Origin of the sequence: uncultured Virgibacillus sp., from assembly GCF_947495635.1 — a bacterium.
Lineage (GTDB): Bacteria > Bacillota > Bacilli > Bacillales > Amphibacillaceae > Virgibacillus > Virgibacillus salarius.
The window spans coordinates 1-46,289 of record NZ_CANMAB010000022.1 but is presented as its reverse complement, the minus strand read 5'-3'; the positions used below and the strand labels follow the sequence as shown (position 1 = coordinate 46,289).

Here is a 46,289-nt window from a genome sequence, read left to right as displayed (position 1 = left end):
TGCCCGCCGAAAGCGAAGTAATTAGTCGGAGCATTGCCAATATACATCAAACATTTCAAAATAACTACTTGGCTTAAAGCAGTCATTGCGCTGATTTTATACTTTCTTAACTTATAAAAAAAGCCATCTACCAAAGAATATACTTTGGCTAGATGGCTTGCTTTTTCAATCAAGAAATACGTTTCCCTACTAGATATAGGATCCAGCTATTTTAACAAGCTATTACAAAATATAGAATACGCTCCAAATCCTTTATGAAGTATTATTCCATTTGCTTAGCTAAGAAGCTTGCAGCTGTTTCTACAGCTTTTTGCTCAACCTTACTAAATGCATCCCCTTCTTTGGAAAACACCATTACACAGCCAATTGCGTCACCGTTGGCAATAATTGGACTAACACAATAAGAATTCAACTCTTGCTCATTACCATCTGTTACTTCTAGCTGCTTCGCTTCTTTTTCAAATACTTGCGTACGATTTTCAATGATCTTCGCTAACTGAGCACCAATGTTTTTGTTTAAATAATCTTTCTTTGACTCCCCCGCAACTGCAATGACTTCATCACGATCTGAAATAATTACGGGTGACTGAAGCGAATCAAACAAAGCTTCTGCATATTCTTTCGCAAAATGCCCTAACTCATTAATTGGAGAATATTTTTTAAGAATTACTTCTCCTTCTCTATCCACAAAAATTTCTAGTGGATCTCCTTCTCTAATTCGTAGCGTCCTTCTGATTTCTTTTGGAATTACTACTCTTCCTAAATCATCAATACGACGGACAATTCCTGTTGCTTTCATACTAAGTAGCCTCACTTTCTAATGATGATTACTGCTCGTTTTTACACTAGTAAATCTTATCTCTTCGTGTAAAAATCACCAGGTGTGTTTTTAGTATGATGCAAAGCAGGATATCTATACATGAAGTACCAAAATTTTACGCATCTCGATTCGCTTTAGTTAATTTACCTATAAAATCTTCAACAATCTCATATCGTTGGTGCTTGTTATCCCTTGTATATTTAAACACGATCTTCAATTTATTGTTTTCTGTTCCCAATTGAACACCACGGCCAAATGTATTAGCAATTTCAAATAATTTAGCACCATCAATTTGTTGACTTCGATTTTCATCAACGAGCATTTCAATTTTATTCCCTTTCTCACTAAGTGAAGCCACACGTTCTTTCTTTGCAACTATCTTCAGTACAGTTACTGTGAATAAATGCTCTACTTCTTCTGGATAATCGCCAAATCGATCTATCAATTCATCTCGTAAATCTTCTACGTCATTTGTAGAAGCAATAGACTGAAATTGTTTATATATTTCGATTTTTTGCTTCTCGTCCTTAATATACGTATCAGGAATATATGCATCAATGCTCAATACCAACTCCGTGTCAAATGGTGTGATTTCTTCAATTTCTTTTCCTTCTTTACGCGCATCAATGGCGTCTTTTAACATTTGCGAATACATATCAAAGCCTACAGAATCAATAAATCCATGCTGTTGTGCACCAAGGAGATTACCCGCTCCACGGATAGATAAGTCCCGCATAGCAATTTTAAAACCTGACCCAAGTTCAGTAAACTCCTTAATCGCCTGTAATCGTTTCTCAGCAACCTCTGTTAATACCTTATCCTTCTTATACGTAAAGTACGCATAAGCAACTCGATTTGATCGTCCTACACGACCTCTTAGTTGATACAGTTGACTTAATCCCATACGATCGGCATCATTTACGATTAATGTATTTACATTCGGAATATCTACTCCCGTTTCGATAATGGTTGTACTTACAAGCACATCGTATTCACCTTCTAAGAAAGCGAAAATAATATTTTCCAGTTCCGATTCGTTCATCTGACCATGAGCTACAGCAATTCTTGCGTCAACAAGCATACCAAGGTCTCTTGCTACTTTGTCTATGTTCTCTACCCGGTTATACAAGAAGAAGACCTGACCACCACGGGCCATCTCTCGTTCAATTGCCTCACGCATAAAAATTGGATTATACTCCATTACATATGTCTGAATTGGGAAACGATTTTCTGGCGGGGTTTCGATTACCGATAAATCCCGTACCCCTAGCATCGACATATGCAATGTCCTAGGAATAGGTGTAGCCGTTAGTGTAAGCACATCCACATTTGTTTTTAATTGTTTAATTTTTTCCTTATGTTTAACACCAAATCGTTGTTCTTCATCAACAATCAACAGGCCTAAATCACTATATTGTACATCCTTAGATAAAACACGGTGTGTACCAATAACGATGTCCACGGTTCCTTTCCTTAATCCATCAATCGTTTCTTTTTGTTGCTTTCGTGTTCGAAACCTACTTAATAATCCTATCGTTATAGCATGATCCTGAAAACGCTCGCGAATTGTTTCAAAGTGCTGCTGGGCCAAAATCGTTGTTGGAACTAGAATAGCAACTTGTTTACCATCCGCGATCGCTTTAAAAGCTGCACGAATTGCTACTTCTGTTTTTCCATACCCTACATCACCACAAAGCAGTCGGTCCATTGGACGTTCTCTTTCCATATCTTGTTTAATCTCTTCAATACAACGAAGTTGATCTTCTGTTTCTTGATACGGAAAAGACGCTTCAAATTCACGCTGCATTTCAGTATCCTCAGAAAATGCGTAACCCTTCTTCGCTTCTCTTTCTGCATAAAGCTTAATAAGGTCATCTGCAATGTCTTCAACAGAGGACTGTACTTTTCGCTTTACCTTTGTCCATTCACTGCCGCCTAGTTTATACAGCTTCGGCTCTTTTCCTTCTGAACCAACAAACTTTTGAACTTGATCAATTTGATCTATTGGCACAAAAAGCTTATCATCACCAGAATACTTGATAAGCATATAATCCTTATGAAGATCATTTACTTGCAACGTTTCAATGCCTAAATATTTCCCAATTCCATGGTTCGCATGAACAACATAATCGCCAACCTTTAACTCCTGATAATTCTTGATTCGTTCGGCATTCGAAATTTTTTGCTGTTTTCGAGCTCGCTTGGTACGCTTTTTAAATAATTCCTGTTCTGTAATAAGCACCAATTTATGCATCGGTAACTCAATACCACTCGTAATATTCCCTGTAGCTATTGTAGGTTTGTCTACAGGAAGCTGTAAATCACTGGCTAACCCCACATCGATATCATAATCCATGAAAATGGAATGAATTTTTTCTGCACGCTTAGAATCGGGAGCTAATACGACAACCGAATACTCACCTTTTTCCCAGCGCTTTAACTCATTTTTAAATAAATGCATTTGCCCATGAAATTCTTGCATAGGTCTTGAAGACAAATTAATAATATTTTGCGGTTGTGTGTTTGGAATATGGCGTAAAAATACGGACATATATAAACGTGGCTGCTTCATATTTGACCAAATCGTATGCCAATCGAATGAAAATATACTGTCCTTCACCATCTGATTGGACTCCAACAAACTACTGTACCAATCAGCCTCCTCCGAATCCAGGTGCACCGCTGTCTCCTGTATACGGCTCATCTCATCAAGTATGATTTGTCCATCACTCGGCATATAATCTAGTAAACTAGCAGGGTTTTTGTAAAGATAGCCGATGTATTTATACATTTCCGGAAAGTGCTCTAAGTTTTTTAAGCGCTCAATATCCCTCTCCATGACCTCTAATAGTTTTTCTTTTGACTCTTTAGATTTCAACGATTTCAACGTTTTGGAAAGCGCTTCCTCAAGACGCTCCCCTCCAGCATGGATATCAGATTGTGATAAAAGTAGCTCTGTTGCCGGTCCAATTATTATTTCCTGTAATTTATCCAGTGAACGTTGGGTATCTGCATCAAAATATCGAATAGAATCGATTTCTTCATCAAACAACTCAATTCGAATTGGATGTTGTTCGGTTATTGGGTAAATATCAATAATTCCACCACGCCTGCTAAATTCTCCAGGAGTTGTTACCATCGATACTCGTTCATAACCCATATCTACCATCGAATTAAGATATTGTTCTACATCAATATCCTCCCCAACTGTAAATGGCAGCTGATAATTACTCCAATATTCTGGCGGAGGTAGTATACGCTTCAAAGCAGCAACAGGAGCAATTAATATACCAGATTTCTTCTTCGTCCAAGCGGTTAAGGATTCAATTCTCTGACTACGTAATTCAGGACTTGCTATTGCAATCTCTGAAGCAATTAATTCATTCACCGGATAGAGATGCACATCATCATCTCCCATAAAAGCTGTGAGGTCATCATATAACTGTTGCGCTTGAACTAATTGATGTGTAACTAATAATACCGGTTTATGAATTGAAGTATGAATGATAGAAACCAATAGACTTCTCGCCGAGCCAGACAGACCGGCAACAAGTTGCTCTTCCATTCCACTAGAAATTCCATGTATAATCGATTTTATATCATCTTTTGATTGTAAATAATTTTGAATACCTTTCATTACTAAACCTCCACGTACATAGGGTGTGCTAAAAGCGCATTGGCTTACTTACCTTTAACCTATCCTAATATTCATTCTTACATGACATTCTACATCTTTCATAGCTGATAAAGTCAAAGTGAGTTATCCATGATAATATGGACAAATACACCCTATGGACCAAATCCTTTTCTATCATTCTCTTTCAAACTAAAAGAAACGATCAAAGCCTCAATAACTATATCTGTGAAAGAAGCGCAAAAATGCCTTGGTTATTACACCAAAGCCTTTGCTGGTTATATTACTGAATAAAAAAATCTAGCTCATGGTAATGTGGATGATGTCCTAAGGCATCTTCACAATTTTCACAAATAGCTTCAATCTGCACATCACCATTTGACTTATATGTGATCATCTCTTCTTTTTCCTTTGCTGTCAATTGATCCAAACCCAGCATAGATGTATCAACTACCTGCTGTTTCAGTCTTCCTATTTCCTGACCGCAGTGTTTGCAAGTATACACAATAGACAAACTGGGAACCTCCTCGAATAACTTTCAACTCATATTAAAAGTTTATCCGAAAAACGCTTATCTTATACAATAAATAAAAGCTCCCGTTGCTATATGAATGTATGTATCCTATCCTATGAAAGCATCATTGATTATATTCATTCATTACCTGCGAAAACGAGGCGCTTAGCCATGCTTCACATGCATCCGCGGCTCTTCCAATACTGTCAGATACAGCTTCTGATTCTCCCTTTGAAAAATTACTAAGAACATAATCTACAACTGAAACAGAAGACGTTGGCCTTCCTACACCTATTCTGATCCGTTTAAAATCTTTTGTACCTAAATGATCGATAATGGAACGAATACCATTATGTCCGCCATGTCCGCCTTTTTGACGTAACCGGATTTTCCCAACAGGTAAATCTAAATCATCATAGATAATTAATATATCTTCTAGTTTTATATCATAATAATCCATTAATGGTCTAACAGCATCGCCGGATAGGTTCATAAAGGTCTGTGGTTCTAGGAACAATACCTTTTCTCCGTCCAAGTGAACAATCGTATAATCACCCTTATACTTGGACTTATTCAACTTCCATGAATGACGATGAAGTAATTCATCAATGACCATGAACCCAACATTATGCCTTGTACCATTATATTTCTTACCAGGGTTACCTAATCCAATTATACATTTCATTTGCTTCTTCCTTTATCAGAAAATCTTTCCTAGAAAGTATCATACAATACAACAAACCCTCCTGTACAGGAGGGAGTCACTCATTGTTATATAATTTACATGTTTATCCCATATGAACGGGAAGTAAAACCATCAATGATGGAATGGTTGCTTTATTCCTTTTTTGCATCTGCATCATCTTCAGCACCTACTAATTTAGGCTCAGCATTCTCATCTGGAGCCTCTTCCACATCTTCCAATGTGTCAGGAGCCAATACCGTTGCAATCGTAGTGTCACTATCTTCAAGTACTTCGTAATTTCCTTTAATCGTTATATCCGAGACAGATATGCTATCTCCAATCTTAAGGTCTGTAATATCCACGATAATTTCCTCTGGAATATTTCCAGGTTTTGCTCGAACTTGTAACTCATACATTGGCTGTTGAAGTACGCCACCATCTTTTGTCCCTTGAGCTTCACCTTCTAAACGAAGCGCAACCTCAACATCCATCTCTTCAGCCATATTAACGATATAAAAGTCTGCATGAATTAGCTCGTCCTTCAATGGATCAATTTGGTAATCGTGTAACATAACATCTACCGATTTATTGTTTTCCACATTTAGCGTAATAATAGCATTTTTCCCTTCATCTCGAACCGTCTTTATTAATTCAATGCTATCTACAGATATGGATTCCGAATCCTTTTCTTTTCCGTAGATAACAGCTGGTACTCTACCACTATTTCGTATTTCCTTTGTTGCCGATTTAGTAAGATCCTCTCGTAATGTTGCTTCTAATTTAACTGCCACGTACATCACCCTCCAAGTTATTAGAAAAATCCTAGGCTTTTAGTTATAAGCCCTTTCTTCTTTTCTACTTTGTCTGTGTAATTCATGCAGTTGTCTATAAAAAAACATTCATATAGAGAATACCCATTAAATGCAATATCTAAACATTTAATCGAATAAGATACTTACTGATTGCAATTCGTGGACACGAATAATTGCCTCGCCAATTAACGGCGCAACCGATAACTGAGTAATTTTATTAAGCTGCTTGTCCTCTGGTAAAGGAATCGAATTCGTAATAACAAGTTCCTTGATTTTAGAGTCATTAATACGTTCAATCGCTGGACCAGATAATACTGGATGTGTACAACACGCATATACCGCTTTAGCACCATTTTCTACCAATGCATTTGCAGCAAGTGTAATAGTTCCTGCTGTATCAATAATATCGTCTATTAGAATAGCTGTCTTGCCTTCAATATTACCAACGATATTCATAACCTCGGCAACGTTAGGGCGAGGTCTACGTTTATCAATAATACCTATTGGCGCTTTTAGTCGATCAGCCATTTTACGAGCACGTGTAACTCCACCGTGATCTGGAGACATAATAATAATATCTTCTAAGCTCTTCGCTTCAAAATAATCAGACAGAATAGGAACACCTTGTAGGTGATCTATAGGGATATCAAAAAATCCTTGGATTTGTGGAGCATGTAAATCCAATGTAATGACACGATCGGCACCAGACGTTTCTAATAGATTTGCAACAAGCTTAGCAGCAATCGGTTCACGAGAACGAGCCTTACGATCTTGTCTAGCATATCCATAATATGGCATTACTATATTTATGGATTTAGCAGACGCTCGCTTCAAAGCGTCAATCATAATTAATAACTCCATAATATGCTGATTTACCGGGGAACATGTAGATTGTACAACGTATACATCACAACCACGTACACTTTCTTCGATGTTGATCTGAATTTCACCATCACTAAAGCGAGATACAGTACATTTACCAAGCATTGTACCAATATGCTCCGCAATATCTTCAGCAAGTTTAGGATTAGAATTTAATGTGAACACTTTCAAAGATGTATCTTTGTAAGTAGATGCCATGAGTTAGAACCCTCCGTTAGTCTTTTTGTCTGTTTTTAATTTTTGACGCATATCCTTCTTTATTCGTTTGTCTAGCTCTAGCTACAGACAAAGAATCTTCCGGTACATCTTTAGTAATTGTTGAACCAGCCGCCACATAGGATCCTTTTCCGACAGTAACTGGAGCAATTAGATTAGAATTACATCCAATAAATGCATCATCTTCTATCGTCGTCAAATATTTATGCTTTCCATCATAGTTTACTGTTATTGTACCACAACCAATATTGACATTGCTGCCAACTTTTGCGTCACCAATATAGCTTAAATGTGATACTTTACTCTTCTCAGCTAAATCGGTCTTCTTAATCTCTACAAAATTTCCAACTTTTGCTTGATCACCTATGGAGCTTTCTGGACGAACATGTGCAAATGGCCCAATTTTGACATGATTACCAATCTTACTATCACTAGCAACACTTTGTTTAATAACAGTCCCATTCCCCACGTAACAATTCGTAACTTCTGAATGTGGTCCAATTTCTGCATTGCCTTTTATAACCGTATCACCTCTTAATATCGTTCCAGGATGGATGATGGTATCCGGCTCTATCTCTACATCTGGTTCAATATACGTATTATCCGGATCGATTATCGCTACGCCATTTCGTAAGTGCTTTTCATTAATGCGTTGTTTCATGGTTTTTTCTGCTTCTGCTAAGGCTATACGGTCATTTACTCCTAGTGTTTCCTCAAAACTAGCTGTCATAAATGCACTGACCTTATCACCCTGTTTTTGAAGGATTTCGATAACATCCGGTAAATAGTATTCACCTTGTGCGTTATCATTGGACACATTTTGCAGCGCCTGAAATAGTGCTTGATTATCAAAACAATATGTACCTGTATTAATTTCATCAACGAGTAGTTCTTTTTCGGTGGCATCTTTTTGTTCTACGATTCTTTCTACTTCATCAACCGCATTGCGAATAACTCTACCATAGCCATATGGATTTGGAGCTTTTGCAGTTAATACAGTTGCTTTAGCACCTGTCTGCTCATGATGGTCAAATAGTGCTTGATACGTTTCGCTCGTTATTAAAGGGGTATCTCCGCAAACTACTAGTGTTGTTCCTTCATTTTCTTTTAATAAATCCTCTGCTTGGAGCACTGCATGCCCCGTTCCTAATTGCTCTTCTTGAATAACAAATTTACTTTCGTCGCCAATTTGCTCTTTAACCATATCTGCACCAAAGCCTACTACTGTAACAATTTCATCTAGCTTCACTGTGTTTATCTGATCAATGACATGCTTTACCATTGGACGACCTGCTACGGGATGGAGTACTTTGTATAGCTTAGATTTCATTCTCGTACCCTGACCCGCTGCTAAAACAACAGCATATCGCTTCGTCATAAGGAAACCTCCATCAATTCGATTTATCCATAATGAATATTATCTTAAAACCCTTTTCATTTCAATAGATAAAGCGTATAAAACAAGGTCCTCGGTAATGTAAAACTTTCCATACTTACCGCCTTTATGCACGTCTCAAGAAAAATACAGAGCGATTCGATTCATTCTAATAAGCTTAAGTAGACAAAAGCAGAAAAACGATTCGAGCGAAAAAGGAGGCTTTGCGCTAGTTAGCAAATAAAATTATATTTTTTTAGACACAAAAACATTACTAAATCGCTTGCAAAAGAACAAAAGTCGCAAGCCTCCGATTAGAAACGCAGCGACTGGAGCGAGTCAACGGAGATAAAGGAATCACGGTGAGTTATCTTATCGTAGGGCGATTCGTGAAGTTGCCTAGTTTCTGGGCGCTGGAGCTGGACGCGGCTCAACACGTCCATATTTATCCACATGGGCTACTTTTAAAATTTTCTAGACTACAAAAAAAGAAGGCTAACCTGATGTAGATTAGACCTCTAGTTGCATCCCAAATATTGTGTGCATATTAGGAAGCTCCAGCTTCTTCATACTCCACTTCAGCTTCTCCTGCACGATGGTATTCTTCTAATACAGCATCTTGAATCTTAGCACGTGTCCCAGAATTTATAGGATGTGCAATGTCTCTAAACTCCCCATCCGGTGTTCGTTTGGATGGCATAGCAACGAATAGTCCATTATTCCCATCAATAACACGGATATCATGAACTACAAATTCTTGATCCAAAGTAATCGATGCAATCGCTCGCATTCTTCCTTCCGTATTAACGCGGCGCAATCTAACGTCAGTTACTTCCATGATGTATCACCACCTTTTCCCATTTGAATCTATATTATCTAGTTCAACAAAACTATTTAAAATCCTGCTAAATTATTAAAAAAAATAAAATATTTTCAAATGGATGGAAAAAACAGGTGTTTTTGCCTTACTTACGATCGCCTATTTCTACAAAATTACCAGGATGAACCTCAATGCTTTTAGCTTTAAGATCGACATTTGATATTTTAATTAAGGAAGTATAATTTTCTACAACCCTTTCTTCTTCTTCATCGTCCGCCTCAGCCAATACACCAATTGCCTTCACTTGAGCATTGAATTCTTCTAATAAGTTAATCATTCCAGTAATTGTTCCACCAGCCTTCATGAAATCATCAATAATGCAGACATTTGCACCTTCTTCCAAGCTCCGTTTTGGAAGAACCATTGTTTGAATCTTTCTTGAGGAGCCAGATACATAATTTATACTAACGGATGACCCTTCGGTTACTTTGGGGTCTCTTCGCACAATTACTACAGGGACGTCAAGAAAAGAAGCCACCGAGTAGGCTAAAGGAATACCTTTTGTAGCAACCGTGACAACAACATCAATTTCCATCTGCGAAAATGCAGAAGCAAAAACCCGACCTATTTCTCTTACTGTTTTCGGATTACCTAAGAGGTCACTCATGTAAAGGTAACCACCAGGCAGAATTCGTACCGGATCCGCTAACTGGTGACACATTTCATGAATGAATGCTTCACTCTTTTCATGTAAATACTCTGGGATATACTTCACACCACCACCAGCTCCGGTGGTCCGTTGCAAATAACCCAATCCTTCATTACGAAATACAGCATCAATAATATCCATATCTTCGCTTACGGAAGCCTTCGTTGTTTCTAACCTATTTACGAAATAAGGTAACTGTTTATGCAATCTTGGATTCTCAAGAAAATAATTAGTCAACGCGACTAAACGATTACTTCTTTTCATAACTACACCTCAAAACCGAATATTTCCCTTTAATATACCATTATCATATGTGTTTTATCAATATTTAACCTAAAAGACGTACAAAATATACTTCATCACAAAATCCGCGCATACCGTTATAAATTCTTTTTGCCTTGCTTTCTTGCTCAACTAGACCATATACAGTAGGCCCACTTCCGCTCATTAATACACCTGAGGCTCCTGCTTGTCTCATTGCATCTTTGATCCGTTGCACTTCAGGGTATAATTGTACAGTAATTGCTTCTAAATTATTTCCTGTACTTCTGCAAAGCAGCTCAAAATCATTTGCTCTTAACGCTTGGATCACTCCTTGTGTTTGCTGATGAGCAAGTTCATCCACGATAATTCGCTGAAAAATGGTTCTAGATGACACACCTATGTCTGGCTTGGCTAAAATGACCCAGCATGGCGGAGGCGCTGGTAGGGCATTAATCACTTCTCCTCGCCCACTAGCTAGCGCGGTCTTACCATAGACACAGAATGGTACATCTGTTCCAAGTGTCGCGCCTAAATTTGCTAGTTCATCCATCGGTATATGTAGTGACCAAAGCCTGTTTAAACCTCTTAGAACAGCTGCAGCATCTGTGCTCCCTCCTCCTAATCCTGCTGAAACGGGTATGCTTTTCTCAATTTTGATATGAACCCCTCTACGAATTCCGTATTTCCGCTTAATTGCATCTGCAGCTTTATACGCTAAGTTCCGTTCATCGCTTGGCACAAATCTACTTTCCAACGAGATCTCTATTCTGTCCTGATTCAATTCAAATAATTCGATACGGTCAGACAAGTCTATTGACGTCATAATCATTTCAACGTTGTGATAACCATCATCTCTCTTACTTAACACATCAAGCGATAAGTTAATCTTCGCAGGGGCTTTCTCATAAAGCACCATCACCCGTCACCCTTCTTGTAGATAGATATTAAAATTGTAACATATTACATAATTGGAGGCGACTACAAGCAGGTACAAGTCCCGCCAAAACAAAAAAAGGCAAACCCTTTAGGATCTGCCTTTTTGTTGCATGTTTGCTTCAGCAATTTCAATGGCTCGCTTAACCATATTACCAGCATCTCTAGCCTTGATACCGCCCCAACCTTCCTGCTGCACCGTGTCGTAAAATCCCAACTCTTTGGCGATTTCTTCTTTCAAATGGTCTGACATTATTCCACGTCGATTAGCCATGAAAGAACAACTCCCTTCGTATGATGAGTCTTACCTTACGACATTTATAGTTTGTAGCAGATTCGTTGTTTAATTCGCGTTATATGTATACAAAAAAGGAAAAATTTAAATGGAAAGTCAAACTACCTTCGTATAAGTAGTTCATCAAAATTACAGATAATTCAGTTATAAATCTATAAAATAAAAGCAGTAAACCTAAGGGCTACTGCTCAAGCACGGAAGCAATGGTACGTTCGTCTGTAAAACTAAGTTCCACTGTTTCTGTTAAAACGTCTGCATAGCTGTATGAAACACGTTCGAATGCATTTTCTTCTTGGTCAAGCTCAACAATAAACACAGAAGGATACGTTTCTGCTAATATTCCCGACCGCTCAATTGTTTTCCTTCTGCCGCCGTTCGCTCTAAGCTTTAACCGTTTACCAACATGACCTTCAAGACCTTGCTTTATTTCGATTAATGTTTTCGCCACTATACTCCACCTCACTGGATTTAGCATACCATAAACTTGTACAATAGTCAAATAAAACTATTTATTATAACAAGATATCAATTTTAATGTCAACAATTTATTTTGTCTATTTCGCTTATTATTTGGCATATGTTAAGTTTTTATGTATATTTTTTTAAATTAATTGGAACTTTGCTATTTACATGTGTATATTCCATGAAAAAATTACTCGTTCATTTACCAACTTGTACCATTTTTATCCAGCAACCTTACCTGAAGGCAAGTTGCTCATTCGTTTGATTCATCTTCTAAATAGGGTAACCCTGTTCTTAATAATCCTCTCGTTTCTATCCCACCCATTCCTTTATCACCTGTAAGTGTATTTCTTAGTGCTTCCCATACACTAACCTTTTCCATGAATGGTGTATAAGCAATCTTTGCTGCAATATAAACAGGATCTAACGCATGTATATTAATTCGTAGCGGAGAACTTGCGAAATTAGCACCTGCTCGAATTAGTGATTCAAAATGTGATTGGCATGCACCTGCAAAAATAACTAGCTGATCCACATTAGGATTAATCTTTCGTGCTTCTCGTACTGTTTCCACAAAAAACTTAGAATGTCTATATGCACGTATGTCATTTTTTCTGCCCTTGTTCTTGGAAAACGCATCATGTCCTGTAATGACGATAATGTCAGGCTGTATCTTCTCCACCAATTCACCTATTTGTATCGGCATTTCCCTTTCATGTAAATGCACTCCATGTACTTGTAATCCGATTCGTTGATATAATTCAATGCATTTCTTTAAATACATTTGATCGCCGTCTAGATGCAGAACTTTGGCTGGTAATTGAAAAAAAATCGGTTCATGCTGATAGCCTTCGGTTGCGTGATATTCACGTTTCTCTTTCATCAATTGATAGTCCTGCCGAAATAAACGGAAGGAAAATTCCTCTTTTTCCTTTCCTTTTTGTCTACGCTTCTCTAATTCTCTTTCTTGTATCTTCTTTAAATCAGATATAGGCGCATCTGCTTTCAGGCGGATATCTTCACCATATAAATCAGCACTATTTTTTTTCACACTAGCAACCCGAAACAACAAATCATGATTGTAAGATTTTCTTGTAACCAGATCACCCTTCGAATAGTTCATAACTGACACCTCACAGCCTTCCAAAACATTCTGATATAGCGTATGAGTCCATCATAAAATCTGTGCGTTTATTACAGATCACCTATATAATTACTTTTAACTACCTTGGACAGCAAAATGAGAATAAAACATAAAGTAAGTTATTTATAGAAAAAAGCTGAACGATTATTCGAAGCGTTTCAGCTCGCATTCGAATCCGTTCAGCTTTTGTGGGTCAAAACGTTTGTTGCGTTTCAATTTAACCTCATATAGGCAGAATGACATGAATGCTGCTGCCTAGAGATAATGCTTCGTAATAACCGTCGCAGAAAATGAAGTAGTCTCTCGCAGAGACACCTCTCATCCCAGCATTTTTTATATAGAACCATTCATTTACCATTTTTTCCGTCTCTTAACGGTTAGCGTTTATGTTCTATACCTAATTCACTCTTCATAAGCACATCATGTATTATTATTAACAGCTGAATAAAATGCATTTGCTAATACAGCAAATTCCTCAATAGACAATGATTCTCCACGTCTATTGCCATCAATTCCAGCTTCTTCTAATAGTTGTACAATCGTTTCTTTATCCCAATCAGGTTTAAAATGATTGACTAAATTATTGCGAAGTGTTTTTCTTCGTTGTGCAAAAGAAGCTTTAACAAGCATAAAAAAGAACGTTTCATTGTGCACTTGGACAGGCGGCTTTTCCCGTCTCACTAACTTTAATATGCTGGAATCCACATTAGGCTGTGGCATAAATGCTCGTTTAGGAACATGCATGACCACTTCTGCCTCCGTATAATACTGAACGGCAATGGTCAAGGACCCATAGCTTTTGCTATTGGGCTTAGCTGCCATTCTTTCAGCCACTTCTTTTTGAATCATTACAGTGAAGCTCTCTACAGAAAGATTGTCATGCAAAAGCTTCAGCAAAATAGGTGTAGTGATATAGTAAGGTAAATTTGCAACTAAATGTACCGGTTGTTCCTGCGAAAAGCAGGAGGAAATGACTTCTGATACATTTGCCTTCAAAATATCCTGATGGATAATTTGAATATTTGAGTAGGGTTGTAGGGTATCCTGCAAGACGGGTAATAAACGCTGATCTATTTCAAAAGCAACTACTTTATCTGCATGAATAGCTAATTGCTCTGTCAACGCACCGATACCAGGTCCTATTTCAATTGCACCTGCGTTTTTATCAATTCCTGCATGGGATATGATATTTTCCAATATGTTAGTATCAATTAAAAAATTTTGTCCCAGGCTCTTTTTAAACGAGAAGTTATACTTTGTTAGTATTTCCTTTGTACGTGATGGTGTTGCAATATATTTATTCACTGTCATGCTTTTCCTCCCGCTGTATTTGTGCTAACGCATTATCAAATTCCTCTTTGGTTATTTCGAACATCGACAACCTTTTTAAAAGCTGCTTTCCGTTTGTATGACCAATTTGTAGCAGCTCACCCAATCGTTCCCGTCGTTTCTTTGCTTGCGCCCCTCCGATTAGTCCGCTGTTGATTACATTTTCCTTTGCAATTTCACTCGCGTGCGCTTCCTTTAGCTCATATACATCAGCGAGAGCCTTGCGAATCGTTTCAGGTGAAGCGTGTTCTATCCCTAAACTTTTGTTATTAGGATGCTTAGCTCGTGCCTCATGTTGAGTTAAAAACGCATGCTTGCAGCCTGGTACAGCCTGGTCAATAATATGACGAATGCGATCACCAGGATAATCTGGGTCTGTAAAAATAATAATCCCCCGTTTATCCTTCGCATGCTTTATTTGCTTTATAATCGTATCATTAATCGCTGATCCATTTGTTTCAATTGTATCAGCATTAACCGCCTGAAGAATCTTTGTTGTATCATCTCTACCTTCAACAACAATCACTTCTTTTATTTTCACATTTGTTCCTCTTTCTATACCCATAATAAATAATGCTCTTACCACTATATCATGGTAAGAGCATAAATATTAATTAATAACCTTTACTGTTACTGTTTTCCTTCCCCAATTATACGCTGCCTGCTTCGAAGGAACATGAACATCGATGCGATTTCCAACAATATGACCGCCAGTATCAGCAGCTATTGCTTCTCCATAACCTTCTACCCAAACTTTTGAACCTAATGGGATAACACTTGGATCGACAGCTATTACTTTTTTATTCGGATTTGCATTTAAATTGATACCCGTAGATGTATAACCAGAACAGCCGTTACAACTAGCTGTATACGCACTTGCACTCATTGTAAACACTTTTCCGCCAGAAGGCTTAGAACTTGATTTTTTCTTTGAGCTCGAATGTGACTTCTTGCTCGATAAGGTCACAAGCTTATTTTCCTGTTTCGTACCTACAGCTATAACTCGATTCTCACTTTTTTCAACAACATCCTTGCTTAGAAGCTCGCGGCTAACTTCTTTTCCGTTTTCTTTGACAATCTCATAGACTTTTTTCAGCTTACCGTCTTTCCCTTCCGAAAGAACCCTTTCTTCTCCCTTTGGAAGACTGCTATCTTTTCTTTTCTCTGTCTCGAAGGCAACCGCTTCTGTAACTTCATCCTTAACCTTTTTAACGCGAACAATCGTAATATTCGTATCTTTTTTCACCTTTTCATCCAATGCTGGCTTAATTCTATCCAAGCCTTCCGGATCAAATGAAATGTCTGATTGAGCTAAGATATCTTTTACTTTTCCACCTGTGGTCGGTTTTGATTTTGTTTGGTTGTTTCCGTCGTTAATGGTAATCTGGTATGCCTGTTTTACTTGAATATGTAGTCCATCTTCAATGGTATCCCCTTGATTATGTGAGATATCATCATGCTGTTGAAATGAGAGATTCTTTTCTTGTAAAAATTCATCTATTGTGTCTGCAGTTGTATAGAATTCCTGCTTTTCTCCATCGATAGTTACAAAAACCTGCTTGGCTTTGTTGTACTCAATTTCCATACCGTTTTCAATAGAAGCATCTTTACTGTGTGACAAATGATCATGCTCCCCGACGGTAATTCCTACTTCTGCAAGCAGTTCTTCAACGGTATTTTTATGCGTTTTCACTGTTTGTTCTTTACCGTCTTCAGTTATGACTACTTCTGCCTTCGTAGCATCAAATAGTACTAATCCGGAAAATACAACAAGTGCCAAAACACCAATACCTGAAATAACCAGCTTCATTGTCGACGCCGGCATTAGCTTTGAAATCATTCGCATGCTTCTGCCTCCTCTTAATGCATTTTGATTATATTAACAGTTATATGCAAAGTCAAAGTATATCCGATTACGATTAAGTTACAATTAGATTACACATTAATTTGAGGAGCGGATTACTCTTTAATAAGTACAATGAAAGCATTGGTACAACTGGTTTTTCGCCATCTTTTAATTATCAATAAAAAAAGGTTAGCTTAAATGCTAACCTTTTTTTATACCGTTTTTTTCCTATTTTTTAACAAAATATTTTTCTTATTTTACAACCGTCATAATTTTATCCCGAAGAGAGAAATAGCGTTTTTTGTCGTGTTTTCACTAATTTCTCCCAAGGTTAAACCTCGCAGCTCAGCTATTTTTTCTGCTACTAATTTAACATAGGAAGGCTCATTTCTTTTACCTCTATTTGGATGTGGAGCTAAAAAAGGTGCATCCGTTTCAACCAACAGTCGGTCTAATGGCACCTGTACCGCTACTTCCTTTGGCTCTATTGCATTTTTGAATGTTACTGGACCTCCAAGAGAGATGTAAAAGTTCATATCCAGACAGGCTTGTACATATTTTGCTGAATCATTATAGCAATGCATAATACCGCCAATAGATGCTGCACCTTCTTCTTGAAGAATTTCAATAACATCTTCGGTCGCCTCACGATTATGAATAATGATTGGCATATTTAATTTCTTCGCCAACCGTATTTGTTTACGAAAAACGTCTTTTTGTACATCCTTCGGTGACTTGTCCCAATGATAGTCTAATCCCATCTCTCCGATAGCTACAACCTTTGGATGAGCAGAAAATTCCTCAATCCAGTTTAATTCTTCATCCGTCATATCTATAGCATCCACCGGGTGCCAGCCTACAGCCGCATAAATGGTTTCATATTGTTCTGCAATTTCGATAGCTAACGGGATCGTTTCCCGATCAAAACCGACTACCACCATATAGTTTACGCCGGTATCAAAAGCACGCTGAATTGTTTCATCGCGATCTTCAAAGAAATCCCTCGCATTTAAATGAACATGTGTATCAAATAACAAACCACTTCACTCCTTAAACACAAAGCTCAAACGCTATGTCATATATTTCACCTGTTTATCTTCAAATAAGCTTGGACAGACCGAAGCAAATAAAATTACTTTACTATATGACAAAATAAAACTTCCTTATGCTTAGAAAGGAGCTGTCCCAAAAGCCAGCTCCCTACTTATTCAAACCGAATATACTTCACTTTCCCTACAAGGTTCAACATGTCATGAACAAATTTACTCATAGCTAATGCCTTTCATACGAACCCCATTTCAACTAGAGTCATGTACTTTAAAAATTTAAAAATTGACGAACCTTACAAGCAGCCCGTTTTCCTATTTTTATTTCACGACAGATCCATTCGGCAGTGATTCTTCTACAGATGCTAAAACGAGCTTACCATGTTCATCTTCCCCACAAAGAATCATACCTTCTGATTTTTCGCCTCTTAGTTTTACAGGTTTTAAATTCGTTACACAGATTACTTTTTTACCTGGTAATTCATGTGGTTGATAGTACTGTGCAATACCTGAAACAACTTGCCGTTTCTCCGCTCCAAGATCTAATTGAAGCTTCAATAACTTATCAGCCTTCTTGACAGGCTCTGCTTTTATTACCTCTGCCACTCGCATGTCTATCTTCATAAAGTCATCAAAGGTAATTTCTTGTGTACTTTTGGTTTCTTCGTTCGTAGCTTTTTCCTTAACCTGTGCAGGATTTTGCATCATTGCTTTAATAGTTTGTACTTCGTTATCTACATCCAAGCGAGGAAAGATTGGCTTTCCTTTTTGAACTTTAGTACCTACACTAATTTGCCCTTCACGATAAATGCTATCCCATTCCTTTAATGCCGCTTCTGTGACATGGAGCTGTCGGAAGATTTCTGTAGGTGCTTCTGTTAAGAATGGCTGTAGCATAACTGCAATTTTTCTAAGATATTCAGCTAGATGGGCCATTACATTACCCAATCGTTCCTTCTGATCCTCATGTTTAGCTAATACCCACGGTTCTGTTTCATCAATATATTTATTTGTTCTACTAATTAACTGCCAAAGGGAGGATAGTGCTACAGAGAACTGCATATTCTCCATCGCTTCTTCTACTTTCTGAATCGTTTCTTTTCCAAATGCTTCAAGTGAAGCCTCAATCTCTGTTTCACTTGCTTGATATAACGGAATCTGACCATCAAAGTATTTATTAATCATAGCAACAGTACGGTTTAATAGATTGCCTAGATCATTAGCCAAATCGTAGTTAGTACGTTCTACAAATCCTTCAGGTGTAAATACACCATCTGATCCAAATGGAACTTCGCGAAGCAAATAATAGCGAAGTGCATCAAGGCCGTACTTATCTGTTAGTTGTACAGGATCAACAACGTTCCCTTTAGATTTTGACATTTTTCCATCTTTCATCAGTATCCAACCATGCGCAAAAACCTTCTTCGGCAAGGGAAGATCTAATGCCATTAACATAATTGGCCAATATATCGTGTGAAAACGAACAATTTCCTTACTCATTAAATGAACATCTGCTGGCCAGAACTTTTGATATTTACTATCATCGTCTGTACCATAACCTAAAGCTGTAATATAGTTAGTTAAAGCATCAATCCATACATATATCACATGCTTTGGATCACCGGGAACTTTAATACCCCAGTCAAAAGTGGTACGAGATACTGCTAAATCTTCAAGCCCTGGTTTTATAAAGTTATTCAGCATTTCATTTTTACGACTTTCTGGCTGAATAAACGTTGGATTATCCTCATAGAACTGCACAAGTCGATCGACATATTTGCTCATCTTGAAGAAATAGGATTCTTCTTTTACTTTTTCAACTGGACCGCCACAATCTGGACAATGCCCATTTTCCAACTGTCTCTCTGTAAAGAAGGACTCACAAGATGTACAATACCAGCCTTCGTATTGATCTAAATAAATATCCCCCTGTTTAACAAGCTGATCAAATATTTTGGACACTACTTTTTTATGACGCTCTTCCGTCGTCCGAATAAAATCATCATTTGATATTTTAAGTTTCTTCCATAAATCTTTAATACCACTTACAATGTCATCAACGTACGCTTGTGGAGTTACACCCTTTTCTGTAGCCTTTTTTTGGATTTTTTGACCGTGCTCATCCGTACCTGTTAAATACATTACATCATAGCCACGCATCCGCTTATACCTAGCAATTGCATCGCCAGCAACCGTAGAATACGCATGACCAATATGCAAATTCCCACTAGGGTAATAAATCGGTGTTGTTATATAAAACGTTTTTTTGTTATTTGGCATTCCCATTACCTCCTAAATCCACCAGCATCCTTTATTAAAACTATATACTATTGTAGCTTTTATCCGTTATTTTGCCAAATAGAGTGCAATGTCATCATGTCTTGTAAGAGAAACATAGAAAAACATCGAATTTTGTCGAAAAATATTAGATTGTTTATTTGCTTTTTTCAGATTTATACCTTATTTTAACCAATTAAGTAAAAGACAAAACCTGATATAATAGTATTTATACAGGTATTTCAAATTATTAAATTTTCAGGTAAATATTTATTGACAGAAAAAAGAAACACTGGTATTCTATTGCATAGAGTGATGTCGAAATATGACGATTTTTTTGCTTTACAAATTTTAAGGAAGAACGAAAGCCCTTGCTGACAATTGGCTCGTTTTTCTAACCTTAGGGGGAAAGAAATTGAAATCTACCGGAATTGTACGTAAAGTGGATGAGCTTGGCCGTGTTGTCATCCCAATGGAACTTCGTCGTACGCTTGAAATTCAGGAAAAAGATGCGATGGAAATCTACGTGGAAAATGACAAAATTATCCTTAAGAAGTACAAACCAAACATGACTTGTCATCTTACTGGAGAGGTTTCCGATGATAATCTCTCTTTAGCAAACGGCAAACTTGTCCTCAGCCCAGAAGGTGCACAAGAGCTGGTTAAAGAGATAGAAGCAAGATTTAATAAATAGTAAGATTATTGTCTCAAAAAGGTCTGACGCCTGTTCTACACGTTAGACCTTTTTTTATAGCAACAAATTAATCCTCGATATGATAGGCTTGATACACTTCACGTTTCGGAAGCTTTCGCTCTTTTGCAACTAGCTTTATTGCTTCTTTGCTAGGCATGTCTTTCTCATCTATATAGTAATCTACATGTTCAACAATAGTATAGCCATCCCACCATAATGAAGTTTCTTGAATTAACTGGTCTGTTCCATCAATAACCATACAAAATTCGCCTTTAAGCTCTATGTCTTTTGTATAGGTGATAACCTCATTCAGTGTACCTCGAATATATTCTTCAAACCGTTTAGATAGCTCCCGTGCTAGGACCACACGGCGATTACCAAGTACAGACTTGGCAGCCTTTAATGTCTCCTTTATACGATAAGGTGACTCATAAAATAATAAAGAGGCCTGTATCCGTTGTAATCTCTCTAGTTCTGCCTCCTTGTCTTTCTTTTTACGGGGTAAGAAACCATAAAAATAAAATTCATTTGCTGGTAAACCAGAACCGATCAGCGCACATAATGCTGCATTTGCTCCAGGCAGTACTACTACAGAAAATTCTTGCTCAATCGCCGCTTGAATTAACTCATGACCAGGATCGGATATCGCAGGCATTCCTGCATCACTTACAATAGCAATTGATTCATGGTTTTCCAATCGCCGTAACAGTTGTTCCTCTCTTGCCAGCTTATTGTGCTCATGATAACTAATTAACGGTGTTGAGATGTCAAAATGGTTCAATAGTTTTTTAGAATTTCGTGTATCCTCTGCTGCGATAATTGACACTGAGCGCAGTATATTTAATGCACGGAACGTAATATCCTCTAAGTTACCAATAGGGGTCGGAACAATGTATAATTTCCCTTTTTTTTCGTTATCAAAGCTTTGTTGAATGTTCATATTTTATCACTTCTTTCAAGGCTGCTCGAATAAGTTGTAATTTTTCCTTGCGAGTTAATTGTTTAATGGTATACTCTTTCTTCATTGCTTTTTCTTTACTGGAAAAGCGCTCGATATAAACAACTTGAAACGGACCTCTTCCACGGGTATATTTTGCACCCTTTCCTTCATTATGCATTTTCAGCCGGTTTTCCAAATTGTTTGTGTAACCTGTATATAATGAGTTATCTTTACATTTCAGAATATAGACCGTATGTTCATGTTCAGGCATATATAATCTCCTCTGCCTCTTCTGTATACGTACCATCCTCATTGTATACATATAAAGGTGGCAAGATTTTTAAATCTGGCTTCCCATCTCTAATTGCTTCAATTAATAGCATATTTGCTTCTTTCCCTTTTTTGGGGTAAACAAATTGAATACGCTTTGGCTCGAGCTTGTACTTACGAAATAGGCTAATAATATCAATAAGTCTGCCTGGTCGATGTACCATAGATACCTTCCCTCCTGGACGAACATGCAGCTTACATGCCTTCACAACGTCCTCTAGACTACAGAAAACTTCGTGTCTGGCAATTGTTAAATATTCATTTAGGTTATGTTCAGTAGCTGACGGGGTCGGAAAATAAGGTGGGTTACAGGTGACTACATCAAAACTACTTTGACCTATTATCGGTTGCATGCATTTTAAATCTCCATGCAGTATCTTTATTTGCTCACGTAAGTTATTCAAGTCGATATTCCTTTTCGCCATCTGGTAAATACGTTCTTGAATCTCCACACCTGTTATGTTACTTTTACTCCTTCTCGACAGTAATAATGGAATAACACCATTGCCTGTGCAGAGATCAAGTATGGCTCCTCTTTTTTTCGGAATATAAGCAAAGTTTGCAAGTAGTACTGCATCCAAAGAGAAAGAGAATGCAGAAGGACTTTGAATAATTTTCATGCTGTTATCAGCCAGTAAATAATCTAAACGCTCATCATCGTATAATTCAACCATATGTATGTCCTTTCTCGTAAGCAAAAAGTAGTCAACTGTAATAAAGGCTGTCCCGAAATCGAGACAGCCATACATTGCATTATTTCGTTTTATTCAGAAAGTCCAGACAAAAAATACAGTCTTCATTTCGTCTCGGACTACCGAATTCCAAGTTACAAATATGAAAGCCTTCTTCATACAATCTAGCTAGGTTATCATAACCTTCACCAGGAAAGCTCTTATTCACTTCTGCTTTGTTGTCAGATGTTTCCTCTTCATCTTCTTTTGAATGATCTAAGTGATTACGCAAATTGTGGTTCTCCATGGCAAGTCGATGATTTTCTTCCAATAAATCACTTAATTTGCCTTTAAGATCACCTAACTGCTCATATAATTCACCAATTTGCTTTTCCATATCTGATACCTGATCAAAAATTTGCCTGTTTTTCACGCTACTCACCCCGTTATTCTGTGGCTTGCGCTAAAATTCCTTCATCTATTAGTTCATCTAAAGTATATTCGATTACTCGTTCTTTTTCAGGGATTTCGATTTGGATGAGTCGTTCCAAGATGTTTAACCCTACAACCTTGCCTTTACCATAAGGTGTTTCTATCGTTTTCCCAATATCCGGCAATTCCCGTTTCGCTGTCTCATAATCATCATTTTCGTATTTTAAACAGCACATCAGTCTGCCACATAGACCTGAAATTTTTGCCGGATTTAGGGATAAATTCTGATCCTTTGCCATTTTAATTGAAACGGGTTCAAAATCTCCTAAAAAAGTAGAACAGCAAAGCATTCTACCACACGGTCCGATACCGCCAAGCATCTTCGCTTCATCCCGTACCCCAATTTGACGTAGTTCTATACGTGTTTTAAACATAGCAGCCAGATCTTTTACTAAATTTCTAAAATCAACTCTTCCGTCTGCTGTAAAATAAAATATTATTTTATTTCTGTCAAATGTATATTCCACTTCTACTAGATTCATATCCAAGTCATGCTCTTTAATCTTATCCATGCAGGCTTGAAAGGCCTTTTCTGCGCGTTCTTGATTTTCTAAAACGGTTAACTTATCCTTATCCGTTGCAATACGAATCACTTTCTTAAGTGGTAGAACAACATCTTCCTCGTCAACCTTTTTATTGGTAAGAACAACCTTGCCAAATTCGATTCCACGAATTGTCTCTACAATAACATAACTATCTAGTGAAATGGTAGCTTCCCCTGGATCAAAATAATATATTTTACCCGCCTTTTTAAAACGGACACCAATTACCTCTATCATTCCTTATCACCTCTGTATTTGAAGTGTTAGCTGTTCCATCACTAAGGTCGGATGGACATTTTGCTTCAATTTTCGCTTTGCTTGTAAAATAGCTTGTAAGACTGCTACTAATTGATTCTGAGAAAAGCGCCTTGCTGCCAATTCAAGCAATTCATCAGAAGGGGCGAAAAACACTATCCCAGCTTCATTTTCTATATGGTAATAAAGAATATCTTTCATTGCGATAAGCAAGAGATCCAATCCTTCTTCTTGCTCATTTCTATCTTTGAAATGAGTCACCCAATGCTGATGAATAAATAAGAATATATCTTCTGGATTGGTCGAAAGTACTTCTATTAATTGTACCACTATCTTTCTTGCAGAGGCAAACCACTCATCGTTAATTCTAGTAAAAGCATCATCTATACGATTCGTTAGAGTACTCATCAAAACAGCATTTCTCTCATGCATTCCTTCTTCAATGAGTTGTTTTTGCAACATCGTTGGATGAAGAGGCCTTAAGTCAATAACCTGACATCTTGAACGAATAGTCGGCAAGATAGCTTGACTGTTATCTGTTAGCATAATAGCAGTTGTTCGCTTACTAGGCTCTTCCAAAAATTTAAGAATGCGATTAGCAGCATTTACTGTTAGCGTATCTGCACCTTTAATGATATATACCTTTTTATTAGATTCTAGACCCGAATAGGTAAATTCCTTTTGTAAATTCCTTATTTGATCGATCTTAATTGATTGTCCATCTGGTTCAATCCAATGAACATCTGGGTGATTCCCTGAGGTAATACGTTTACAAGCATTACACGTTTGACAAGGTTCATTTACAGCATTAGTTTCACAAAATATGCCTTTGGCAATTAATAAAGCGATTGCTTCTTTGCCGGTCCCTCTTTCTCCTTGAAGTAAATACGCATGAGAAATGCGGTCTTTTTTCATACTGTTTGTTATTATTTTACTTGCCAACGGTTGTACTTCTGCAACCTCAGACCATGTTTCCATATGTATCCCCTTCAATAATCTATCTTAAGATTCTACGTATATATGTTAACTAATAAACCTTTTATCTCTCCAATTAAACCAAGTATGTCTACCGTCTTTTTCTCTTGATTCATAATTTCCTCTGTTAATTCTACTAGTTTTTCATCTATTTGCTTTACTAGCATTAACTTACGATTTTGACGATCCATGCCAAAACTATGTGATTTTTGCAAATCTAATCCACTATACACAGCTTCCTGCAAAAATCCTTTCACCAAGCGTTTGAATTTAGCAAGGTCACGAAATGTTCGAAAACGTGCCAGCTTGTCTCCCTGCATGGTAATGCTTTTCATGAGTACTTGTAATTCCTGCTGCTTCAAATTCAAAGCCTGGGACTGTAGCGTTTTCTGAAAAGACCTGTTGTCCTCATTCGTCGTTCTGGTATATTTAGTTTCCGGTTGTGTTCTTAAATCCTGGCTAATTTTCATCTGCTCAGTCCCTTTTTCAAGTAAATGAACTTCATAAGTAAACGTGTTATTTCCATGAAATCACCGAATAATGCTATAAGGCGGTTTCGATGATTGCTTAATTGGAACAAACAGCGGCTACTCTACACGAAGCGTGTTCAAGCTAGACATAGCAAGGAGGTCACATAGCCCCCTTGGAAATCAGTATACCAATATTCACAGACAGATTGTTCGGATTTCAACTAGTTGGAGTAATTTTTCTTTACACCATATTAAAATTGAAAAAACGATTCGATTGGCAATATAAATACAGTGGCTCCGCCTACTTCAACTTTGACTGGCTTTGGTATATAGGAATCTGCATTCCCACCCATTGGCGAAATAGGGGCAACCATTTGTTCTCGATGAGAGCAATTATCTTTAATAATATCTAACGCCTCATCAACATACTCATCCTCACAACCAATCATTAAAGTTGTGTTTCCTTCTTTTAAAAATCCACCAGTAGTAGCGAGTTTGGTTGTTTTAAAATTCTCTTCACCTAAAGCATCAACTAAGCGATTAGAATCTTTATCCTGTACCACTGCGATCAATAACTTCATTCTTGCCAGCTCCTTTATTTTTCATTAGTTAAGTCAATAAAGAAATAATACGATCGTAAGCATCTTTTTCAACCATTTCTATCGTTTGGTCTGCATTAATTGTTTGAATTCGTGCAGGGAATCTTTCTGCAAGTATATGATACGCTTTATAGACTTGTTCATGGAACTCTAGATTTTCTAAATCTAATCGATTCTGTTCTCTATCTTTATTCGCCGCTATTCGTTGTAGTCCTTTTTTCGGTTTAATGTCAAAGAACAATGTCATGTCCGGCATACAATCTCCAATAGCAAACTGATTGATTGCAAATACCTCATCCATCCCTAATCCTCTTGCATACCCTTGATAAACCAGGCTACTATCAATAAAGCGATCGCATAGCACTATTTTACCCTGCTTTAATGCAGGTAACACCTTTTCAACTAGATGCTGACTTCTTGCGGCTGCATATAACAAAGCTTCTGTATGCTCTTCCATTTCTGTATGCATCGGATCAAGAATAATGGTTCGAATCTTCTCAGCAATTTCAATACCTCCAGGTTCACGTGTTGCTAGCACTTCGAACCCATGATCACTTAGCTTCTTTCTTAAAGAATGGAGAATCGAGGTTTTACCAGCACCCTCGCCACCTTCAAATGTAATAAATTGTCCACTCACGTATCTTCTTCTCCTTCTTTTATACCTGTAAAAACATGGATGCCATCTGTATGACGTTGCTGCATACGAATACCCTGTTTGCGTAATTGGTTAATGGCTTCTATATGTAATGTTGTAATTTTTTCTCCTTTAAGAATTAATGCAATACCTGGCGGATATGGAATTACCGCTTCTGCTGCGACATGTCCTACTGCCTCATTAAAGGGCATGTAAACGGTATGCAGATTTTGCATCAATGGATAGGACAAAGCTAATTCCTGTATTCGCTTCGGAAAAAAGCTTTGTACTTTTATTGTATCATGCTTGGCACTATTTTTTAATTGATCCTTCACGCTTTTTACAGCTTTTTTCAAGCGCTTTTCCCAAGGAAATGGTGCCAACCCGTGAATAAATAGTAGTTGATTATGTGTCACTAACTCTGGGTATATTTGTTCGAATTCAAAGTGTTTTGCTACTTCATTTGCTGCAATACCTTCATTCATCTGAAGTGTTATTTTCAAAGGGTCATCACTTGGCACAATTCTCCAATAGCTCGAATCATCAAAAATAGTTTTGACCTTATCAACACTAGCTAGAACCTTTTTAATAGCTACTTGTTTAAAGTCTGCCAAAAAGGCGCGAGCAATATCCAACGATGCCATAATTGGATATGATGGGCTACTGGATTGAATAATTTGTAAAAAATGTGCGACACGATGCTTCGAAACAATAGCTGAATTCAAGTGAAGATATGCACCCATTGTTAAAGCCGGAGCCATCTTGTGGGCAGACTGTACAACGATATCCGCACCAAGAGCTATTGCAGACTCTGGAAATGGAGTACCCAATGAAAAGTGAACACCGTGGGCTTCATCAATAAGGACGGGAATATGATATGAATGAATAAGATCGATCATTTTTTTTAGATTGAATGTTTTGCCAAAATAATCCGGATAAGTAAGCACTACTGCTTTCGCCTGTGGATAAAGTGCTAACGCTTCCTGTAACGTCGATATACTCGGGCTCGTATATCGATCTACTATCTCATTATATTCTGGAGCAATAAACACTGGTTTTGCACCACTTAATTCCAAAGCATTCATAATCGATTTATGACAATTGCGTTGCACAATAATTGTATCATTTGCTGTACAAGTTGCTAGGACCATCGCTAGATTACCAGTCGTACTTCCACCAACAAGGAAAAATGTATGATCAGCTTGAAAATAATCGCCTGCCAGTTGTTCAGCATTTGCAATTGCACCCTCGGGGGCGTGCAAATCATCTAGGCCAGGTAGCTCCGTTACGTCAAGCCTTAATAAGGATGAATAATAATCCTTTGCGAAGGAAGGAAATATCTCACCATTTTTATGACCAGGTACATGAAAAGAAACGGGTTGATTCAGTTGAAATTGTTGTAATGTAGAAAATAATGGGGTTAGCTTTTGATTCATTCTTTTATCTCTCCAAGCATGTTACTTCTTTACATATCTCTTATCTTATCATAGCAATACCGTCTTTTCATTTAGTCATTGCCAACCCTTCATGGCTTCTTATAAAAATAGGATGAGAAAAAAGTAATGAAGAAACAACAAAAAACAAACGATAATTATTTTAAATTAATTATCATTCGTTTTTTGATTAAAATCATTCATTTAGCACCTGAAATATGCGAGACTCCGGCGGGAACAGCACGAGTTCGAAAATCCACTTGGTAACGTGTCTTTCTTTACCAAGTTAGCTGAGTCCGTGCCCACGGCGTGCCCACGGAAAGAGCGTATATTTTCATGGTGCGGCGATGATAGTCCTATTAATAAACCTGATCATTCGTATTTTAAGTAATGAAGTTGTGTTTTGTCCGAGCCTCTTGATCTAGGAATATAGTTTTGGTTTATTAATATTTTTTAATTTTTGCAGATAATAGTTGTACTTCGCTTCTCTGGGCTCTGTGTGTATCATATTATGCTCACATTCAGAACAAATAAATAACGTGTACAAATGAATACCTGTCTCCTTTTCTTCCTCACAAATGCCACAGCGCTCATATGTCATATTCTGTTTCATTTCCCCACCTCCGTTACAAATTAGTATCTCCTAATCTAACGGATTCTATACAGGCAATCTTTGAAACTTTTTGTAAGAAATAGATAACAAAAACGTACCTCCATATCCTTTTACGTAATAATAAACAAATGAATAGCTGATAAAGAAGCTAGTCCAAATATACCGAGAAAGCCTGCGATAATTGCAGTAAATACATTAATCGGAATATGCAACCCAATAGCTCCACCGAATACATTAATAAAAAAGAGAAATAAGATGCCTATCCCTAATTTCACCGTAGTATGTCCAATAAAGCGCATTGGTTTGATTGGCGCGCCAACAAGTAATAAAATAATAATTAATGCTACCATTATTGAAATAACTAGTGTAGAACTCATACCGATCAACCCCTCTCCCTTGTCCTTTTATATTACATATGCAGGACAAAGGAGAATAAGAACAACCTAACATCGAAAAAGCCCAACACCATCTGTTTTCTCTGGTAGAAATATCGAAGGTTTACTAAAGAAAGCGGAAGCATGATGCGGTTAGTATGGGTGGCAAAACTATTACACGTGTGAAGCATTAATGGAGGCGATTATAGCTTACATCCAATTTTATAATATCTACGAAGCGGAGAATAAAATATTTCATTCCAAAAAACGAACAACTAGAAATGATGTCCGTGAACGAAGCTTCTCCGGAAATATACTTTGCTTTCCTCCCGCAGGATAAGGAACGCTTCGATAGCGATACATCACATATAGAAAAAGCGCTCCTTTTTCAAGGAGTTTACGTATATTTCCGGAGAGGTTAGAGTAGTGTATTTTCCTTCATTAGAATAAACCGTTTTAGTTATGTCCCAATCCTAAAGCAGCCGCCTAACGTGACCATGCATCGTTCACCCTTAAATTATGTTTCAAGGCTCCCTTATCTAAAATACTTGTCTCTCCCTAAAAGTCTTTTTTACTGTTCATGCAAATCAGATGCTTGTTTATCTGGTGTTTGCACTTGGTTCTTCACCTGTTTCTCTATCTCTATATCTACAGATCTATTTACAGCAGTTTTTTTCAATAGAGATGGTTGGAGTGGAACAACAATAAATTCACCAATAAACCGATTAAATCCTATTAATTGAAAACGCAATTCGTTTGCTTCACAAGATACCTTTCGTTCAAACACTTCAGAGAATACTTCTCCAGGAGCTAGATAAATAGACCTTTCATCTATCTCTATTGGAATTGCCACATCAGAGATATTCTTTATCTTCATTTCTATCCATATTACACAGTCTGTGTCATAGGATAATACAGTAGCGTCAACATCCAAAAGATCCTCTGTAGTAGCATGGACGACCTTCCCCTGTGATTGGGATTCAGTTATAAACCATGCCTTTGTCGTAGATGTAGCTATACTAGATCCTACCAAATATACAAACAAGCAGCATAAAAGCAATTGAAAAGCTTTCTTCTTGTATATCACAAGTTGTCACCCCTACGAATTATTGCTCGTATGCTGCACCGTCATCTGTTTGTTTACCAATCACACGAAAGGTAGCATCGTATTGCGCTCCCTGATATTCATTACCTGCACTCTCATCAAGTTTGATAGCTATCATAATATCAATATATTGGCCTTCATCTAGCTGCCAAAACGAATCCTCTTCACCCTCTCCAAATACAATCTCTCCAGAATTTCCCCCGTTTAATAGTTCCCCAGAAAACTCCACACCTTCAGCTGTGTTCGCAGCAGTAAAAGTCCGCTCATTTGTTTCCCCATTAAAAAGGTTTTCTAATTGAATTTTTGATTCTTCATAGGTATCTTGGTCCGGCGTAACCGTGTATTTCATAGCCATATATCCTACCTCATATGCATCTAAGGATGCCTTGTCAATGGAATGGGAATAAGTCGCCCTCAGAAACGTGTCTAAATCACCCGTATTCTCGATCGTCACCCAATTCCCATATTCAAGCTGGGAAGGGGCAAATTTAACCCCAGAAAAAATTGGCGTTTCTATATTGCTATTATCATTTATTTGCAACACTCCGTTTTCCATGTCCCCGTGAGCCTCTGTTTCTGAAGTGAACCACGCGTATGTTCCTAAACCAGTTGATGCTACCAATACTCCGGCAAAGGTTGTACCTAATAGTGCTTTCTTCCATTTTTTCATAAATATCCTCCTTAGCTACAATTCATTTTTTTGATTCGTTGCATCTTCGTTTGTCGTTCGCGATATTCGCTCATATACCTCTAAACAAATGTATCCAGTAAATGGGAGAACAATAAGTAGAATAAACCCAACTGGGCCACTTATAAATTTAGCAATATATCCTGCATATGGAATGGAGGCTACCTGTTTACCCATGACCTTATTTGCAGTTACCATTGACTCATCAATCACATTATTATTGTCTCCCTTAGTAACAAACTGGATATTGCCTTGATGGGAAACTACTTCATTTACTCTGTGTGTAACATACTGATTTGTACCTTTCTTAAACGTAATCACGTCATTTTCCTGAATCTCTGCTGGAGCTAATCTTTTTACAATGACCATATCGCCAGTCTCGAAAGTCGGATTCATACTATTAGATAATACAGAGAAAGGCTGATATCCAAACAATGAAGGAGGCTGTTTAGGATATAGCAACAATTGAACCACCATATATAAAACGATAATAATTAGTAAGGTAAGTAAAGTACGTATCATTATTTTCCATGCTTTCCTGAATCCGTTGTTAATTTCCATCCCCCTCACTCCCATAATGTTTTTAAGAGAAGCTGTCTCTCGAGACAGCTCTCTTACTAAACAACTGGTATACGCTTTGCCCCGAGGTAACGGTCTCACCAAAGGTCTTATCAAGGTTGCTCTTTAATGAATATTCCAATTGCTGTACGATACGCATCGTTTAAGACTGCTTATTTTACTTGTTTGGCTCTAGACCTAAGGATTTTAGAAAATCATTTAATCCTTTATTGCCTAGTTTTTCTAGTGGTCTTTTATTACCTGGTGCATCAAATCCAATTTCTAAAAAGTTCTTCTCTATAAATCGGATGTCTGCTTCATCCACTACCCCGTCCTTATTAACATCTGCTTTATCATTTTCTTTTCCATAATGGGCAACAACTCGCATCACGTCGTGGATGTCAACCACTTTATCTCCATTGCTATCTCCAGCAAGATTCATCTCAGGATAAACACGCTTCGATTGCCCAATTAGTTCACCATTTTTTTCTATTCCTACCTCTGCCTCCAACACGTTATTTAAATGACCTGGAACATCTACATAAACCTTATATTTTTCTTCCGTCACAGGTAAGCCCTTGATGGTAAAGCTTCCTTGTTCCGTAATAGTACCCGTATATTTCTTGCCGTTTTGCGCTTTTGCGTATACCTTTACTCCGATTTCGTTATAATCTTTTCGTAATAAAAATCCATCTTCATGAAGAAAAGCTTCTGGTTTAATAAATCCAGTGATCGTCGAATGTTTTGGAATAATGGTATACTTATCATGAGAAAAAACAGGAATGATTGTCTGTTCTGTTTCCCCAGCTTGTTTATAGCTAAAATCAGCAACAGACAAGCTTGCCAAACCACTATAATAATGGTCATCTGTCAATTTAAACGTGACATCAAGAAACTTCATATCCCCATCAATACCGGAAAAACCATTTCCTTCTACCGAAGCTCCTACCTTTACAAAGTCTGTCCAATAGTCTTCCCTAAAGGTTGGTTCATCTAATTCAACGCTCCATCCATTTTCATTTGCATGTTCCGCAAATGCCTCATTTACTTGGACATTTTCAAACGAATAAAGATCATTTGCATATTCAACCTCAAATTCGCCAGACATTAGTGCTTGAACGTTTTTTAAGCTTAATGTCACTGTAAATGTGTCACCTTTTCTTATTTCTTCTTCATCGTAGTTCGTAATTCCATATGCCGTACCATCCTCCACGAATGTATACCTCGTTTTATTCATAAAATTAGCATTCGTGGCTAAATCAACTGGTAACAACTCTAGATTTACTGGTCCATTTTCTAGCTCTTCTGGTAATAAACCAAATTTCATATCCCCATTCGCCTCTACAGGAATCTTGCCTGGGAACGGTGAATTCTGATAATAAGCTACGATATTTTCCGACTGATCATACTCTAGTCCTTTGGAATTGAGTACATCAATCGTAGAATCATAGACATTTGTATGAACCCATAGCGCATGATAACCATCTTCATCGGTATACATCGATTCATCCACTTCATGTACACCAGGCTCAAGATCGTTAAATGTTATTTCTGGCGGTGTATTATCGACAACAGTGACATTTTGTACCGTGTACGTTTCTCCGTTTTCATCATGACCAATCACTTCTAGGATATAATCATCTTCTGGTAGCTTCATTCTTTCTTTAGCTATTGGGTTTTCAGGGTCATTGGTAAATGGAAATACCGTCCCCATAAATGCTTGTAATATATAATACTCTCGATCAACATCCATATTGCTGCTATCTAACGTACCAACTAACCCGATTGGCTCATTTGTTTCTCCATCTTTTACAATTACATCCATTGTTTCCATCGGGCTCTTAATCTTTAAAGCCATATTAATAAATGGAATTAAAAATGGATGGAATGTCCATTCATTGGGAACTGCTTCTCGATCTAAATCAACATAATCAATCCCTTTATCGGTAACGCGAATAGCAAACGGTACTTGGAAAGCCTCTTCACTTTGTTCATTTTCAATATGAATATAACCTTCAAATGAGCCGTACGATGCATTATCTGGAACTTCAATAGTTGCATCTATATTTCCTGACTGTTCAGCTCCTATAGTTAGCGATTCCGGTATATTTACTGCAATTCCTTCGTTGTCTCCTTTTAGGAATTCAACATTTACGGCATACGTTTTCTCCTCCGTTGAGCGATTCTCAATTCGAAGGGCTTTCGTTTTTTCTAGCCCCTGACCTTTTTCAAGATAGTAACTACCATAACCAATGGATCCTGTAACTTCATCGATCATGATAGACTCTTCACCATCTATCATCTCTGTTTGATCAAGGACTTTAATTGCTGTCTTAGCATGAACGGCATCATAAGCATTAATACGTCCTGCCCCTACTTCATAAACAGAATAATCCTCTTTTAAATCAACAGATGTATTCATTAAAGCTGCTTTCACTTCAAACGGACTGTAATCTGGATGGGTTTGTAAGATAAGTGCTGCTGATGCTGCAACATGTGGCGAAGCCATCGAAGTACCTTGAATCCGAGCATATGCTAAATCATAGTTATTACTTTCCGGATCATTAACATAGGAAGGGTACGTAGAGAAAATGGCTACTCCAGGCGCCACGACATCTGGCTTAATATCATAATTTTGTGCTGCAGGTCCTCTTGAACTAAAATCTGCTAAATGATCGCCTTCTGAATTCGTATTTGTTAGTTCACCAAACACCAGCAAAAAATCCTCTGAAAGCGCTTCTTTGAGAGCTTGTCCATCTCGATTAGATAAACGGAATGCTGGGAGATATGCTGTACTTTCTCCAATATAATAAGGAATTTGTCCTTCTTCATGATTAAATACAATGACAGCTTCAGCGCCTGCATCCTTTGCATTCTTAACTTTTTCGTCAAACGTAATCTCACCACGCTCAATTAGAGCAATTTTCCCTTCTACATTAATCTCTGAAAAATCCTCTGCATACCCTAGGCCTGCATCTACTACAGATAAAGATTGACCTCGGAGCGCTTCAAGGTCGTCTGTAAAATTCTTGGCAAGCAGTTGCAAATCTGTTAATACAATATCTCCTGCTGTAGCATCGAATGTTGGTATTGCCTGTGACACATCGCTAGCTCCAACAGAAATTGGAAGCGCTGCCGCTCCTGGTGATCCTACCGTTTTTTCTCCCGGTCCAGCATTACCTGCAGCCACTACCGTTACTACATCTGATAATACGGCATTATTAACAGCTACAGATGTCGGAGACAACGGATCATTTGTACCAGATCCTAACGAGAGATTAATAACATCCATTTCATCCTTGACAGCTTTATCAATCCCCGCGATGACTCCATTAGTAGATCCCGAACCATAAGGTCCTAACACACGATAATTATATAAATCTACTTGAGGAGCTACACCTTTAACTGCATAATCAACATCATTACTTTTCGTACCAGCAATTGTGCCAGAAACGTGTGTGCCATGTGAGGTGTAATAGCTTATCCCATTAATAAATTCCGCTTCTCCTGACTTCTGCCAGTCCTCATACGTAGTCTCCATCGGATCCGCATCATTATCTACATAATCCCAACCCTTAACCTGATCTGGATCAATATCAGCAGGGTCTTCCCCTTCTGTAAAACGGTAACCATCATAGGCATTTGTTAAATCAGGATGATTATAATCTATTCCTGTATCAATTACCCCAACTTGTATTCCTTCCCCTTTTATTCCTTCTTCATGTAATTGATCTACCCCAATTTGCGGAACACTATCAGCCATTTTGGGTTCTATTTTGTTTTGATCTATGATTGGAAGATCTAGGTTAACGGTTTCATCCTTCCATACCCGTTTAACAACACCTGTTTGAATTAAATCTTTTACCTTGTTTCCAGGTAATGTCATCGCCACACCGTTTATCGCATGTCGATACTCATAAGTAATAGCTGGTTCATTAGCAGCTTTTGTTTTCTTCATCTTTTGTAAGGATTCTTTAAATTGTTTATGTGATGCTTCTACCTTGTCTGATGCTTGAGTTAACGTCACCTTGCTACGTGACTTCATCGCTTTCGCCTTTGCTACCTCTACTTTTGCTGGATCCTGCTTAAATTCAACAATAACCTGTACAGGCTCTGACGTTTCTACATTAATATCTGGATGAATAGTAAAACCTTGATTTGCCTCTAATTCATGGATGGCTTTGCGCTCTTCTGCTGATAAGTCACTTAATACCTCTTTTATTTCCTTCCCCTTAGCTGAGGCGGCAAATGGGTATACAGGAACTAGGGACATGAGCAGTAATATAATAGATAAATAAACAGTGAGCCATTGCAATCTACGTTTTAGCATGACCTATTTTCTCCTCTCTTTCCTTTTGAATTAGATTTGTAATACTTCCCTCCTTTTTGCATTTGTAACTGCAAGTACAAATCCGTTCTTATTCCATATGTTATATTCACATCACAATACTGTAAATTGGGGTAATTCTTTCATTTCTGAATATTTAAAATAGAACTTTTGCATTACTATTACTCCCTTGGGGTATTAACAAGGTTGCGAGGATATTAATAAAAACCTATCTTGCTAGGCATTAGCTTGGTGTAACACCTTTACGAATGAAAAAAATTCGCATCAAAAGCACTATTAATAATTACCCCAAGTTAGCTATAATTGGTATAAAGTTAGCTATTTATATCGGAAGTTCTATTAATCCTCGTACAAAATAATGATAAAAATTATGTAATGAAGATCTCTTTAAAAGGGGGCCGCATCGATGTATGAAGGAAAGATTATTAAATTTTACAGAGAAAAAGCTAAAATCACCCAGGAACAGCTTGGGCAAGGCATTTGCTCTGTAACACATATTAGTAAAATAGAAAGAGGATTAACGGAATATTCACCAGAAATCACGATGTTATTAGCTCAAAAACTAAGTATTAATTTAGAAGAAGAAGCAGCTAGTTTAAAAAATGTAAAAAAGAAGCTTGACCAATGGAAAGAAATGATAATTTCCCAAGATTATAGCAGTGCGACTACCGTTTATCATGAATTTCAAACAAACGAAATGATTGCTATTTCAGGATATCACCTCTACTATTTACTCTTAAAGGCCATCTATTATTTAAAGCAAAATAGTGTGGATAATGCTGTAGAGTTAATCGACTTTCTGGATAAAAAACGGAATAAGCTCAATAACTATGAAGAGAACCTCTTGCAACATGTAAAAGGTATCTACTATATGACGATTGATGAGCATCTTAAATCTATCGATCTACTAAAAAGTATTAATTTTGATATGTATTCCAATGCTATGGTCTATTATGATTTGGCAGCAGCTTATCATCATATCCATTCTCCCGTATTAGCATATTACTATGGGGAAAAAGCGTTGAATGCCTATAAGCAAAGAAATTATTTTCTTGGGGTTATTGATACGGAAAACCTTATGTTAATTGAAGTAGAGTCCGGCCAGCATCGAAATTTTAAGGAAACGAAGGAGCAATACGATGAATTAATTCGGCTTTGTGATCTATGTAACTCTCCAGAAAAGAAAGCTAAAATTCTACATAATTATGCCTACGAACACTTAAAGAGAAAGAAATACCGTGAAGCTGGTAAACTATATAAAGCGTCCATGGATTTAAAGCAACAGAAATCAAATATTTATTTATTATCATTAGAAGGGTATGTACGTTGTGGTAATGAAGGAGGATTTATTGCAAAAGAAGCATTACTAGCTTTAGTAGAAGAAGGCTTAGCAGTAGCTACAGAAATAGGAGATCCCTTATATCAGCATGTATTCTGGCTACATTATTATACGATTCTTGACCTAGAAGAAAAATATTATTTCTATCTTACAAAAAAAGCATTACCTTATTTTAAAGAGCATGGTTTTTTTGTAACCATGCAACGCTATGAAAGGGAATTATTTAATTATTATCTGAAAAATAATCAGCTACAAAAAGCAGTTGAAACTGCAGATTATATTATTAATAAAGACGAGAGCACTTTGTTAGTTTAGATTTAGCCAATTCTATTCATAGGTTAGGGATAACTGAATGAGTAAGTTATGCGATGGTTAGCTTCAGTTATTCCCTAACGACAGCAATCCTATCCCTTTGCTTTGTTTCTCGTCAGTTCAAGTGTAAAGAATATAGGAGCCTGCGTGTTTTATTATGCTTAATTTTTTCAAAGCTCAACATATATAATCGAGCCAAAAAGACAAGTGCATCCATGCCTTGTCTTTGAAGTATACGTATCAATTAATATAGTAGTTTATGAAAAAACCTTCAATTAATGGTAGTTTGCTCGTAAATTACGATGCCTTGCCTCTCGTAGTAAGAATAAATATTTCGCTTGTGCAAAAGCCTCCCAATGATATCCATCACTTGTCGATTCAATGCTTCTAGAAACCATTGACTCGATTTGCTTCCTCTCTTTCTCCAAACGAATCATCGTATCTAACAACTCACCGTCAACATCTTTTCTCGTTATCTTTTTCTTTGCCATGTATTCACCTAATTCCTACAGATCTCTTCTACCTTCTAATGCCTTCGATAGGGTTACTTCATCTGCATATTCCAAATCTCCCCCTACTGGTAAACCATGAGCAATTCTTGTTGTTCGAATTCCAGATGGTTTTACAAGTCGGGATATATACATTGCAGTTGCTTCACCTTCGATATTAGGATTTGTAGCCAATATTAACTCCTCAACTTCTTCATCCTTTAGTCGATTAATTAAATCGGGAACGTTAATATCCTCTGGTCCAATCCCATCCATAGGGGAAATCGCTCCATGTAATACATGGTATTTCCCATGGAATTCCTTCATTTTTTCCATGGCAATAACGTCCTTCGGATCCTGTACAACACAGATAATCGATTGGTCACGGGAAGTATCCTGACAAATAGAACATGGATCTTGATCCGTAATGTGGCCACAGGTGGAGCAATGTGTTAGCTCTCGCTTTGCATTGACCAATGAATTGGCAAATTCCAAGACATCGTCTTCTTTCATATTTAACACAAAGAATGCCAGGCGGACAGCCGTTTTTGGCCCGATTCCAGGCAATTTTGTAAAGCTATCAATCAATTTAGAAATTGGTTCTGGATAATACATCTACGCGCCTCCTAGAATTAGAACATTCCAGGCATGTTTAACCCTTTCGTGAATTGTCCCATTGTATCATTCGTTTTATCATCAATTTGTTTTAATACATCATTCGTAGCAGTCAAGATTAAGTCCTGTAGCATTTCAGCATCATCAGGATCAATAACCTCCTCTTTGATTTGAATATCTGTTATTTCTTTTTTGCCGTTGGCGTATACTGTAACCATTCCACCGCCAGCTGATGCTTCGAATGTCATTTCATGTAATTCATCCTGTGCCTTCATCATTTTCTTTTGCATTTTTTGCATTTGCTTCATCATATTACCCATATTTCCCTTCATGGAAAATTCCTCCTTTAATTCGTATAATGCTTCGATTAATCATGTATTTCCAATACGTCATCACCAAAAAGCTTTCTTGCTTCCTCAACTAGTGGATCTGCAGTTTGTTCCGCTTTTGGTTCCGATTTCTCTTGACTTGATAAATACTCTGTTCGTAAATCTGTCCAATCCTTTTCTGGAATTGGGATAATCGTTAATGATTTTCCTAGTACATTGGAGAGTATCGATTCTACTGTCTCCCGATTATCTAAGAACAGAGAACAGTGTATTTCATATTTAAATGCAACGACAAGCGCTTGATCCGATGCTGCTGCTGGCTTACTATCTTGGATAGTAGCATGAGCGGGAGCATTAGCTTTCTTTAAATTTGCTAAAAAGGTAGCCCATTGAGAATGAACTTCCTTCAATGCTGGCTTCTCCGCTTGTTTAAGTACCTCGCGAATTCGCTCATATGGGATCTTATAACTGTTCTTCGATGATCTGGATGGTGCTCTTCTAGATTCACGTTGTGGTGCAGGTTGTGCACTAACAACAGGGTTTTCCTTTAATAAGCTCAATTCCTTTTCAAGCTGACCAATTTTTGCAGTTAACTCTGCAATTGCATCAGATTCTACCACTTGTTCTGAACGTCCTTGTTCCACATTAGCGTTTGTGATGGACAAGATGGCAATCTCAATATACACTTTCGGGCTATTCGTCCACTTGATTTCCTGCTGGCATTGATTTAATTGTGTCATTGCTTCCTGAACCCAAGCATTGGATACGTGATTAGCTAAATGCTTAAAACTTTCGTCAGCGCGTGCACGCTCTAGCATTCCTTCAAGTGTTGGCGCACCCTTGTATAGTAACAAATCGCGTAGAAAGTAGATCATATCATAAACAAATCGAGCTGGATCTTTTCCTCCCTGGAGCAGTTCATCCAACTGCATTAACGCTTGTTGTACATCTTTTTCATACATGGACTGGACAATTTTCATTAAAGTTTGTTGCGATACACCACCGGTAACCGCTAAAACATCCTCCAGTTCAACCGTATCCTCACTATAGGAAATAGCCTGGTCAAGAATACTTAGTGCATCACGCATTCCACCTTCAGCAGCTAAAGCAACCGTATCTAGTGCTTCTTTTGAAACGGATATTCCTTCTGCTTCTATAATGGTTTGCATTCGCTCGACGATAGCCTGATTAGAAATTGGCTTAAAATCAAACCGTTGGCACCTTGATAGTATCGTTAATGGAATCTTATGTGGTTCTGTTGTAGCTAAGATAAAGACAACATGCTTTGGAGGTTCTTCCAGTGTCTTTAACAATGCGTTAAATGCATTTACCGATATCATGTGTACCTCATCAATGATATATACCTTATAAGGTACCACACTAGATGCATATTTTACTTTATCTCTAATTTCTCGGACATCATCAACGCTTGTATTAGATGCAGCATCAATTTCGATAACATCGGAAATGGACCCATCCTGAATGCCACGGCATGCCGCACATTCATTACAAGGTTCTTTTACCGGCGAACGCTCGCAGTTAATCGTTTTGGCAAAAATTTTCGCAGCACTTGTTTTCCCTGTCCCACGTGGTCCGGAAAACAAATAGGCATGAGAGAATTTTTCTTGTACAATCGCATTCTGCAAAGTTCGTGTAATATGGGTTTGCCCAACCACATCTGCAAAATTCGTTGGTCGCCAAACCCGATATAAAGCTTGATAGCTCATGATACAATTCTCCTTTAAAATCTCCTTCTAATTATACTCTATTTAAGGGGGGAATGTGAACCATAGCGATAAAACAAATGGAAAAAAGAGATGAATAAAAATAATATTTCTGGTTTTAAAAATATAGGCCATTTAGAGTAAAAAATACGAGGAAAGAACAAAAGATTTACTAAAAGTGCAATAGAATTCATACACAAAACAAAAAAGTTACGGACTCAAATCAAATACGCCTGAAGATTTAAATACATTTTTTGGAAAATATTGAAAAACGATAGGATCAAGGTAAAAGTTAAATTTATTTACATGTTTGTATCTAATTGTTTGACTATTTATATGAAGCTTTCTTTTTAGCATGAAGTATACCCCAAAATAAAGTAAAAGAGCAATAAGTAAAATGACAATTGAATTAGCCTCCTCTATTGACTTGTAATGACATTTTCACTTTCTCCATTCAATGAAACATCTATAAAACGGATGCCTCTTTGTAAGATTATTATTTTAACATAATTAAGAAATTACATATGTTGATAATTTTCAGTTTGTTTTTAATAATGATATATATCTAGTAATCCCACCTAAATTATGTCTTCTTGTAATTTTTCCTTTATAATGGATAGAGATTATTAAAAAGAGGAGCTTGATCATGAGTTTATTAGAAGAGATTTTAACCTATAATAAAGAATTTGTTGACAATAAGGAATATGAAAAATATCAGCGCAATAAACTCCCAAACAAACGAGCCTTAATTCTTTCTTGTATGGATACTCGACTCGTCGAGCTATTGCCAAAGTCCATGAATATAGCGAATGGCGATGCGAAAATTATTAAAACTGCCGGAGCACTTGTATCCCATCCTTTTGGTAGCATCATGCGAAGTATTCTCGTTGGAGTGTATGAACTTGAAGTAGATGAGGTTTGTGTGATTGGCCATTATGATTGTGGGATGGCCGGTGTAGAGGCTGATCGAACAGTTGAAAAAATGAAAACTCGTGGAATTAGTCAAGAAAAACTAGATACACTTCACCATTCGGGTGTTGATTTCAAACATTTTTTACGAGGGTTTGATAGTGTCGAGGATAGTGTGAAGCATAGTGTTTCTACGATTAAGAACCATCCGCTTATGCCAGAAAGCGTACCAGTCCATGGCTTAGTCATCGATCCGAATACAGGTAAACTCGATCTAGTTGTAGACGGTTATCCAAAATCATGACATGACCCATCCATAAGGGACTGTCTCATAAGGTACATGAAGACACAGCAACCGGAATATACGAGACTCCTGTGCAAGAACAATGGTGTGAAGCCTGAAATGTTGGGGTTTATACGCAAGAAGAGGCTGAATCACTGCCCACGGAAAAGGAGTTTATTCCCGTTGACTAGGAACAGGGGCTGCCTTTTGGGACAGCCCTTTTTTATTTAGCATATAATCTGGTAAATAACCCCGGATACTTTGTCACAATCCCCATCTCGTCTACTTCAATCGTCGATTCAAACGTATTACTTTTGTAATTAAATACCTTCCGCTTATCTGACTGTTCTACAAGATGATACCGTTGTTTAACTTTAGTCAATGTAAAGTCTGGAACAGCTATAAATACCATGTCAAAATCACTGGATTGACCAGTCTCCCACATAAAACGATTGATTGGCAAGGAGTTGGTAAAAGGCGTACACGATAAATCAATATCCATTGCACCTCGTAAATGAGTAATCTCCTCTCCCGCTTCATTAAACCACTCTCGTTGATCGTTAGAGCGTAGTACGATTTGCTTTCCACTATCTGCTTCAGCTCTCAATTCTCGAAATTTCCAATGCCTATTCAGTTCGATTTGATAATGAACAAGATAAGGAGCCTCTTTCTGACCGTTTATAACCGTACTTGTAATCTGTATACCATCTTGCATATATTTCATTTGCAAAAATTCTGTTCCTACGTTCTCATGATGTTCCCATATTACTTTTCGATCCATTTTGTACCTCTCCCTTTCATATCTATTTAGCACTTCTATTATTAATATTGCTTGGGTTACCTATTATCTTCACTTCTATATATCTTTTGGTTCTCTTACCCTTACTACTGAGGAAAGGATACTCGTTTTCCACCGAGAAATGCACGTTACCCTAACACAAACTTTTACGGTGTCTCTGTCACTTTCTTTCCACAGAAGTGTCGTAATTTTCCTCCATTATCCATCGTTGATTAATACAGGTACCGTACCGACTCCATCACAATGAATATACGTCTAATTAATGGTGTCTAAAAAATTATATCCCATTTAAAAAGTCCCCTAGCTGCAAACAGCTAGGGGACTTACTAATCTTATGTAAACCGTGCACCCATCTTCGATACGACAACCCTATACGTTACTCAAGTTCATGGCTCAACCTAGGCTTCCCCGCGGCACACAGAAATGACCACTTACTGCTGCTTCCTTCCGGACCTGACAGGATTCATGGGTTTCTGTTGCGCAGGACCTAAGCGTCAACACCACTCCCTTAAGGCAGACTATAAAGTCATCGTACCTCAGATGGGAATTCAGCCTCGCTATAGCGGATTGCAAGTACAGGGCACCGCTACCTCCCCGCTTAGCACGGCATTAATCATTATAACGATAATATTAAAAAAATGCAATGGTAGAGCATGGAAAAATAACTAATCTGTTAAAATAGATTTTCGCTCTTAAGCTTACCTTAGCTCTTCTTTTTTTGCTTACGTAGGTCTTTGAAAAAATTTCTTAAAAGATCTCCACAGTCTGTTTCTAGCACACCCTTCGTAATGTCTACCTGATGATTAAACCGCTTATCTGCTAATAGATTCATTAGTGTACCAGCACAACCTGCCTTTGGATCTTTTGCTCCATATACAACACGCTTAATTCGAGATTGGACAATTGCCCCAGCACACATCGGACAAGGCTCTAACGTCACATACAGTGTACAATCCTCTAAGCGCCAACTGCCAATTACATCATTGGCTTGTTCGATAGCAATCAATTCAGCATGTGATAACGTACTTTGTGATGTTTCACGCTGATTATAGCCTCTAGCAATTACTTCACCTTGATATACAATAACAGCTCCAATAGGAACTTCATTTTGTCTTGCAGCTTTAGTAGCCTCGTCTATGGCTAACTCCATCATTTTTTCATCCAACAATTTTGCCCCTACCTTTCAATAATAGTTTGAAAAACAAGAATACGGAAATAACTAAAAGAAAAGCATCATTAAACATCAATTCCTTTAAATTAGAGAGGAGTAATTGGATTGCATTCATCGCTTGAAAACACCGCTGTTTTATTTGTAGATATTGTAAATGATTTTAATTTTGATGGTGGTAATAACTTATTAGCAAATACGAAAGATATACTTCCTCATTTATTACGATTACGCAACTTTGCAAAAGAAAAGCAACTTCCTATTATTTATGTTAATGACCATTATGGTCTTTGGCAGGCTGACTTTCATAAAATTATCAATTACTGCCATAATGATAGGAGTAAACAAATCATTGAACCGTTAAAACCAGACGATAATGACTATTTTCTAATTAAACCACAGCATTCCGCCTTTTTTCAAACGCCATTACAATCTCTGCTAAATGAATTAGGAAAAAACAACTTATTAATGGCAGGAATTGCGGGTGATATTTGTATTCTATTTACTGCAAAGGATGCCTATATGTATGGGTATGATATGCACATCCCAAAGAACTGCATGGCTTCTGAAGGTAAGGACAATAATGAATATGCTCTATATTTATTACATTCTGTCATGAAAGCAAATATCACAGCTATATAGTTGGAATAACAAGAAATCCCTTCTCATAGATTGTTAATAGCAGATCGATAAATAGGTGTGTTCAAAGAGAGGTTAATTCATTTTTGAACAACCTCATGAAGGAGGGATTCTATATGCAAATTCACGTAGTTAGCCCAGGTGAATCGTTATATGGTATTACAAATACATATAATACAACAACACAGGCGCTTATCGATGCCAATGAACTAGACGCTCCAAACAATTTAGTGGTCGGTCAGGCATTAGTTATTCCTATCGTCGGACAGTTTTATTTTGTCCAACCTGGTGATAGTTTATTTTCCATCGCTCAACAATTCGTAATGTCTTATCAGGAGCTAGCACAAATAAATGGTATCTCGCCAGGTAATGTACTTCCGGTTGGATTTAGGCTTTATATACCACCAGGGCCTAAATCACCTATCACAAGCAATGCCTATATCGAACCAATGGGAGATTCTGTTTCTGATACGCTAGAAAATGCAGCCATGAAAACCACTCCATATTTAACCTACTTAGCGATATTTAGCTATCGTGTTGGCAGAGATGGTAGCTTAACACCACCACCATTAAATGGATTATCGGAAATCGCTGAACAGAATAACACGGCAAAGATGCTGGTTGTGACTAATCTGGAAGAGGGTCAATTCAGCCAAGAACTTGGACATATTATTGTAACCGTTCAAAGCGTTCAAAACACACTCCTAGATAACATCGTTAATACAGCTACTTCTGGTGGATATAGCGATGTGCATTTTGATTTTGAATTTCTTCCCCCAGAGGACAGAGAAGCATACAATGCGTTTTTAAGAAAAGCAAAGGAACGCTTATCCCAAGAAGATTTATTAATGTCCACAGCATTAGCACCAAAAACCAGTGCCACACAGACTGGACAGTGGTATGAGGCACATGATTATGCAGTACATGGTGAAATTGCTGATTTTGTTGTGCTAATGACCTATGAATGGGGCTATACCTACGGACCACCAATGGCTGTTTCACCAATTGATCAAGTAAGGGAAGTCGTTATGTATGCATTAACGGAAATGCCCGCTACGAAAATCTTATTAGGTCAAAATTTATATGGATACAACTGGACACTGCCATATCAGGCAAATGGTGGGGAGCCGGCTCAGGCTGTAAGTCCACAGCGAGCTATCGCGATTGCAAGAGAAAACAATGCAGAAATTAGATACGATGAAAAGGCTCAGGCACCTTACTTCACGTATACCGATAATACAGGAAGTCAACATGAGGTATGGTTTGAAGATGCGCGGTCCATTCAAGCCAAATTCAATCTCATAAAGGAATTAGGTTTATTAGGCATATCCTATTGGAAATTAGGGTTAGCTTTCCCACAAAATTGGCTGTTACTACAGGATCAATTCACAATTCAAAAATTGGACTAGTGACAGTTACAATCTAACAGATCCTTCCATTTGCTATAGAATGCTGAAGCTTGGATTACACGTATCTTAGTAAGAAAAACCGGGCAAAAACCAGCCCGGTCCTTTCCTGTTTGCCATAGCTAGAGCACATCCGATAGTTTGTATTCGTGTCCTTGTACTCCTTTATAATACTCCGGATACATTTCTCCTCCACATTGTTCACAGCTGAATCTTGGTGGCGTAGTTGGGTCTCCGCCATCCATCAAATCAAACTCTTCTACTACGTTATACGGTATCTTTTCTTCTTCATGACACATGAAACAATGATAGTTGACGTAGGTCTTCTTTGGACGTAAGTGATCGGTTCCTTTTTTCTTCTTCCCTTTTTTGCGTCGTTTGTTGGTCTGTGCGATAGTGAATCAACCTTTCTAAATAATTCCTTGCTTCTTTTGTTAATGCAATCTTTATTTCTAATTTCCCATTCTCTAGACACACTTCTCCCTTGTATTCAT

The 46,289-nt window shown here is 37.5% G+C and carries 47 protein-coding genes, 1 other RNA gene and 1 pseudogene; 6 read left to right on the top strand and 43 right to left on the bottom strand.

The window, feature by feature from the left end; all coding sequences use genetic code 11:
- Positions 1 to 262 precede the first annotated feature (262 nt).
- The 18 genes from spoVT to metG form a co-directional block, all read right to left on the bottom strand.
- Positions 263 to 799: a stage V sporulation protein T gene (gene spoVT, locus Q1A47_RS07260; RefSeq protein WP_026680182.1), complete on the bottom strand. Its 537-nt coding sequence runs from the start codon at positions 797 to 799 to the stop codon at positions 263 to 265.
- 136 nt (positions 800 to 935) lie between these two features.
- Positions 936 to 4,457 (bottom strand): transcription-repair coupling factor, encoded by a 3,522-nt coding sequence (mfd, locus tag Q1A47_RS07255; RefSeq protein WP_166530490.1) that lies wholly within the window; start codon positions 4,455 to 4,457, stop codon positions 936 to 938.
- A gap of 280 nt (positions 4,458 to 4,737) precedes the next feature.
- Complete coding sequence (locus Q1A47_RS07250; protein WP_308036030.1) at positions 4,738 to 4,959, bottom strand: anti-sigma-F factor Fin family protein; 222 nt, start codon at positions 4,957 to 4,959, stop codon at positions 4,738 to 4,740.
- 133 nt (positions 4,960 to 5,092) lie between these two features.
- Positions 5,093 to 5,653 carry an aminoacyl-tRNA hydrolase gene (gene pth, locus Q1A47_RS07245; RefSeq protein WP_166530491.1) on the bottom strand — a complete coding sequence of 187 codons (561 nt, stop codon included), beginning with the start codon at positions 5,651 to 5,653 and terminating at the stop codon, positions 5,093 to 5,095.
- A 152-nt stretch (positions 5,654 to 5,805) separates the two neighbouring features.
- Complete coding sequence (locus tag Q1A47_RS07240; RefSeq protein WP_121604275.1) at positions 5,806 to 6,444, bottom strand: 50S ribosomal protein L25/general stress protein Ctc; 639 nt, start codon at positions 6,442 to 6,444, stop codon at positions 5,806 to 5,808.
- Positions 6,445 to 6,591: 147 nt separating this feature from the next.
- Positions 6,592 to 7,545, bottom strand: coding sequence for a ribose-phosphate diphosphokinase (locus tag Q1A47_RS07235; RefSeq protein WP_026680177.1), 954 nt, complete (start codon positions 7,543 to 7,545; stop codon positions 6,592 to 6,594).
- Between the two features lie 16 nt (positions 7,546 to 7,561).
- Complete coding sequence (glmU, locus tag Q1A47_RS07230) at positions 7,562 to 8,941, bottom strand: bifunctional UDP-N-acetylglucosamine diphosphorylase/glucosamine-1-phosphate N-acetyltransferase GlmU (protein ID WP_166530492.1); 1,380 nt, start codon at positions 8,939 to 8,941, stop codon at positions 7,562 to 7,564.
- A 544-nt stretch (positions 8,942 to 9,485) separates the two neighbouring features.
- Complete coding sequence (gene spoVG, locus Q1A47_RS07225; protein ID WP_026680175.1) at positions 9,486 to 9,776, bottom strand: septation regulator SpoVG; 291 nt, start codon at positions 9,774 to 9,776, stop codon at positions 9,486 to 9,488.
- A 127-nt stretch (positions 9,777 to 9,903) separates the two neighbouring features.
- Entirely contained in the window at positions 9,904 to 10,731 is an 828-nt protein-coding gene (gene purR, locus Q1A47_RS07220) for a pur operon repressor (RefSeq protein ID WP_166530493.1), read from the bottom strand.
- Between the two features lie 64 nt (positions 10,732 to 10,795).
- The gene (gene ispE / locus Q1A47_RS07215; protein ID WP_026680173.1) at positions 10,796 to 11,647 is read right to left on the bottom strand and encodes a 4-(cytidine 5'-diphospho)-2-C-methyl-D-erythritol kinase; all 852 of its coding nucleotides are present in this window, start codon (positions 11,645 to 11,647) and stop codon (positions 10,796 to 10,798) included.
- A 108-nt stretch (positions 11,648 to 11,755) separates the two neighbouring features.
- Positions 11,756 to 11,938 carry a small, acid-soluble spore protein, alpha/beta type gene (locus Q1A47_RS07210; RefSeq protein WP_026680172.1) on the bottom strand — a complete coding sequence of 61 codons (183 nt, stop codon included), beginning with the start codon at positions 11,936 to 11,938 and terminating at the stop codon, positions 11,756 to 11,758.
- Positions 11,939 to 12,140: 202 nt separating this feature from the next.
- Positions 12,141 to 12,407, bottom strand: a complete 267-nt coding sequence (gene veg, locus Q1A47_RS07205) for a biofilm formation stimulator Veg (protein ID WP_026680171.1) — start codon at positions 12,405 to 12,407, stop codon at positions 12,141 to 12,143.
- Between the two features lie 267 nt (positions 12,408 to 12,674).
- On the bottom strand, positions 12,675 to 13,544 hold the full coding sequence (gene yabG, locus Q1A47_RS07200; RefSeq protein WP_026680170.1) for a sporulation peptidase YabG: 870 nt from the start codon (positions 13,542 to 13,544) through the stop codon (positions 12,675 to 12,677).
- A gap of 441 nt (positions 13,545 to 13,985) precedes the next feature.
- Positions 13,986 to 14,870 carry a 16S rRNA (adenine(1518)-N(6)/adenine(1519)-N(6))-dimethyltransferase RsmA gene (gene rsmA, locus Q1A47_RS07195; RefSeq protein WP_026680169.1) on the bottom strand — a complete coding sequence of 295 codons (885 nt, stop codon included), beginning with the start codon at positions 14,868 to 14,870 and terminating at the stop codon, positions 13,986 to 13,988.
- Complete coding sequence (gene rnmV / locus Q1A47_RS07190; RefSeq protein WP_121605829.1) at positions 14,863 to 15,435, bottom strand: ribonuclease M5; 573 nt, start codon at positions 15,433 to 15,435, stop codon at positions 14,863 to 14,865. The genes rsmA and rnmV overlap by 8 nt, the downstream gene beginning before the upstream one ends.
- A gap of 69 nt (positions 15,436 to 15,504) precedes the next feature.
- Positions 15,505 to 16,740, bottom strand: a complete 1,236-nt coding sequence (locus tag Q1A47_RS07185; protein ID WP_166530494.1) for a G5 and 3D domain-containing protein — start codon at positions 16,738 to 16,740, stop codon at positions 15,505 to 15,507.
- A 266-nt stretch (positions 16,741 to 17,006) separates the two neighbouring features.
- Positions 17,007 to 17,777, bottom strand: a complete 771-nt coding sequence (locus Q1A47_RS07180) for a TatD family hydrolase (RefSeq protein WP_166530495.1) — start codon at positions 17,775 to 17,777, stop codon at positions 17,007 to 17,009.
- Positions 17,778 to 18,107: 330 nt separating this feature from the next.
- On the bottom strand, positions 18,108 to 20,066 hold the full coding sequence (metG, locus tag Q1A47_RS07175) for a methionine--tRNA ligase (protein ID WP_166530496.1): 1,959 nt from the start codon (positions 20,064 to 20,066) through the stop codon (positions 18,108 to 18,110).
- A 412-nt stretch (positions 20,067 to 20,478) separates the two neighbouring features.
- Between metG and Q1A47_RS07170 the strand changes: the two genes are divergently transcribed.
- The gene (locus Q1A47_RS07170; protein ID WP_026680165.1) at positions 20,479 to 20,757 is read left to right on the top strand and encodes an AbrB/MazE/SpoVT family DNA-binding domain-containing protein; all 279 of its coding nucleotides are present in this window, start codon (positions 20,479 to 20,481) and stop codon (positions 20,755 to 20,757) included.
- A gap of 67 nt (positions 20,758 to 20,824) precedes the next feature.
- Here Q1A47_RS07170 and rsmI read toward each other — a convergent pair whose 3' ends face one another.
- The 10 genes from rsmI to Q1A47_RS07120 all read right to left on the bottom strand — a co-directional run bounded on the left by rsmI (position 20,825) and on the right by Q1A47_RS07120 (position 28,101).
- Entirely contained in the window at positions 20,825 to 21,697 is an 873-nt protein-coding gene (rsmI, locus tag Q1A47_RS07165) for a 16S rRNA (cytidine(1402)-2'-O)-methyltransferase (protein WP_026680164.1), read from the bottom strand.
- Positions 21,675 to 21,968 carry a GIY-YIG nuclease family protein gene (locus tag Q1A47_RS07160; RefSeq protein ID WP_026680163.1) on the bottom strand — a complete coding sequence of 98 codons (294 nt, stop codon included), beginning with the start codon at positions 21,966 to 21,968 and terminating at the stop codon, positions 21,675 to 21,677. The genes rsmI and Q1A47_RS07160 overlap by 23 nt, the downstream gene beginning before the upstream one ends.
- Positions 21,961 to 22,701 (bottom strand): tRNA1(Val) (adenine(37)-N6)-methyltransferase, encoded by a 741-nt coding sequence (locus Q1A47_RS07155; RefSeq protein ID WP_026680162.1) that lies wholly within the window; start codon positions 22,699 to 22,701, stop codon positions 21,961 to 21,963. The genes Q1A47_RS07160 and Q1A47_RS07155 overlap by 8 nt, the downstream gene beginning before the upstream one ends.
- Before the next feature lie 79 nt (positions 22,702 to 22,780).
- The gene (gene yabA, locus Q1A47_RS07150; RefSeq protein ID WP_026680161.1) at positions 22,781 to 23,131 is read right to left on the bottom strand and encodes a DNA replication initiation control protein YabA; all 351 of its coding nucleotides are present in this window, start codon (positions 23,129 to 23,131) and stop codon (positions 22,781 to 22,783) included.
- A 13-nt stretch (positions 23,132 to 23,144) separates the two neighbouring features.
- Positions 23,145 to 23,969 (bottom strand): stage 0 sporulation family protein, encoded by an 825-nt coding sequence (locus Q1A47_RS07145; protein ID WP_026680160.1) that lies wholly within the window; start codon positions 23,967 to 23,969, stop codon positions 23,145 to 23,147.
- A gap of 6 nt (positions 23,970 to 23,975) precedes the next feature.
- Positions 23,976 to 24,965 carry a DNA polymerase III subunit delta' gene (gene holB / locus Q1A47_RS07140; RefSeq protein ID WP_026680159.1) on the bottom strand — a complete coding sequence of 330 codons (990 nt, stop codon included), beginning with the start codon at positions 24,963 to 24,965 and terminating at the stop codon, positions 23,976 to 23,978.
- 32 nt (positions 24,966 to 24,997) lie between these two features.
- Complete coding sequence (locus Q1A47_RS07135) at positions 24,998 to 25,432, bottom strand: YaaR family protein (protein ID WP_026680158.1); 435 nt, start codon at positions 25,430 to 25,432, stop codon at positions 24,998 to 25,000.
- A 251-nt stretch (positions 25,433 to 25,683) separates the two neighbouring features.
- A complete protein-coding gene (locus Q1A47_RS07130) occupies positions 25,684 to 26,013 on the bottom strand; it encodes a cyclic-di-AMP receptor (protein ID WP_026680157.1) in 330 nt (109 codons plus the stop codon).
- A 28-nt stretch (positions 26,014 to 26,041) separates the two neighbouring features.
- Positions 26,042 to 26,668 (bottom strand): dTMP kinase, encoded by a 627-nt coding sequence (gene tmk, locus Q1A47_RS07125; RefSeq protein WP_026680156.1) that lies wholly within the window; start codon positions 26,666 to 26,668, stop codon positions 26,042 to 26,044.
- Complete coding sequence (locus Q1A47_RS07120) at positions 26,665 to 28,101, bottom strand: aminotransferase class I/II-fold pyridoxal phosphate-dependent enzyme (protein WP_026680155.1); 1,437 nt, start codon at positions 28,099 to 28,101, stop codon at positions 26,665 to 26,667. The genes tmk and Q1A47_RS07120 overlap by 4 nt, the downstream gene beginning before the upstream one ends.
- A gap of 126 nt (positions 28,102 to 28,227) precedes the next feature.
- On the opposite strand from Q1A47_RS07120, the gene Q1A47_RS07115 reads away from it, so the two are divergent.
- Positions 28,228 to 28,365, top strand: a complete 138-nt coding sequence (locus tag Q1A47_RS07115) for a hypothetical protein (RefSeq protein ID WP_166530497.1) — start codon at positions 28,228 to 28,230, stop codon at positions 28,363 to 28,365.
- 154 nt (positions 28,366 to 28,519) lie between these two features.
- Here Q1A47_RS07115 and Q1A47_RS07110 read toward each other — a convergent pair whose 3' ends face one another.
- The 6 genes from Q1A47_RS07110 to Q1A47_RS07085 form a co-directional block, all read right to left on the bottom strand.
- Positions 28,520 to 28,711, bottom strand: a complete 192-nt coding sequence (locus Q1A47_RS07110; protein ID WP_026680154.1) for a sigma factor G inhibitor Gin — start codon at positions 28,709 to 28,711, stop codon at positions 28,520 to 28,522.
- A gap of 110 nt (positions 28,712 to 28,821) precedes the next feature.
- Positions 28,822 to 29,088, bottom strand: a complete 267-nt coding sequence (locus Q1A47_RS07105) for a pro-sigmaK processing inhibitor BofA family protein (RefSeq protein ID WP_026680153.1) — start codon at positions 29,086 to 29,088, stop codon at positions 28,822 to 28,824.
- A gap of 568 nt (positions 29,089 to 29,656) precedes the next feature.
- On the bottom strand, positions 29,657 to 30,172 hold the full coding sequence (locus tag Q1A47_RS07100; RefSeq protein ID WP_166530498.1) for a hypothetical protein: 516 nt from the start codon (positions 30,170 to 30,172) through the stop codon (positions 29,657 to 29,659).
- A 19-nt stretch (positions 30,173 to 30,191) separates the two neighbouring features.
- Positions 30,192 to 30,860, bottom strand: coding sequence for a hypothetical protein (locus Q1A47_RS07095; RefSeq protein WP_026680151.1), 669 nt, complete (start codon positions 30,858 to 30,860; stop codon positions 30,192 to 30,194).
- Between the two features lie 15 nt (positions 30,861 to 30,875).
- Positions 30,876 to 31,439 (bottom strand): signal peptidase I, encoded by a 564-nt coding sequence (locus Q1A47_RS07090; protein ID WP_166530499.1) that lies wholly within the window; start codon positions 31,437 to 31,439, stop codon positions 30,876 to 30,878.
- A gap of 175 nt (positions 31,440 to 31,614) precedes the next feature.
- Positions 31,615 to 35,766: a S8 family serine peptidase gene (locus Q1A47_RS07085; RefSeq protein ID WP_166530500.1), complete on the bottom strand. Its 4,152-nt coding sequence runs from the start codon at positions 35,764 to 35,766 to the stop codon at positions 31,615 to 31,617.
- A gap of 424 nt (positions 35,767 to 36,190) precedes the next feature.
- Here Q1A47_RS07085 and Q1A47_RS07080 point away from each other — a divergent pair, with 424 nt between their 5' ends.
- Positions 36,191 to 37,438 carry a helix-turn-helix domain-containing protein gene (locus Q1A47_RS07080; protein WP_026680149.1) on the top strand — a complete coding sequence of 416 codons (1,248 nt, stop codon included), beginning with the start codon at positions 36,191 to 36,193 and terminating at the stop codon, positions 37,436 to 37,438.
- A gap of 272 nt (positions 37,439 to 37,710) precedes the next feature.
- Here Q1A47_RS07080 and Q1A47_RS07075 read toward each other — a convergent pair whose 3' ends face one another.
- From Q1A47_RS07075 to dnaX, 4 genes are read right to left on the bottom strand one after another with little or no spacing between them, the layout of a single operon-like run.
- Positions 37,711 to 37,926: a YaaL family protein gene (locus tag Q1A47_RS07075; protein ID WP_026680148.1), complete on the bottom strand. Its 216-nt coding sequence runs from the start codon at positions 37,924 to 37,926 to the stop codon at positions 37,711 to 37,713.
- Positions 37,927 to 37,941: 15 nt separating this feature from the next.
- On the bottom strand, positions 37,942 to 38,538 hold the full coding sequence (gene recR, locus Q1A47_RS07070; RefSeq protein ID WP_026680147.1) for a recombination mediator RecR: 597 nt from the start codon (positions 38,536 to 38,538) through the stop codon (positions 37,942 to 37,944).
- A 17-nt stretch (positions 38,539 to 38,555) separates the two neighbouring features.
- Complete coding sequence (locus Q1A47_RS07065; protein WP_026680146.1) at positions 38,556 to 38,870, bottom strand: YbaB/EbfC family nucleoid-associated protein; 315 nt, start codon at positions 38,868 to 38,870, stop codon at positions 38,556 to 38,558.
- A 35-nt stretch (positions 38,871 to 38,905) separates the two neighbouring features.
- Entirely contained in the window at positions 38,906 to 40,594 is a 1,689-nt protein-coding gene (gene dnaX, locus Q1A47_RS07060) for a DNA polymerase III subunit gamma/tau (RefSeq protein WP_166530501.1), read from the bottom strand.
- Between the two features lie 643 nt (positions 40,595 to 41,237).
- Between dnaX and Q1A47_RS07055 the strand changes: the two genes are divergently transcribed.
- Complete coding sequence (locus tag Q1A47_RS07055) at positions 41,238 to 41,804, top strand: carbonic anhydrase (RefSeq protein WP_166530502.1); 567 nt, start codon at positions 41,238 to 41,240, stop codon at positions 41,802 to 41,804.
- A gap of 202 nt (positions 41,805 to 42,006) precedes the next feature.
- Here the strand turns inward: Q1A47_RS07055 and Q1A47_RS07050 are convergent, their stop codons facing one another.
- The 3 genes from Q1A47_RS07050 to tadA all read right to left on the bottom strand — a co-directional run bounded on the left by Q1A47_RS07050 (position 42,007) and on the right by tadA (position 43,750).
- On the bottom strand, positions 42,007 to 42,564 hold the full coding sequence (locus Q1A47_RS07050) for a putative glycolipid-binding domain-containing protein (RefSeq protein ID WP_051388259.1): 558 nt from the start codon (positions 42,562 to 42,564) through the stop codon (positions 42,007 to 42,009).
- A 359-nt stretch (positions 42,565 to 42,923) separates the two neighbouring features.
- Positions 42,924 to 43,189, bottom strand: an RNA gene (ffs, locus tag Q1A47_RS07045) — signal recognition particle sRNA large type.
- Between the two features lie 96 nt (positions 43,190 to 43,285).
- Entirely contained in the window at positions 43,286 to 43,750 is a 465-nt protein-coding gene (gene tadA / locus Q1A47_RS07040) for a tRNA adenosine(34) deaminase TadA (RefSeq protein ID WP_026680142.1), read from the bottom strand.
- Positions 43,751 to 43,858: 108 nt separating this feature from the next.
- Here tadA and Q1A47_RS07035 point away from each other — a divergent pair, with 108 nt between their 5' ends.
- Entirely contained in the window at positions 43,859 to 44,392 is a 534-nt protein-coding gene (locus Q1A47_RS07035) for an isochorismatase family cysteine hydrolase (RefSeq protein ID WP_166530503.1), read from the top strand.
- Between the two features lie 113 nt (positions 44,393 to 44,505).
- Positions 44,506 to 45,798, top strand: a complete 1,293-nt coding sequence (locus tag Q1A47_RS07030) for a glycoside hydrolase family 18 protein (protein ID WP_166530504.1) — start codon at positions 44,506 to 44,508, stop codon at positions 45,796 to 45,798.
- A gap of 119 nt (positions 45,799 to 45,917) precedes the next feature.
- Here the strand turns inward: Q1A47_RS07030 and Q1A47_RS07025 are convergent, their stop codons facing one another.
- Both Q1A47_RS07025 and Q1A47_RS07020 read right to left on the bottom strand, forming a co-directional pair.
- On the bottom strand, positions 45,918 to 46,094 hold the full coding sequence (locus Q1A47_RS07025; RefSeq protein WP_205388397.1) for a hypothetical protein: 177 nt from the start codon (positions 46,092 to 46,094) through the stop codon (positions 45,918 to 45,920).
- A pseudogene (locus Q1A47_RS07020) lies at positions 46,084 to 46,289 on the bottom strand (IS91 family transposase); the annotation flags it as partial. The pseudogene Q1A47_RS07020 and the gene Q1A47_RS07025, both read right to left, overlap by 11 nt.

Excerpts from the sequence above, each read along its gene's own strand:
- Q1A47_RS07210 (WP_026680172.1), bottom strand. The coding sequence starts at position 11,938 with ATGGCTAATCGACGTGGAATAATGTCAGACCATTTGAAAGAAGAAATC.
- Q1A47_RS07075 (WP_026680148.1), bottom strand. The coding sequence starts at position 37,926 with ATGGCAAAGAAAAAGATAACGAGAAAAGATGTTGACGGTGAGTTGTTA.
- metG (WP_166530496.1), bottom strand. The coding sequence starts at position 20,066 with ATGCCAAATAACAAAAAAACGTTTTATATAACAACACCGATTTATTAC.
- Q1A47_RS07130 (WP_026680157.1), bottom strand. The coding sequence starts at position 26,013 with ATGAAGTTATTGATCGCAGTGGTACAGGATAAAGATTCTAATCGCTTA.
- ispE (WP_026680173.1), bottom strand. The coding sequence starts at position 11,647 with ATGGTGCTTTATGAGAAAGCCCCTGCGAAGATTAACTTATCGCTTGAT.
- glmU (WP_166530492.1), bottom strand. The coding sequence starts at position 8,941 with ATGACGAAGCGATATGCTGTTGTTTTAGCAGCGGGTCAGGGTACGAGA.
- Q1A47_RS07065 (WP_026680146.1), bottom strand. The coding sequence starts at position 38,870 with ATGAAGGGAAATATGGGTAATATGATGAAGCAAATGCAAAAAATGCAA.
- pth (WP_166530491.1), bottom strand. The coding sequence starts at position 5,653 with ATGAAATGTATAATTGGATTAGGTAACCCTGGTAAGAAATATAATGGT.
- Q1A47_RS07110 (WP_026680154.1), bottom strand. The coding sequence starts at position 28,711 with ATGAAACAGAATATGACATATGAGCGCTGTGGCATTTGTGAGGAAGAA.
- mfd (WP_166530490.1), bottom strand. The coding sequence starts at position 4,457 with ATGAAAGGTATTCAAAATTATTTACAATCAAAAGATGATATAAAATCG.
- Q1A47_RS07025 (WP_205388397.1), bottom strand. The coding sequence starts at position 46,094 with ATGTGTCATGAAGAAGAAAAGATACCGTATAACGTAGTAGAAGAGTTT.
- Q1A47_RS07160 (WP_026680163.1), bottom strand. The coding sequence starts at position 21,968 with ATGCCTGAACATGAACATACGGTCTATATTCTGAAATGTAAAGATAAC.
- Q1A47_RS07030 (WP_166530504.1), top strand. The coding sequence starts at position 44,506 with ATGCAAATTCACGTAGTTAGCCCAGGTGAATCGTTATATGGTATTACA.
- Q1A47_RS07115 (WP_166530497.1), top strand. The coding sequence starts at position 28,228 with ATGAAGAAACAACAAAAAACAAACGATAATTATTTTAAATTAATTATC.
- Q1A47_RS07080 (WP_026680149.1), top strand. The coding sequence starts at position 36,191 with ATGTATGAAGGAAAGATTATTAAATTTTACAGAGAAAAAGCTAAAATC.
- Q1A47_RS07105 (WP_026680153.1), bottom strand. The coding sequence starts at position 29,088 with ATGAGTTCTACACTAGTTATTTCAATAATGGTAGCATTAATTATTATT.
- Q1A47_RS07050 (WP_051388259.1), bottom strand. The coding sequence starts at position 42,564 with ATGGATCGAAAAGTAATATGGGAACATCATGAGAACGTAGGAACAGAA.
- rsmI (WP_026680164.1), bottom strand. The coding sequence starts at position 21,697 with ATGAACATTCAACAAAGCTTTGATAACGAAAAAAAAGGGAAATTATAC.
- dnaX (WP_166530501.1), bottom strand. The coding sequence starts at position 40,594 with ATGAGCTATCAAGCTTTATATCGGGTTTGGCGACCAACGAATTTTGCA.
- Q1A47_RS07055 (WP_166530502.1), top strand. The coding sequence starts at position 41,238 with ATGAGTTTATTAGAAGAGATTTTAACCTATAATAAAGAATTTGTTGAC.
- Q1A47_RS07095 (WP_026680151.1), bottom strand. The coding sequence starts at position 30,860 with ATGAAAAAATGGAAGAAAGCACTATTAGGTACAACCTTTGCCGGAGTA.
- Q1A47_RS07120 (WP_026680155.1), bottom strand. The coding sequence starts at position 28,101 with ATGAATCAAAAGCTAACCCCATTATTTTCTACATTACAACAATTTCAA.
- holB (WP_026680159.1), bottom strand. The coding sequence starts at position 24,965 with ATGGAAACATGGTCTGAGGTTGCAGAAGTACAACCGTTGGCAAGTAAA.
- Q1A47_RS07085 (WP_166530500.1), bottom strand. The coding sequence starts at position 35,766 with ATGCTAAAACGTAGATTGCAATGGCTCACTGTTTATTTATCTATTATA.
- spoVG (WP_026680175.1), bottom strand. The coding sequence starts at position 9,776 with ATGGAAGTAACTGACGTTAGATTGCGCCGCGTTAATACGGAAGGAAGA.
- Q1A47_RS07145 (WP_026680160.1), bottom strand. The coding sequence starts at position 23,969 with ATGATAGAGGTAATTGGTGTCCGTTTTAAAAAGGCGGGTAAAATATAT.
- purR (WP_166530493.1), bottom strand. The coding sequence starts at position 10,731 with ATGAAAAGAAGTAATCGTTTAGTCGCGTTGACTAATTATTTTCTTGAG.
- Q1A47_RS07135 (WP_026680158.1), bottom strand. The coding sequence starts at position 25,432 with ATGAAAATTAGCCAGGATTTAAGAACACAACCGGAAACTAAATATACC.
- recR (WP_026680147.1), bottom strand. The coding sequence starts at position 38,538 with ATGTATTATCCAGAACCAATTTCTAAATTGATTGATAGCTTTACAAAA.
- spoVT (WP_026680182.1), bottom strand. The coding sequence starts at position 799 with ATGAAAGCAACAGGAATTGTCCGTCGTATTGATGATTTAGGAAGAGTA.
- yabG (WP_026680170.1), bottom strand. The coding sequence starts at position 13,544 with ATGAACTATTCGAAGGGTGATCTGGTTACAAGAAAATCTTACAATCAT.
- Q1A47_RS07185 (WP_166530494.1), bottom strand. The coding sequence starts at position 16,740 with ATGCGAATGATTTCAAAGCTAATGCCGGCGTCGACAATGAAGCTGGTT.
- Q1A47_RS07090 (WP_166530499.1), bottom strand. The coding sequence starts at position 31,439 with ATGGAAATTAACAACGGATTCAGGAAAGCATGGAAAATAATGATACGT.
- Q1A47_RS07235 (WP_026680177.1), bottom strand. The coding sequence starts at position 7,545 with ATGGCATCTACTTACAAAGATACATCTTTGAAAGTGTTCACATTAAAT.
- Q1A47_RS07155 (WP_026680162.1), bottom strand. The coding sequence starts at position 22,701 with ATGGTTGAATTATACGATGATGAGCGTTTAGATTATTTACTGGCTGAT.